Source organism: Streptosporangium sp. NPDC051023 (assembly GCF_040689595.1).
Taxonomy (GTDB): Bacteria; Actinomycetota; Actinomycetes; order Streptosporangiales; family Streptosporangiaceae; genus Streptosporangium.
Genome location: NZ_JBFBCE010000083.1, coordinates 1 through 43,094 on the forward strand (window position 1 = coordinate 1; position 43,094 = coordinate 43,094).

The following is a 43,094-nucleotide window of genomic DNA, read 5'->3' on the forward strand; positions in this document are numbered from 1 at the left end:
GGTGAGCAGTTGCTCACCGGATCCGTCGCCGGACTTCTCGCCGGACGTCAGCTGCCGCTCGCCCACGCGGCCTGGCCGTCGACGGTCTCCCTCAGCTCGATGAGCTGGTCGCGCACCCGGTCGGGGGCGGTACCGCCGTGCGCCTTGCGGGCCGCGAGCGCACCCGGCACCGACAGCACCTCCCGGGAATCGGGCGTGAAGTGCGGCGAGACCTTGAGCAGTTCCTCATCGGTGAGCTGGTCGAAGTCCTTGTCGTTGACCTGGCACCAGACGACCAGGTGGCCGACCGCCTCGTGCGCCTCCCTGAAGGGGACGCCCCGGCGGACCAGCAGCTCGGCCAGGTCGGTCGCCAACGCGAACCCGTCAGGGGCAGAAGACTCCAGCTTCGCGGTGTTGACGCGCATGGTCGCGACCAGACCTGCCACCGCGGGCAGGACCAGCAGCAGGGTGTCGACGGAGTCGAATACCGGCTCCTTGTCCTCCTGCAGGTCGCGGTTGTAGGTCAGTGGCAGGCCCTTGAGCGTCGTCAGCAACGACATGAGGTTGCCGATGAGACGGCCGCTCTTGCCCCTGGCCAGCTCGGCGACGTCCGGGTTCTTCTTCTGCGGCATGATCGACGAGCCGGTCGAGTAGGCGTCGTCCATCTCGATCCAGCGGAACTCCTGTGAGGCCCACAGGACGATCTCCTCGCCCAGCCTCGACAGGTGCATGCCGATCATCGCCGCGTCGAACAGGAACTCCGCCGCGAAGTCACGGTCGGCCACGGCGTCCATCGAGTTGGGCGCGGCGGAGTCGAAGCCCAGCTCCCTCGCCACGGCCTGCGGGTCCAGTGGCAGTGAGGAGCCCGCCAGTGCGCCAGAGCCGAGCGGGGAGACGGCTGCGCGCCTGTCCCAGTCGCGCAGCCGCTCGATGTCACGGGCGAAGGCGTGGACGTGGGCCAGGAGCTGGTGGCCGAAGGAGACCGGCTGCGCGTGCTGCAGGTGGGTCATGCCGGGAGCGGCGGTCTCCGCGTGCTCCTCGGCCTGGCTCATCAGCGCGGTCTCCAGCTCGACCAGCCTGGACACGATGTGCCTGACGTGGTCGCGGAGATAGAGCCTGAGGTCGGTGGCGACCTGGTCGTTGCGGCTGCGGCCCGCGCGGAGCTTGCCGCCGAGCGTGCCGAGGCGTTCCAGCAGCCCGCGTTCCAGCGCGGTGTGGACGTCCTCGTCGGCCACGGTCGGCCGGAACTCGCCTGCCTTGCAGGCCCGCTCGAGGTCGTCCAGGGCGCCGATCATGCGCACCAGCTCGTCCTCGGTGAGCAGGCCCGCGCGGTGCAGCACCCGGGCGTGCGCGCGCGAGGCCAGCAGGTCGTACGGCACGAGCCGCCAGTCGAAGTGCACGCTCACCGAGAGCCGGGTCAGCGCGTCGGCCGGACCTCCTTCGAACCGGCCGCCCCACAGCCGCATCGGCTTACCACCATCAGTCACCGTTGTTCTCCTCCCCATTCCAATCCGCGACCTTAGCCCAATCAGGCCAGCCGGGCGTCCCGCGCAGACGCGATCTTGGAGGGCAGGCTCCACAACTCGACGAAGCCCTTGGCCAGGGACTGGTCGAAGGTGTCGCCGGTGTCGTAGGTGGCGAGGTTGAAGTCGTACAGCGAGGCCTCGGAACGACGGCCGGTGACCGTGGCCCTGCCGCCGTGCAGGGTCATCCTGATCTCGCCGGTGACGTGCTGCTGAGCCTCGGCGATGAAGACGTCCAGGGCCTTCTTGAGCGGGGAGAACCACAGGCCGTCGTAGACGAGCTCGCCCCAGCGCTGGTCGACCGACCGCTTGAAGCGGGCCAGGTCGCGCTCGACTGTGACGTTCTCCAGCTCCATGTGCGCGGTGATCAGCGCGATGGCGCCCGGCGCCTCGTAGACCTCGCGGGACTTGATGCCGACGAGCCGGTCCTCGACCATGTCGAGCCTGCCGACGCCCTGGGCGCCCGCGCGCTGGTTGAGCTCGGCGATGATCTGGAACGGGGTCAGGTGCCGTCCGTCGAGCGCCACCGGGACACCCTTGACGAAGCTGATGATGACCTCGTCCGCCTCGCGCGGCTCGGCGGGGTCGGCGGTGTAGGAGTAGACGTCCTCGATGGGGCCGTTCCAGATGTCCTCGAGGAAACCGGTCTCGACGGCCCTGCCCCAGATGTTCTGGTCGATCGAGTAGGGGTTCTTCTTGCTGGTCTCGATCGGGAGGTTCTTCTCCTCGGCGTAGGCGATCGCCTTGTCCCTGGTCCAGGCGTAGTCGCGGGCCGGGGCGATGACCTTGAGCTCGGGGAAGAGCGCGGCCAGACCGGCCTCGAAGCGGACCTGGTCGTTGCCCTTGCCGGTGCAGCCGTGGGAGACGTGGGTGCCGCCGAACTGCTTGGCCGCCGCGGCCAGGTGCTTGACGATCAGCGGCCGGGACAGGGCGGAGACCAGCGGGTAGCGGTCCATGTAGAGGGCGTTCGCCTGCAGGGCGGGCACGCAGAAGTCGGCGGCGAACTCCTCGCGGGCGTCGACGACGACGGACTCGACCGCGCCGCAGTCGATGGCCCGCTTACGGATGACCTCCATGTCCTCGCCGCCCTGGCCGACGTCGACGGCCACGGCGATGACCTCGGCGCCGGTCTTCTCAGCGAGGAACGGAATGGCGACGGAGGTGTCGAGGCCGCCTGAGAAGGCGAGTACGACCCGGTCAGTCATGATCGATATCTCCCAAGTACTTGTGTCACAGATGTTCGGATTGAGCTGGGGCGGCCCGCGCGAGCGGGCTAGATACGTCGGTCGGCGTGTCGGAGCAGTGCCTCCGCGACCGCCTCTCCGCCCATCGGGTCGCGGCTGATGACGAGAATCGTGTCGTCTCCGGCCACCGTTCCGAGGATGGACTTCCAGCCCGCGTGGTCGATCGCAGAGGCGAGGAACTGGGCGGCGCCCGGCGGCGTGCGCACGATCACCAGGTTGGCTGACGCATCCGCGGAGACGAGCAGTTCCTCCGCGATCCGGCTCAGCCGGGCGGCCGGTGACTCACCGCCGCCGAGCCTGGCCAGCGGGATCCGTCCGCCGCCCTCGCCCGGCAGGGCGTAGACCAGGGATCCGTCCTCCGCGCGCAGCTTGAGCGCGCCGAGCTCGTCCAGGTCACGGGAGAGGGTGGCCTGGGTGACCTCCACCCCGCTCTCCAGGAGAAGCTTAGCCAGGTCAGGCTGGGAGCGGACCGGCTGCCGCGCCAGGAGTTCGGCGATCCGCGCCTGGCGGGCCACCTTGGTCATGGGGATCGTCACGGCGTTCCCTCCCCGGACGTCCGCCCCGCCTGTTCCGGGACGGCCGGTCCTCGCCCGGCCTCCGAGACCAGCCAGTGCAGCAGCGCCTTCTGGGCGTGCAGCCGGTTCTCCGCCTGGTCCCACACCAGGCTCTGCGGGCCGTCGAGAACGTCGGCGGAGATCTCAAGCCCCCGGTAGGCGGGCAGGCAGTGCAGCACGACGGCCCCCTGGGCCGCCCTGCCCATCAGCTCGGCGTTGACCTGGAAGGGCATCAGGTCGGCGACCCGCTGCTCCTTGCCGTCCTGGCCCATCGAGACCCAGGTGTCGGTGGCGACGACGTCCGCGCCCGTCGCCGCGTCACCCGCGTCCGGCAGCACGGCGACCGAGCCGCCGGTGCTCGCGGCGATCTCACCGGCCCGCCGCAGGATCTCGGGATCCGGCTGGTACCCGGCGGGAGCGCCGATCCGCACGTGCATGCCCGCGAGGGCTCCGCCCAGCAGGTAGGAGTGCGCCATGTTGTTCGCGCCGTCCCCGAGGTAGGCCAGGGTGAGCCCGGCGGCCCTGCCGAAGTGCTCCCTGACGGTCTGCAGGTCGGCGAGGATCTGGCAGGGGTGGAACTCGTCGGTCAGCGCGTTGACCACCGGCACCGAGGACGCCGAGGCCATGGCCTCGATCCTTTCCTGCCCCGCGGTGCGCCACACGATGGCGCCGACCTGGCGTTCCAGGACCCGGGCGGTGTCCTCGATGGCCTCGCCCCTGCCCATCTGCGAGGATCCGGCATCGATGATCATGGGCAGGCCGCCGAGTTCGCCGATGCCCACCGTGAAGGAGATCCTGGTGCGGGTTGACGGCTTGTCGAAGAGCACGGCGACCGTCTGCGGGCCCTCGAAGGGGCGGTAGCCGTACCGGTCCTTCTTCATGGCCGCGGCCAGGTCGAGCACCTCGGCCTGCTCCGCGGACGACAGGTCGTCGTCACGCAGGAAGTGCCTGACCCGCGCCGGGTCCGCGCTCTGCCCGTTCTGCGCCGGGTCCGCGCCCTGCCCATCCTGCGCCGGGTCCGCGCCCTGCCCGTTCGACGCCTGGGCCGCGCCGGGCCTAGTCATCGGACGCCTCGTCGAGGAGGGCGGGGAGAGCGGCCACGAAGGCGGCGACCTGCTCTGAGGTGATCACGAGCGGGGGCGCGAGCCGTACGGCGTTCGGTTGCAGGGCGTTGACCAGGAAACCCGCGCGCTGCGCGGCCGCCTGGAGCTGCCCCGAGCGGTCCGAGGTCAGGACGATGGCCAGCCACAGTCCCCGCCCCCTGACGCCCTCGAGCAGGGGATGGTCGATCGCGGCGATGCCGTCGGCGAGCTGGGCGCCGACGGCCAGGACGTGCTCGAGCAGCCCCTCGTTCTCGATGGTGTCGAGTACGGCCAGCGCCGCGGCAGCCGAGACGGGGTTGCCACCGAAGGTCGAGCCGTGGTCGCCCTTGGCGAAGATCGTGCCCGCGGGGCCGAAGCCGATACAGGCGCCGATCGGCATGCCCCCGCCGAGCCCCTTGGCCAGGGTCAGCACGTCGGGCAGGGCGCCATCGTGCTGGTGGGCGAACCAGTGTCCGGTGCGGCCGATCGCGGACTGGATCTCGTCGGCGACCAGCAGCGCGCCGGTCGCGTCGCAGATCTCCCTCGCCGCCCTGAAGTAGCCGTCCGGCGGTGGAACGACCCCGGCCTCGCCCTGGGTCGGCTCCAGGAAGACCGCGGCGCACTCGCCGGTGACGGCGCTCTTCAGCGCGTCGGCGTCGCCGTAGGGAACGAAGCGGACGTCCACCGGGAACGGGCCGAACTGGTCGCGGATCGACGGCTTGCCCGTCAGCGAGAGCGCGCCGAGGGTCCGGCCGTGGAAGGCGTTCTCCGCCGCGACGTAGTAGGTGCGGCCGTTCGCCCTGCCGTACTTGATGGCGAGCTTGAGCGCCGCCTCATTGGCCTCGGTGCCCGAGTTGGTGAGGAACGCCCTGGCGGGGGCGCCGAGCAGGCCGATCAGCCGCTCCGCGAGCAGCACCTCGGGTTCGTGCAGGAACAGGTTGCTGGTATGCGCGAGCGTGGCGACCTGCCGGGAGACAGCCTCGACCAGCGCCGGGTGGGCGTGACCGAGGGAGCTGACCGCGATGCCGCCGATCAGGTCGAGGTACTCGGTGCCGTCGACGTCCCAGACCTTCGAGCCCTCGCCGCGGGCCAGCGCGACCGGGGGCACGCCGTAGTTGGGCATGAAGGCTGCCTCGAAGCGCTCGCTGAGCACTTCCGAGGGGCGAGGCTGCTTGCTCACGTTTCACTTCCGTTCAGCCGTATGGTGGCGCTCAGCCGCCGCTTGACCAGATCGGGTACGGCCGGCGCCTTGGCGGCGTCCGGCAGCACCATGGTGCCGACGCCCTCGTCGGTGAAGATCTCCAGCAGCACCGAGTGGGGCACCCTGCCGTCGAGCACGTGCGCCTGGGGCACACCGCCCCGCACCGCGGTCAGGCACGCCTCCATCTTGGGCACCATGCCGCTGGACAGGCCCGGCAGGAGCAGGTCGAGCTCGGTCGCGGACAACCGCCTGATGACCTCGTTCTCGCCGTCGGCGGCGTCGGGGCGCCAGTCGCGGTAGAGGCCCTCGACATCGGTGAGGACGATCAGCTTGGACGCCCGAAGCGCGACGGCGAGAGCCGCGGCCGCGGTGTCGGCGTTGACGTTGTAGACGGTGCCGTCTTCGCTGCGCGCGATCGAGGAGACGACCGGGATGCGCCCATCGTCCAGCAGTGCCTGCACCGCTCCGGCCTCGACGTCGACGATGTCGCCGACCTGGCCGATGTCGACCGTGGCGCCGTCGACGACGGCGTGCTTGCGAACCGCGGTGAACAGGTGCGCGTCCTCGCCGGACATCCCGATCGCGAGCGGCCCGTGCCGGTTGATCAGGCCGACAACGTCACGGTTGACCTGCCCGACCAGGACCATCCTGACGACCTGCATGGCCTCGGGGGTCGTGACCCTGAGGCCCGCGGTGAAGGTGGACTCGATGCCGAGCCTGTCGAGCTGGGCGTTGATCTGCGGGCCCCCGCCGTGCACGATCACCGGCCTGAGCCCGGCGTAGCGCAGGAAGACGATGTCGTCGGCGAACTTCTCCCGCAGGTGCTCCTCGGTCATCGCGTTCCCGCCGTACTTGATGACGACGGTCGCGCCCTGGAACCGGGCGAGCCAGGGCAGCGCCTCGATCAGCGTGTGGGCCTTGGCCAGGGCGGTCTGGGTCCTGGAGGCAGTGCCGGTTCCAGTGCCGGTTCCAGTGCCGGTTCCAGTGCCGGTTCCGGTGTTCACGACGAGTACGCCGAGTTCTCGTGGACGTAGGCCGCGGTGAGGTCGGTGGTGTGGATCGTCGCCGCGTGCGGGCCCGCGGAAAGGTCGACGGTGATCGTCACGTCGCGAGGGCGCAGGTCCACCTTGGACCGGTCGTCTCCCGCGGCACCGCCGCGGCAGATCCACACGCCGTTGATGGCCACGTTGAGCCGGTCCGCCTCGAAGACGGCGTCGGTCGTACCGACCGCGGACAGCACCCGGCCCCAGTTGGGATCCTCGCCATAGATGGCGCACTTGAGCAGGTTGGAGCGGGAGACCGCGCGCCCGACGACGACAGCGTCCTCCTCAGAGGCGGCGCCGATGACCTCGATGGCGATCGCCTTGGTCGCGCCCTCGGCGTCCACCAGGAGCTGGCGGGCGAGGTCGGCGCAGACAGCGCGGACCACCTGTCCGAACTCGCCGAGGTCGGGGGTGACGCCGGAGGCGCCGCTGGCCAGCAGCAGGACGGTGTCGTTGGTCGACATGCAGCCGTCGGCGTCGAGCCGGTCGAAGGTGACCCTGGTCGCCTCACGGAGCGCGGTGTCGAGCTGCTCTGCGGGCACGTCGGCGTCCGTGGTGATCACGCACAGCATGGTGGCCAGACCGGGGGCGAGCATGCCCGCGCCCTTGGCCATGCCGCCCACCATGTAGCCGCCCTCGCCCCGTCTGAAGGAGATCTTGGAGACGGTGTCGGTGGTGCGGATGGCGTCGGCGGCGGCGAGGCCGCCGTCCCTGCTGATCTGCGAGACCGCGACGTCGACCCCGTCGAGCAGCGCGTCCATCGGCAGCCGCTCGCCGATCAGGCCGGTCGAGCAGACCGCGATCTCGCCCGCGGACTCCTGGAGAGCCCCGGCGACCTTCTCCGCGGTGGCGTGGGTGTCCTGGAAGCCGAGCGGCCCGGTGCAGGCGTTCGCGCCGCCCGAGTTGAGCACCACGGCCCTGACCCGGCCTCCGGCCAGCACCTGCTGGGACCACAGGACCGGCGCGGCCTTGACGCGGTTGCTCGTGAAGACACCTGCCGCGGCGCGTGACGGGCCGTCGTTGACGACCAGTGCCAGATCGCGGGCGTCACTGGACTTGATGCCGGCGGCGATGCCCGCTGCCCTGAAGCCGAGGGGGGCGGTCACACTCATGGGGCGACTCCGTTGAGAGGAAGGCCGAGCTCTTCTGACAGGCCGAGCGCGAGGTTGGCGCTCTGGATCGCGCCTCCCGCGGTGCCCTTGGTGAGGTTGTCGATGGCGACGACGGCGACGACGCGTCCCGCACGCTCGTCCAGGACGACCTGGACGGCGGCGGTGTTGGCGCCGAGGGTCATCGAGGTGGCGGGCCACTGCCCCTCCGGCAGCAACCGCAGGAACGGCTCGTCCTTCATCGCGGCCTGGTAGGCCTCGCGCAGGACTTGGGCGGTGACTCCGGGTTTGGCGGGCGCCGTGCAGGTGGCGAGGATGCCACGGCTCATGGGGGCCAGCAGGGGGGTGAAGGAGACCTTCACCGGGGCGCCCGCGAGCGGGGAGAGGTTCTGCTCCATCTCGGGGGTGTGCCGGTGGACACCGCCGACGCCGTACGCGCCGACCGAGCCCATCACCTCGCTGCCCAGCAGGTTCGGCTTGAGCGACTTGCCCGCCCCGCTCGTGCCGCTGGCGGCGACCACGACCACGTCGGGCTCGACGAGGCCGGCGGCGAAGGCGGGGAACATCGCCAGGGTGACGGCCGTGGGGTAGCAGCCGGGGACGGCGATCCTACGGGTCGCGCGCAGCCTGTCGCGCTGGCCGGGCAGCTCGGGCAGGCCGTACGGCCAGGCACCCGCGTGAACGCCGCCGTAGAAGTGGTCCCAGGCCGCGGGGTCGGTGAGCCGGAAGTCGGCGCCGCAGTCGACGACCAGCGTGTCCTCGCCGAGCTGTGCGGCGACGGCAGCGGACTGGCCGTGCGGGAGGGCAAGGAAGACCAGGTCGTGGCCGCCGAGGGTCTCCTCGGTCGTGTCCAGGAGCGTCCGGTCGGCCAGCGGGGCCAGGTGGGGCTGATGGGCGCCCAGGAGGGTGCCCGCGTTCGATCCGGCGGTCAGCGCACCGATCTCGATCTCGGGATGGGACAGCAGCAGGCGCAGGATCTCGCCTCCGGCATAGCCGCTGGCACCGGCGATCGCCGCTTTCATCCGTCCCCCAGCCCTGCATATTCATGCATTTTTACTCATGAACTTACTAGAGAGATTATGCATGTTGAGGGATCACCATGCAAGCAGGGGGGGGCCGATTCCCCCAGACGGAGCCGACCCTTTCTTGCAAAACTTCGCACTAAGGTACATATTTCCACGCATGATCATGCGTGGGATGGGATGACCGCCACCCCCGGCCCCGCCGAATCTACATACCGTTCGGTATCGTGACGTTTCCCACCCCCTCGCCCCTGGGGAGTACGAACGCATGACAGTGCCCCACGAGCACGTCCAGGCTCAGCTCACCGCCCCAGGGCGGCTTTTCGAGATGGAGGAGGCCCCCGGCAACGGCGGCATGGTCAGGACCTGGAAGCACGCTCCTGCCCACTTCCGCGCGCTGCTGGAGATGAGCAGGCTCCACGGGGAGAAGGTTTTCCTCGTCTACGAGGACGAGCGGGTCACCTACGAGGAGCACTTCCTGCGGGCCGCCACGCTGGCGCGGCGCCTGGTCGAGGAGTACGGCGTGGCCAAGGGCGACCGGGTGGCCATCGCCATGCGCAACTATCCGGAATGGGTGATCGCCTTCTCCGCCGTGCTGGCCGCCGGGGCGATCGCCGTACCGCTCAACGCGTGGTGGACCGCGAAGGAGCTGGAGTTCGGCCTGTCGGACTCGGGAGCGCAGGTGCTGATCGCCGACGGCGAGCGCGCCGCCCTGCTCGCGGGGCTGACACAGTCCCTGATCGTGGCGCGCGGCGAGGCACCCGAGGGCGCCCGCACCTTCGACGATGTGCTCGGGGCGGTCGAGTCCCGCGTGACGCCACCGCCGGTCGAGCTCTCTCCGGAGGACCCGGCGACCATCTTCTACACCTCGGGCACGACGGGGCGCCCGAAGGGCGCGCTGGGCAGTCACCGCAATCTGGGCCAGTCGCCGATGACGGTCGCCTACGGGATGACGCGCAGCGCGGTCAGGGCGGGCAGGGATCCGGCGCGGGCGGCGGGAAAACGCCGCGTCACGCTTCTCACCGTGCCCCTGTTCCACGCCACCGGCTGCTTCGCGGTGATGACCACCACCATGTTCGGCGGCAACAGCCTGGTACTGATGTACCGGTGGGACGCGGGGCGGGCCCTGGAGCTCATCGAGCGGGAGCGAGTCACCACCTTCAGCGGCGTGCCGACCAACGTGTGGCAGCTGCTGTCCCATCCCGGCCTTAACGGGTTCGACATCTCCAGCCTCACCGCCCTCGGGTACGGCGGCGCCCCCGCCCCGCCGAGACTGCTCGAGCGCCTCACCCGGCTGCTGCCGAGCCGCTCCCCCTCCAACGGGTACGGCATGACGGAGACCACCGCCCTCGCCATCAACAACGGCGGCGTGGACTACCTGGCCAAGCCCGACAGCGTCGGCCTTCCCGTGCCCGTGGTCGATGTGCGGATCACCGGCCCCGCGGGCCACGAGGTGCCGGTCGGCGAGGTCGGCGAGCTCTGCCTGCGCGGCCCGAACGTGATCCTCGGCTACTGGAACCACCCTCAGGCCACCGAGGAGACCTTCGCGGGCGGCTGGCTGCGCACCGGCGACCTGGCGCGGGTGGACGAGGAGGGCTTCGTGTACATCGTGGACCGGGTCAAGGACATGGTCATCCGCGGCGGCGAGAACGTCTACTGCGCCGAGGTCGAGGCGGCACTGTTCGAGCACCCCGCGGTCGACGACGTCGCGGTGATCGGCATCCCGCACGAAGAGCTGGGCGAGGAGGTCGGCGCGGTGGTCCGGCTGGCCTCACCCGCGACGGCCGAGGAGCTGCGGGCGTTTCTGGGCGAGCGGATCGCGCCCTTCAAGATCCCCATCCGGTTCTGGGTCCGTGAGGCCGAGCTTCCCCGCAACCCCGGCGGCAAGATCCTCAAGACACGCCTGCGCCGGGAGGTCCTCGGCTCCTGACCTGGCTCCCGCGACGACCCGCGAAAAAGCGTTTGCTTCGGCATGGCTTGATGTCAAGACTGTCTGTTCGTGCCTGAGAATCCCGATCGATCCCGTGGAACGCTGCTGCGCAGAATCGGAATGGACCTGGGTCCGCTCCGCAGTTCACGGGACTTCCGGCTGCTGTTCGCCTCGGGCGTGGTCACGATGTTCGGCACCTTCCTCACCCTGGTCGCCCTCCCCCTGCAGATGAAGGAGCTCACCGGCTCCTACCTTGCGGTCGGCCTGGTCAGCGTCGCCGAGTTCGTGCCGATGGTGCTGTGCGGGCTCTGGGGCGGGGCGATCGCGGACGCACTGGACCGGCGCAAGATCATTCTCTACACCGAGGCGGGACTCTGCGTCACGGTGCTGATCCTGACGGTCAACGCCCTGCTGCCCAGGCCGCAGATCTGGGTGCTCTACGTGGTCGGCGCCCTCACCGCGGGCCTCGGCAGCCTGCAGCGGCCCAGCATGGAGGCGCTGATGCCCCGGGTGGTCAGTCACGACCAGCTCGGCGCCGCCGCCGCGCTGGCCGGGTTCCGCTGGAACCTCGGCGCCATCGTCGCCCCCGGGCTCAGCGGCCTGATCGCCGCCACGTTCGGCGTCGCCGCGGCCTACGGGCTCAACGTGGCCACCTTCCTGGTCTCCCTGCTGCTGCTCTGGCTGGTCAGGGTGCCACGGCAGTCCGAGTACGCGCCTCCGGCGACGATCGGGGCGCTGGTCGAGGGTGTCCGCTACGCCGTACGACGTCCCGACCTGATGGGCACCTACCTGGTGGACGTCGCCGCGATGGTCTTCGCCTTCTCCACCGCGCTGTACCCCTTCCTCGCGGGCGAGCTCGGCGTCCCCCAGGCGGTCGGCCTGTTCTTCTCCGCCTCCGCCGTCGGCTCGCTGATCGCCTCCGTCACCTCCGGCTGGACCGCCCACGTCCATCGGCAGGGTCTCGGCGTCATCGTCGCGGCGGTCGTCTGGGGCGTCGCGGTCGCGGCGGCGGCCGTCATGCCGACCGTCTGGGGGATCTTCGCCTGCCTGGCCCTGGCCGGGGCGGCCGACATGGTCAGCGGCATCTTCCGGTCGACCATCTGGAACCAGACCATCCCCGACGAGCTGCGGGGCCGTCTGGCCGGGATCGAGCTGCTGTCCTACACCAGCGGCCCGATGCTCGGCAACGCGAGAGCGGGCCTGATGGCCCAGCTCGGCGGTGCCCGTTTCTCCCTTGGCGCGGGCGGTGTGCTGTGCGTCGGCGCGGTCGCGGCGATGGCGGCGCTGCTGCCGAGGTTCCGCCGCTACGACGCCCGAACCGACGAACACGCGCTACGGGAACGGGCCCGCCGTGAGGCCCTCGCCGAGACCTGACAGCGAAAGGCTTGGGCGACTACGCTCACTGAGCGGAACCTCGTTGCTACTGTGGGAGCATGACGGTCGATGTACGGAGCCCGGAGATGACGGAGTCGTCACTGCCCGCCTGGGCGTTTCCCCCGCCGGAGGGCTTCACCGCCGAAGACCTCGACAACATTCCGCAATTGCCCGCACACACAGAGTTGATTGATGGAAGCTTGGTCTTCGTGAGTCCTCAGGCTTCCTTCCACACTCGTGTCCTGTACCTCCTGGAGACAGGCCTCCGTCGGACCGCTCCGGCAGATCTTCGCGTGCGCCGGGAGATGAGCGTCGTGCTGGGCAGGCGGCAGCGGCCTGAGCCGGACATCAGCGTCATCCACGCCTCCGCGGAGCACGGTCCCGAGCAGACCGCCTACCAGGCGCAGGACGTCGTGCTCGTGGTCGAGGTTGTCTCCCCCGACTCGGAGGACCGCGACCGCAATCGTAAACCCGCGCTGTACGCCCAGGCGGGCATCCCCCACTTCTGGCTGGTGGAGAACCAGGCGGGCAGGCCCGCGGTCTACGTCTACGAGCTCGACCCGGTCGCCCGCTCCTACGTGCTCACCGGCATGCACCACGACCGGCTCAAGCTGCCGGCCCCGTTCGACATCGACATCGATCTGACGGAGATCGACCAGCTCTGACCCGGGCGCGAACCTCAGCCCGGCTCACGCCAGCCGTCGTACTCCTCGGCGAGGGCCTCAAGCCGCGCCAGGGCCTCCGGGGGCAGGGCCTCGTCGGGATCCTCGACAACCACGAGCCACTGGGCGTCCTCTGCGTCGTCCTCGCCCGCCAGGGTCTCCCGCACCACCGAGGGCGCGCCCGCCAGGGGAAACTCCTCGGCCACCAGATCGGCGACCTCTTCCGCGTCCTCGCGCTCGGCGAACACCAGCAGATGCCTCATTGCCCCTCCCCGAGCGAAGGCCCCGGCGGCCACGAAGCTCGTGACCGCCGGGGCCGTGCCGGATCCGTCTCGCGGTCCGGTCTTCTTCGATCAGACGCCGCGGAGCTGAGCCCCGGTGCGCTCACCCGCGAGTGCGACGGCGGCGTCGCGGGCAGCGGTGGTCTCCTCGACGGTCAGCGTCCGGTCGGCCGCCCTGAACCGCAGGGAGTAGGCCAGAGACTTCCTGCCCTCGCCAATCTGAGCCCCGGTGTAGACGTCGAACAGCCGGATCGACTCCAGCAGCTCGCCCGCCCCCTCGCGTAGCGCCGCCTCGACGGTGGCGACGGGCGTCGAGCCGTCGACGATGAGCGCGACGTCCTGGGTTGCGATCGGATAGGAGGAGATGCCGGACGCCTGCTCCGGGCCCGACAGCAGCCGCTCGAGGCGGGTCAGCTCCAGCTCCATCGCGCTGGTGCGCGGCGGCAGGCCGTAGGCCTCGATGACGCGCGGGTGCAGCTCACCGGCGTGCCCGACGAGCACGTCCCCGGCGTACAGTGCGGCGCAGCGGCCCGGGTGCCACGGCTCGTGCCGGTCCGCGCGGACGTCGAGGGTGACGCCCGCCTCGCGGGCCACCACGCGGGCGGCCTCGACGGCGTCGGCCCAGCTTCCCGCGCGGCCCTCGCCCCACCAGCCGGAGCGCTCGAACTCGCCCGCCAGCACGACGCCCGCCCGCACCGGCTGGGCGGGCAGCGCCGACTCGATCGAGGCGAGCTCCTCCTCGTCGGGCCTGCGGTCGACGCCCAGCACCGGCGCGGTCGCGGGCGCGTCCTGGAACGGCCGGTAGACCAGGCCCGTCTCGAACAGCGCCACGTCGCCGAAGCCCCGGCCCACGTTGCGGACCAGCGTCTTGAGCAGACCGGGCAGCAGCGTGGTCCGCAGCAGCGGCTCGTCCTCGCTGAGCGGGTTGGCCAGCCGTACGGCCAGGCGGCGATCGTCGCCCTCTGACAGTTGCAGATTGTCGAGGTCACGCTCCCCGATGAACGGGTAGGCGAGGATCTCGACGTAGCCGGAGGCCGCCAGCGCCCTGCCGACCCTGCGGCGCAGCCGCTGGCCCTCGGTCAGACCCGCGCCCGCGGGGGCACCCGGCAGGATCGAGGGAAGGTTCTCGTATCCCTCGAGGCGGATGACCTCCTCCGCCAGGTCGTTGGGGTCGGTGAGGTCGGGCCGCCATGACGGCGGGGTCACCGTCAGCATGTCGTCACCGGTGACCGCGAGCTTGGCGGCGAGGTCGTCCACGGGGGCGACCGAGCCGCTCACGACCGTGCAGCCGACCTGCTCGAGGCGGCGGACCACCACTTCGCGGTCGTAGACGGTCCCGGCGACCCTGCCGGGGTAGTCGCTCGGGATGGAGACCTGGACGGGCTCGATCTCGATCGCGGCGTGGGTCACGCCGGGCTGGATCGTGCCGCCGCCCAGCTCGGCCAGAAGCTGGGCCGCGCGCCACGAGGCGTACAGCGGAAGCTCCCGGTCGACGCCCCGCTCGAAGCGCTTCGACGCCTCGCTGACCAGGTTGTGGCGACGGGACATCCGCGCGACGCCGCTGGCGGAGAAGTGCGCCGCCTCGATCACGATGTCGGTCGAGGTCTCGGAGATCTCGGTGGTCAGGCCGCCCATGGTCCCGGCCATCGAGATCGCGCCCGAGCGGTCGGTGATCAGGATGTCCTCGGGGTCGAGCGTGCGCACAACGTGGTCGAGGGTCTCCAGCTTCTCGCCGGGCTCGGCGCGGCGCACGACGATCTCGCCGTCCAGCCTCGTCGCGTCGAAGGCGTGCAGGGGCTGGCCGAGCTCGAGCATCACGTAGTTGGTGACGTCCACCGCCAGCGAGACCGGCCGCATGCCCGCGCGGGACAGGCGCGTCCGCATCCACAGCGGGCTCTGCGCCGCCGGGTCGAAGCCCTGGATCTCCCGCAGCACGAAACGGTCACACGCGGTCGGGTCGGCGATCGAGGCCGGGTAGGACGGAGCGGACTCGGCGGGCGGGGAGACGTCGGCCGGGTCGAGGAACGCCACGCCGAAGGCGGTGGCCGCCTCCCTGGCCACCCCGCGCACCGACAGCGCGTAGCCGATGTCCGGGGTGATCTCCATCTCGATCACGTCGTCGCGCAGGCCGAGCAGCTCGACCACGTCGGCGCCGATGGGCGTGCCCTCGGGCAGCACCATGATGCCGTTGTGCTCGTCGCTCAGCCCCAGTTCGCGCTCCGAGCAGATCATGCCCTCGGACGTCCGCCCGTAGGTCTTGCGCGCGCCGACCTCGAAACCACCGGGCAGCACGCCGCCGGGCAGCACGACCGGCACCCGGTCCCCGACGACGAAGTTGGTCGCACCGCACACGATCTCACGCGGCGCGGCCTCTCCGACCTCGACCTGGCAGTGCCGGATGGGCTTCTTGAAGCCCTGCAGCTCCTCGATGGAGAGCACCTCGCCGACCACCACGTTCTTGACGTCGTGCCCGTAGGAGGTGATGGCCTCCAACTTGAGACCGGCGGCGGTGAGCCTGTCGGCGACCTCGTGGGCGGTGGCGGCGGGGAGATCGACGTACTCCCGCAGCCATGAAAGCGGGACCTTCATCAGACCTCCATCCCGAACGGGAGCGTGAAGCGCACGTCTCCCTCGACCATGTCGCGCATGTCCTCGACGTTGTGGCGGAACATCAGCGTGCGCTCGATGCCCATGCCGAAGGCGAAACCGCTGTAGCGGCCCGGGTCGACGCCGCAGGCGACGAGCACCCGCGGGTTGACCATGCCGCAGCCGCCCCACTCGATCCAGCCCTCCGACTTGCACGTACGGCACGGCGGGTTGCCCGGCACCGCGGAGGCCCCGCGGCACACGAAGCACCGCAGGTCCATCTCGGCGGACGGCTCGGTGAACGGGAAGTAGTTCGGCCTGAACCTGGTGGTGATTCCCTCTCCGAACATCACCTCGGCGAACCGGTCAAGGGTTCCCTTGAGGTGGGCCATCGTCAGACCCTCGTCGATCGCCAGCCCCTCGACCTGGTGGAAGACCGGGGTGTGGGTCGCGTCGAGCTCGTCGGTGCGGAACACCTTGCCCGGCGAGATCACGTAGACCGGGAGCGGGCGGCTCAGCAGGGCCCTGATCTGCACCGGGGAGGTCTGCGTGCGCAGCACCTTGCCCGAGTCGACGGACTCGACGAAGAAGGTGTCGTGCTCGGAGCGCGCCGGGTGGTCGGGCGAGATGTTCAGCGCGTCGAAGTTGAACCACTCGCCTTCCAGCTCGGGTCCCTCCGCCACCTCGTAGCCCATCCCGACGAACGCGTCCGCGATGCGCTCCTGCAAGGTGGTCAGCGGGTGCCTGGCACCGCGCGCGGCACGGTCCCAGGGCAGTGTGACGTCGACGGTCTCCTCGACGAGGACCCGCTCGTCACGCTCGGCCTCCAACTGTGCCTGGCGCTCGGCGAGGGCCTCGGCGACGGCCTTGCGGGCGCCGCCGATGCGCTTGCCCGCCTCGGCGCGGGCCGCGGGCGGGAGCGCGCCGATCTCGCGGTTGGCCAGGGCGATCGGCGAGCGGTCACCGGCGTGCGCGAGCCGTACCTGCTTGAGTTCGTCGAGGTCGCGCGCCGCCTTGATGGCGTCGAGCGCGTCGGCCTGCATGCGCGCCATCTCGTCGGCGTGCAGCGGGGTCACCTCGACCGGGTCGTAGTTAGACAAGAGAGAGCTCCGAATCCAGGGCTTGAGCGGCCATGAGTCTAGTCGGGGAGGCCCACCGGGCTTGCATCCGCGCTCAGGCGAAGTCAGGGGTGCCGGTGGGCACCATAAATCGAAACTCGGCCCCGCCTTCGGGCCCCCGCTGCACGGAGATGGTGCCACCGTGAGCCTCGACGAGGCCCTTGACGATGAACAGGCCGAGCCCTGTGCCACCGCGTCGGCGGGCGTTGCCCCGCCAGAACTGCCGGAACACGCGCGTGGCCAGCTCGGGCGGGATGCCCTCTCCCTGGTCACGGACGGACACGGTCACTCCCCACTGGTTCGGCTCGACGACTATTGTCACCGTACCGCGTCCGTGGCGCACGGCGTTTTCCAGCAGATTTGCCAGCACCTGGTCGATCTTGTCCTGGTCGAGCCAGGTCTCCGGCAGCTCGCCCCGCACCTCGAGCCGGAAGCGCTCCTCCGCCTCTCCCGCGGCGACCCGCCCGGCGATGATCTTCCGTGTCCTGGCCGGGATGTCGACCACCTGACGGTGGATCTCAAGGCGTCCCGATTCGATACGGGACACGTCGAGCAACTCGGTGATCAGCCGGGTGACCCGGTCGGCGTCGGCGTTGACCGTCTCCAGCATGACCAGCTTCTGGTCGTCGGTGAAGCGGGTCCACTTCGCGAGCAGGGTCGCGGTGAACCCCTTGACGCTGGTCAGCGGGGAGCGGAGCTCGTGGGCGACGGTCGAGACCAGGTCGGCGCGGCTGCGCTCGAGGCGCGCCCTCGCACCCGCGTCGCGCATCGTGATCACCACGCGGACGATCTCGCCTCCCCGCTCGGGCCTGCGCACCAGGCGGGCCGCGACGAGCATCTCCTGACCGCCGGGAGTGCGCAACGGCAACTCGGGCTGACGGATGCGGGTTGAGAGCCCGCCGTAGGTGTCGAGCCACTTCCACCAGTCGCGGCCGTCGTGGTCCCTGAAGGAGAACACGTCCCGCAGGTGCCGGCCCGCCGCCTGGTCCTGCCTGATCCCGGTGAGGCGGGTCGCGGCCCGGTTGACGGTCAGCACGTGGCCGTCCCGATCGGTCACGACGAGGCCGTCGGGAAGATCGTTGACGTCGATCACACAGGCGGGATCAGTGCTCCGCTCGTCGGTGTGTTCGCCGTGCACGACCCCGCCTCCTCGACGCTACAACGCCGACAATAGCGGGTTTCCCGCGTTCTCCGGCAGCCTCGGAGCGGGGGGCGTCACCCGCTCAGGGGACGGGCACGCTGAGACCGGGCAGATGCGTACAGACACACCGCGGCGGCGGTCGCGAGGTTGAGGCTCTCGGCCCCGCCGTAGATCGGCACCCTGACCACCTCGTCGGCCAGCCCCAGGATCTCCTCCGGCAGGCCCCAGGCTTCGTTGCCGAAGATCCACGCGGTCGGCCCCGACAGGTCGACGTCGTCCAGCGTCCGCGTTCCCGCGCCGTCCGCGGCGAGCACCCGCAGGCCCGAGGCCTTGAGCCTCTGCACGGTCCGCGCGACCGGTGTCCCGGTGACGACGGGCAGGTGGAACAGGCTTCCCGCGCTGGCCCGCACGCACTTGCCGTTGTAGGGGTCGACGGAGGCGTCGGTGAAGACCACCGCGTCGGCTCCCGCCGCGTCGGCGGTGCGCAGCACAGTCCCGGCGTTGCCGGGGTCGCGGACGTGGGCGAGCACGGCCACCAGCTTGCTGTCCTCGGTGACGGCGGTTTCGAGAGGCGCGTGCACGAACCGGCACACCGCCAGCAGTCCCTGCGGGGTGACGGTCTGGGCCAGCTCCGCCATCACCTCGCCGCTGGCCCGGTGCAGGGGCACTCCCGCGGCCGCCGCCGCGGCCACGATCTCGGCGTGCCGCGTCTGCGCCTCCGCGGTGGCGAACAACTCGGTGACGACACCGTCCAGCGCCAGCGCCTCGCGGACCGCCTGCGGTCCCTCCGCGAGGAAGGATCGGTCACGGTCCCGGAAAGCGCGCTTGGTCAGCCGCCTCGCCGCCTTGACCCTCGGCGACTTGATGTTGGTCAGCTCAGATCCCGCCATGCCCGTCCCCCAAGAATGCGAATACGGCCCACAGCGTGATCGCTGTGGGCCGCATACTCGTCAGTGCCGGATTCAGCCGGCGACCGGCGCGTTCACGTCGGCCGGCAGCGCCTTCTTGGCGGCCTCGACCAGCGTCGCGAACGTGGCGGCGTCGTTGACCGCGAGGTCAGCGAGGATCTTGCGGTCAACCTCGATGGAGGCAAGCCGCAGCCCCTGGATGAGGCGGTTGTAGGTGATGCCGTTCTGGCGGGCAGCGGCGTTGATGCGCTGAATCCACAGACGGCGGAAAGTGCCCTTGCGGTCCTTGCGGTCGCGGTAGGCGTAGGTCATCGAGTGGAGCATCTGCTCCTTGGCCTTGCGGTACAGCCTGGAGCGCTGCCCCCGGTAGCCCTTCGCCCGCTCGAGAACGACCTTGCGCTTCTTCTTGGCGTTGATCGCCCGCTTCACGCGTGCCATGTGTATCTATCTCCCCGGGGGCCGTTACTTAGCGAGCAGCTTCTTGATCTTCTTGGCGTCGGCGTCAGAGAGCACGACCTCGGGCTTGAGACGACGCGTCAGCTTGGAGGACTTCCACTCGTTGTAGTGGGCGCGGTTGGCGCGACGGCGCTTGATCTTGCCGGAGCCGGTGAGCCGGAACCGCTTCTTCGCACCACTGTGCGTCTTCATCTTCGGCATCTCAGCCGTCTCTCCCTCGATCGTGCCGATGTCCCGGGCCGGTAACCCGAGTCAAGGGCATGCCTGACTGCGAGACCGGACCCGGTCTCGGCTTCATCTCGCGACTACCTGACGGTTCAGGCTATGCGAGTCACTCCTGCGGAGCGGCCACCTCGTCGTCGAGCGGCGCCTGGTCCGTCACGGTGTCATCGTCACGCCGCGCCCTGGCCGCCGCCTTCTCGGCCTTGGCCTCGGCCTTCTTCTTGTGTGGCCCGATCACCATGATCATGTTACGGCCGTCCTGCTTGGGCTGGGACTCGACGAAGCCAAGCTCCGTGACATCCTCTGCCAGCCGCTGCAGGAGCCGGAAGCCCAGCTCGGGCCGGGACTGTTCCCGCCCGCGGAACATGATCGTGACCTTGACCTTGTCTCCCGCCTTGAGGAACCGCACCACGTGACCCTTCTTGGTCTCGTAGTCGTGCGGGTCGATCTTCGGCCGGAGCTTGATCTCCTTGATGATCGTGTACGCCTGGTTGCGCCGCGCCTCGCGTGCCTTCATCGCGGACTCGTACTTGAACTTGCCGTAGTCCATGAGCTTGCACACGGGCGGGCGAGCCGTGGCCGCGACCTCGACGAGATCGAGGTCGGATTCCTGAGCCAGCTTCAGAGCATCGCCGATCGAGACGATGCCAACCTGTTCGCCGTTCGGGCCGACGAGGCGGACCTCGGGGACGCGAATACGGTCGTTGATGCGGGGCTCGGCGCTGATGGGGCCTCCTAGGTTGCGATCCGCCGCCGTCTTTGTAGGCGGCTTTGCACATACTCGATCGTGCCGGGAGGTCGCGGAACACAGGCCGTTTCCAGGTCGAGAAGCGCGAAATGCCCCGCACGTCGCGCATGCGGGGCCACATGAGCTCATCGGTTTCGATGCCGTAAGCTCCCCGGAAACATCCGGTTTGTGATCCTTGACCTGCCGACCTCTCGGTCGACCAGGTGGGAGGTAAGCCTCCGCTTGCGCGTCCAGCAGGCATGCCGGACCGATCGAGTAATCACTCTACCACAACCCGAAGACCCCTTGATTCATTCCACGAAGCCCCCTTCACAGCCACATTTCTCATACTCGCTACCCAATATGCCGATGGTCGATATATAAAGATCGTATGAGCGATAGATCGATGCAGGAACCCACGTTCCTGATCCTCACGGCCCTGGCCGCGGGGCCCCAGCACGGCTACGGGGTGATCACCGACGTCCAGGAGATCTCCGGTGGCCGGGTGCGCCTGCGGGCGGGCACCCTCTACGCCGCCCTCGACCGCCTCCAGTCGGAGGGCCTCATCGCCACCGACCGCGAGGAGATCGTGGACGGCCGCGTGCGGCGCTACTACCGGCTGACCGGCGAGGGCGGCACTCGCCTGGCCGCCGAGGCCGAACGGCTGCGCAGGCACGCCGACGCGGCGTCGATCCGGCTGCGCGCCCGTCTCACGGGCGGAGCCCTCATGGGCCTGGGAGCCGCCCCGAGCCACGCGGGAGGTACGGCGTGAGCACGCTGGAGGACCGCTACCGCAGGCTGCTGGCCTTCTACCCCCGCGAGCACCGGGCTCGTCACGGGGAGGAGATGGTCGGGGTCATGCTCGCCACGGCCGGGGCGGAACGGCGCCGCCCGGATCCGGGAGACGTGCTCGACATCGTCAAGGGCGGACTCCAGATCCGCCTCCGGCACGCGTTCGGCCCGGAAAGCGCCGTGCACTGGCGTGACGCGCTGAACATCGCCGCGATCGTCGCGCCGCTGCATCTCCTGGTCAGCGAGGTCGGCACGTGGGGCATGGCGCTCTGGGTCGCGGGCGCGCTGCTCCCCATCCTCACGCTGCTGCCGATCGCCCTCACCCTCCTGCAGTTCCTGGTGCTCGTCCTCGCCTTGCGCGGCATGCGACGGGCCGCCGCGGCGGGCGCGTGGATCTCGCTGGCCGCGAACGTGGCGATGAGCGTGAGATTCCGCGCGGAGATGCCCGTCTCTTCCGGGCAGAGCGCGGTCTCCCTGCCCCTGGAGTTCCCGTTCGTCTCCCTCGGCACGGCGTTCGACGTGCTGCCCGTCCTGGTCGTCGCGCTTCTGCTGACGTTCGCCCCCCGCCCGGCGGAGGGGGCGGCGCTGATCGGCCGCCGAAGGCTCCTGCACTGGGCCGTGACGGCGGCCCTGACGCTGAACGTGGTCGGCGCCCTGGAGTACTTCCTGACCCCCGAGATCATCCCTGACGGGATGGCCACGACGGCACTGGTCTGCATGGCTTGCGGGGCCGCCAGCCGGACTCCGGCGGGCCGCCGCGTCCTGGTGCTCCTACTTCCGCCGCTCGTGGTGATCTACCAGGGTGTGCCCCTGAGCAGCCCGTACGACTCCGACTGGTTCCCGACGGTCGTCCGGGTGATGGTCGCCACCGTCATCTTCATCGTGGCCAGGCGCGGCTTTCGGCCCTACGGCTCGGGGACGGTCAGCTTCCCGGAGCCGCTCGCCTGACGATCTCGGCCTTGCCCGCGGCTCGCATCGCCTCGACCGGCACGTCAGTCCGGCCGGTCATCATCTCGACCTGCCGGGCCGCCTGATGCAGCAGCATCGGAAAACCGCCGATCACGGTGCCGCCCCCGGCCGCGACGGCGGAGGCCAGCCGGGTCGGCCACGGAGCGTAGACCACGTCGAAGAGCGCGGGCACCCCAGCGATCAGGCCCGCGAAGCCGTCCGCCGCTCCGGCGGGCAGGGTGGAGACGAGCAGGTCCACGTCCAAGACGGTTTCCAGCTTGTCGAAGGTCCGCAGCGACAGGGCCGTGCCCAGCCGTTCGGCGACCTCGCTGGTCTCACCCGCCCTGGCCGGATCGCGGACCACCAGGTTCACCTCGGACAGGCCCAGCTCACGCAGGGCCGCCAGCGTCGAGGCGGCCGTCGCTCCCCCGCCGAGGATTGTCGCGCTCTCCGGGGGCCGGACCCCGGCCTCGGCGAGTGCCTGGAGGATGCCGTACACGTCGGTGTTCTCCCCGTGGCGGCCGCGCTCGGAGAAGATCACGGTGTTCGCCCCGCCGACCTCGACCGCCAGTTCGGAGACCGTGTCGAGCAGTGGCAGAACGGCCCGCTTGAGCGGCATGGTCAGCGACAGGCCCGCCCAGCCGGGGCCGAGCCCGTCGAGCAGGCCGGGCAGCCCGGCCTCATCGCACTCGAACGCCTCGTACTGCCAGTCGTAGAGCCCGAGGCCCTCGTACGCGGCACGATGCAGGTGCGGCGAGAGGGAGTGGGCGATGGGGGAACCGAGCACCGCCGCCTTCATCATCCGCTTCCTCTGTTCCGCTCGAACTCCGCCTTCAGCTGGAAGAACTCGGCCTCGGTCGAGGCGAACTTGGTGATGCCCCGCTTCGGGTCGGTGGTGACGAACCAGATCCAGCCGCCCTTGGCCGGGTTGAGCGCCGCCTGGATGGCGTGGTCTCCGGGGTTGGCGATCGGACCGGGCGGCAGGCCGAGCCGCATGTAGGTGTTGTAGGGCGACCTACTCTGCAGGTCCGCGTTCGTGGCGGAGATGCCGTACTTGTTCAGCCCGTACATCACCGTGCTGTCCATCTCGAGCTTGCGCTTGGTGTCGAGTCGGTTGTAGATGACGCGGGCCACCTTCGGCATGTCCTCGACGCTGCCCGACTCGGCCTGGATGATGCTGGCGATCGTCATGATCTCGTGAGGGGTGTGGCCGAGGTCCTTGGCCGCCGCGGTCAGCCCATCCTTCTCCGCCGTCTGGTTGAACCGGTCGACCATCGCGGTGAGGATGTCGGCCGGGCCCATCTTGGGCGTGATCTCGTAGGTGGCGGGGAAGGCGTACCCCTCCAGACGGCCCCTGGCGTAACCCGGCAGGCCGAGCGCCTTGACGTTCTTCGCGGCCTGTTGGAAGTCCTTGAGCGGCTTGCCGGTCTCCTTGGCGAGCGTCACCAGGGTGTCCGAAAGGCGCAGACCCTCCTTGAGGGTTACCCGCTCCAGCAGTCTCATGGACGGGTCGAGCAGCTTGACGGCCGCCGCCGCGGACATCTGCTTGCGCATGCGGTACTCGCCCGGCTGCAGGGAGGCACTCTTGCCCGCGTCAGCGACGGCGCCGGTGAACGTCCTGGCGCTCTTGACTACGCCCTGCTTCTCCAGGGTCTGGGCGACGTCGGAGGCGGTCTGCCCGTCCTTGATCTCGATGACGACCTCGCCGGCGCCCTCACCGGTGTAGTCCTGCGGGGTCGTCACGCCGCGCAGCCAGGTGTAGCCGTAGAAGCCCGCCGCGCCAATGCCGCCAAGCAGGACGATGATCGCGAGCATCGGGGCGAGGAAGCCTCCCCGGTTGCGACGTCGCCTCCTGCGGCGGCCACGCCGTCCCGAGGACGCACGAGAGCCACGCCGTGACCCGTCGTCGTCCTCGGCGCCGACCAGAAAGTCCATATCGAGCCCGTTCATAGATGCGCTGGCCAATCTCCCGGTAGGGACGGCCTGGCGTCAAGCGGGTCTGCCAAACCGAGGGGGGACCCCGGAGCTGACACCGCGGTTCGCCTGGCGCAATGGCGTGACCTACCGGTGTTGATCGCCGCTCGCGGCGGAACGGGGGGTGTTCCGCCGGGCATCAATGCGTCCCGAGGTATCTGTTCAGCTGTTCCCGGTATCTCACAAACTCACTCTCTTTGTCAGTGAATTTCGTGATTCTATGCTCCGGATCGGTAGTGACAAACCAGAACCAATCACCTTGATCTGGCCGAAGAGCAGCTCTCAGCGCCTTCTCCCCGGGATTTCCAACGGGTCCGGGCGGCAGACCGGGCCTCAGATAGGTGTTGTACGGAGACCTCACCGTGGTGTCCTTCTCCGACACCCTGAGGCTCCTGCGCCTTTGCGCGTAGAGCACCGTGGTGTCGAGCTGGAGGGGTGTCCCGGCCCTGATCCGGTTGTAGATCACTCTAGCGATCTTCGGATAGTCCGAGTATCTACCGCCCTCGGCCTGGACGATACTGGCCACCGTGACGGCCTCGAGGGGGGTCAGATGGCTCTTGGCGGCCCGCCTCTCCAGGTTCAGCGCGGCCGCGGCCTCCTTGTAACGTTCCACCATGGCGCCGAGCACCTCGGCCGGGGTCGTGTCCGGCTCGACCTCGTAGGTCGCGGGGAACAGGAAGCCCTCCAGCCCCTTCGCGTAGGCGGGCAGATCCAGCTCGCGGACGTCCCTGGCCGCTCTGACGAGGTCGGCCCTGCGCATGCCGGTGCCCGCGGCGAGCCTGTCGAACAGCTCGGGCAGGCGGAGTCCCTCGGGGACGACGACCCGCCGAACCACCCGAGAGCGGGGCGCGGTCAGCAGGTCGAGCGCGGACTCGGCCGACATGCCCCTGCGGAGCCGGTAGTGGCCCGGCCGCAGGCTTCCCGCCTGTGCCCGCGCCTCGGCCACCGTGACAAACGCGCGGGCGCTCGCCACGACCCCCGCGTCGGCCAACGTCGAGGCGATCTCCCCCGCGCTCGCGCCCGCCGCGATCCGCACCGTTACCGTGCCCGAGCCGGGGCCCTCGAAGTCGTCAGGCGCGAGGTAGGGCCTGACCAGGACATAGCTCCCGATCCCCAGCCCGAGAACCACCACGCCCGCGCCCGCGACCGCGACCGGCAACCACAGGGAGCGCGGACAGCTCACCGAGCGGCCCCACCGCTCGGCTCCTCACCGGGCCGTCCTCCCCGCGGCTCGACCGCGGCGCCGGGCGGCCTGCCGGTGGCCCGCTCGCTGTCCAGCGCGGCCTGGAGCAGCACGATGGCCGCGGCCTGGTCGACCACGCCGCGCTGGTTCCTGGCCTTGACCCCGCTGGCCCGCAGGCCCTGCTGCGCGGTGACCGTGGTCAGCCGCTCGTCGAACAACCGCACCGGGACGGGCGCGAGGCGCGAGGCGATTTTGGCCGCGAACTCCCGGGCCCCCTCCGCCGCCTGTCCCTCGCGGCCGGAGAGCGACGTCGGCAGGCCGACCACCACCTCGACGACCTCGTACTCGGCCGCGATCGCCGCGAGCCGATCCAGGTCGCCTCTGCCGCGCCGTACGGTCTCCACCGGCGTGGCCAGCAATCCGGACGGATCGCTGCGGGCCACGCCGATGCGGACCGAGCCGACGTCGACGCCCAGTCGAATGCCGCTTCTCATCATCATTGCCTCAGCCTCCGAGCCGTGTCCGACCCGCAGGCACCGCCGACCACTCAGACGAGCGTCTGGGCGATCGCCTGCTCGACAGCGCCCAGCGCGTCGCCGATCGCCTCAGGACGGACTCCGCCTCCCTGGGCGACGTCATCCTTGCCGCCACCGCCGCCGCCGAGCGCCTTGGCCGCGATGCCGACGAGGCTGCCCGCCTTCAGACCACGCCCGCGCCCCGCCTCGTTGACCACGGCGACGACGACGGGCCGGTCGGCCGGAACACCGGCGACGACCACGACGGCGGCGCGGTCGCCCGAGAACCGCCCGCGCACGTCGAGGGCGAGCTTACGCAGATCGTCGGGGGAGGTTCCATCAGGCGCGCGGTGCGTGACGACGGAGACTCCGTGCAGGTCACGGGCGCCTGCCGCCATCTCGCCCGCCAGGGCGAGGACCTGGGCGGAACGGAGCTTGTCCAGCTCCTTCTCCGCGGTGCGCAACCGGGTGACGATGCCCTCGATCCGCTCGGGCAGCTCCTCCCTGCGAGCCTTGAGCTGCTCGGAGAGCTGGGCGACGAGCACGCTCTCACGGGCCAGGAAGCGGAAGGCGTCCAGGCCGACCAGGGCCTCGACCCGGCGGACTCCCGCGCCGATCGAGGCCTCGCCGAGCACCTTGACCAGGCCGAGCTGGCCCGAGCTCGCGACGTGGGTGCCACCGCAGAGCTCGCGGGAGTAGTCGCCGACCTCGACGATGCGGACGGTCTCGCCGTACTTCTCGCCGAACAGCGCCAGCGCTCCCATCGCCCTGGCCTCCGCCTGGGAGGTGTGGAAGGCGTTGACCGTGAGGTCGTTGATCAGGACGGCGTTGACCTCGTCCTCGACGTCGCGCAGCACGCTGGGGGGCACGGCGCCCGCGGCGGTGAAGTCGAAGCGGAAGCGGCCCGGCGAGTTCTCGGAACCCGCCTGCGCGGCCGTCTCGCCGAGCGCGTTGCGGAAGCCCCTGTGCACGAGGTGCGTGGCGGTGTGGCTGCGGGAGATGGCGCGGCGCCGCTCGACGTCGATCTCGGCCTGGGCCTGGTCGCCGACCCGGACCTCGCCGGCCCGGACCTTGCCCCGGTGCACCACGACGCCCGCGACCGGAGACTGCACGTCGACGATCTCGACCTCGGCCCCGTCGGTGCGGATGATCCCCTGGTCGGCGAGCTGGCCGCCGCCCTCGGCGTAGAACGGCGTACGGCCGAGCACGACCTCGACGGAGGTCCCCGCGCCCGCGGCGGGGACCGGGACCCCGTCGACGAGCAGGCCGATGACCTCGGACTCCGCGGTCACCTGGTCGTAGCCGAGGAACTCGACCCTGCCGGTCTTCTCCAGGATCTGGCCGAACACCGAGATGTCGGCGTTTCCGGTCTTCTTGGCAGCGGCGTCGGCCTTGGCCATCTCGCGCTGCTTCTTCATCAACCGGCGGAAGCCCTCCTCGTCGACCTTGAGCCCCTGCTCGGAGGCCATCTCCAGGGTCAGGTCGATCGGGAAGCCGTAGGTGTCGTGGAGCTGGAAGGCCTGGTCTCCGGCGAGCGTGCCCTGCCCCTTGCGCTTGGTCTCCTCGACGGCCGCGTCGAAGATCGCGGTGCCGGTGCGCAGGGTACCGAGGAAGGAGGCCTCCTCCGCGTCGATGACACCGTGGATCTGCGGAGCGTCGGCCTTGAGGTCGGGGTACAGCTCGCCCATCACGTCGATGGTCACCGCGGTCAGCTCGTGCATGTAGCGCTGCTCGCCGGAGCCCAGCAGGCGCAGGTTGCGGATGGCGCGGCGCAGGATGCGGCGCAGCACGTAACCCCTGCCCTCGTTCGAGGGCAACACGCCGTCGGCGACGAGCATCACGCCGGTGCGGACGTGGTCGGCGACGACGCGCAGCGAGACATCGGCCCGCTCGTCACGGCCGTAGCGCGTCCTGGTGAGCTCCGCCGCCCGGTCGAGGATCTTGTAGGTGGTGTCGATCTCGTAGATGTTGTCGACGCCCTGCAGGATCGCGGCCATGCGCTCCAGGCCCATGCCGGTGTCGACGCTCTTGGCGGGCAGCTCACCCACGACGTCGAAGTCGGTCTTGCTGCGCACGGCGCCGAGCTGGAACTGCATGAAGACGTTGTTCCAGACCTCCAGGTAGCGGTTCTCGTCAGCGACGGGACCGCCGTCCATGCCGTACTCGGGGCCTCGGTCGTAGTAGATCTCCGTACAGGGGCCGCCCGGCCCCGGAACGCCCATGTGCCAGTAGTTGTCGGCCAGGCCGCGGCGCTGGATGCGCTCGGCGGGGACGCCGACCTTTTCGTGCCAGAGGTCGTAGGACTCGTCGTCGTCGTGGTAGACGGTGACCCAGAGCCGCTCCTCGGGGAAGCCGAACCCGCCCTCGGACTCCGGCTTGGTCAGCAGCTCCCACGCGAGCGGGATCGCCTGCTCCTTGAAGTAGTCGCCAAAGGAGAAGTTGCCGAGCATCTGGAAGAACGTGGCGTGCCTGGTGGTCTTGCCGACCTCGTCGATGTCGGGGGTGCGCACGCACTTTTGCACGCTGGCGGCCCGGCTGTAGGGCGGCTTCTGCTGCCCCAGGAAGTAGGGCTTGAACGGCACCATGCCCGCGGGGACCAGAAGCAGTGTCGGATCCTCGGCGATGAGGCTGGCCGAGGGCACGACGGTGTGCCCACGCTCCTCGAAGAAGCGCAGGAAGCGGCGGGCGATCTCTGCCGACTCCATGTCAGCGGCCATCCTTTACGTGGTAGTTATGGGTGTTTTCAACACTGTCGAGTCCGAACCTGGAGCGCAACTCGGTTTCCCGCTGGGCCGCGCCGTCCAGTGCCTCGTCCGCGAAGTCGCGTGCCTGGTCCAGAACGCCGGAGGCGCTCCGCACCGCACGGCGGGCCAGATGGTTCGGATGCAGTGACTGCAGCTTACGCATCGCCCACACCGCGCCGAACGCGCCCAGGGAGATGTAGAAGAGCCTGCGGATCATCGCCGCCGCCCTTCGAGGAATCTGGGGGCTGACCTGCCGTTCCTCCGGGCGGACAGGGCCCGCCTGATGCCGTGGGTCAGTGCGGCGAGCTTGATCAACGGTCCGGTGACCAAAGACTGGGTGACGTCGCTGACCTTGGCGGCATGCCCGCTGACCTGCTTGACGTCCCGGGTGATGGCCTCGACGGCGACCAGTTGGCGGTTGGTCTCGCCGACGGTGACCGTGACGTCTTCCAGCAGCGGCACCACGCGCTCACCCAGCTCGGAGACCATCTTGGTGGTCTCGGTGAGCAGCCGGGCAAGCTTGACCAGTGCCACGGCCAGGAAGCAGACCAGGATCGCCCAGGCCATCGCGACGATCAGTCCGGCGACCTCTCCTGCGGTAAGCATGCGCCGATCTCCTTGGTTGACCCGGCTGGAATAGGCAAGACCTTACCGCCTCCCGCGCCGCTTCCCCGGCATAGCGCGTCACGGCGGGCCCTCCCCCGCCCTCGCGGCCGACCGTCCGTCAGATGTCGCCGCAGGCGGTCCCGCCGGGCGCGGGACCGCCCGGCACGGCGTCCAGCACGCGGGGGGCGCCCCCGAAGGCGTCGACGCAGAGCTGCGCGAACCAGCCGATCCCCGGGATCATCAGCGCCCAGCCCGCCAGGGCCCAGCCGAGGTGGATGTGGGTCAGCACGTGGGCGATCGCGGCCACGCCCGCCGCGCTCCGCCCGTCCGCCGACTCGTAGGTGATCCGGCGCAGCCCCGCGGGATGGCTCTCCGCAGCCACCACGCGCAGCCCGGCCGGATGCCGCCTGGTGATCCATTTTCCCACCCGTGAGCACTGACCGCAGGAACTCGCCACGTAGACGGAGGCGGGTGGCGCGGAGAGCGCGGCGGGCCGAAGACGGGGCACCCAGGGCCGTACGGCACGACGGTAGGCGGCCCACTCGGCGCCGAAGCGCGTGGTGAGCCGGTCCCCTTCATGCCAGGCGGCCAGCCCCGCCCCGTAGGCGAAGGCGACCAGCGCGGCGGCCAGGAACACGGCGTCGAACAGGGAAAGGATGAGATAACCCGCCGTCATCGCGACCTGCATCGGGTTGCGGACGTACGCGTAGGGCCCGGTGACCACCAGCCGCCCAGGCGGGTCGTAAGGCAGCGGCGTCCCCCGTCCCACGACCGCGAACTCCCGCACCGCGGCCACACCGAGCAATGACGGGACGGCGAGCGCCTGTACCAGGAGGCCGAGCGCCGGCGGCGGCTGCCGCCACACCTCGGTCAGCGCGATGGGCAGCGCCAGCCCCGCGCCGCCCGCGAGGACGATCTGCATCACCGCCCTGGCGGCCAGCACTCGGCCCTCCTCGGTCCACCTGGCCAGGAGCAGTCCCGGCAGCAGACTCGCGGCGACCGCCACGGCCTCGCCGGTCAGCCAATGCTCGCCGAGCACGACGACGGGCCGTCCCAACGGCATCACCGCCAGGTCGAGCCACGCCGCGAGCGCGACGACGAGTGGCACAGGCGCCCTGCGCGCCACCAGGCTGGGCACTGCGCCCCAGAGCAGTGCCCAGCCGAGCAGCAGGTCAACCGGGATGCCCCCGTAGACGGCGCCCTCCGCGTGGAAACGCCACCAGCCGAGCCCCTGCGCCAGGGCGTTCACCACGGCGAGCATCTCCAGGTTCCACAGCGTGGCCAGGATCGCGGCGGCGATGTCCCGCTCCCGCGGCCTGCGGCGGGCCGCGGCGAGCAGCACGGCGGCGACCGGCACCGTGAGCGCCAGGCCGCGGACCAGCGCGGGATCGCCCGTCACCGGGCGAAGGTCCCCGCCAGGTAGTCCGCCGCCTGCCCGACGGCGTACCGCTGGAGGGGGCCGAAATACCAGCCGGGGTCGAAGGTGCGACGGTAGCGCAGGGTCACCCCGAGCGATCCGTCCCCCCAGGAGAACTCGGCCTCCCGCAACTCGAGCCAGCGGGCCAGCGTGGTGTCGTTGACCACGGAGAACGTCACGTGCCCCGGGCTCCGCTCCTTGACCACGAGGGTCACCGAACGCGCCTCGGGGAGAGCGCCGATGCCGAGGGAGCGGCGTGGCGTGAAGGTGATCTCCCGCAGGGCTCCGACGTCCAGGCCGGTCCCGCTGGCGAGCACCGGCCTGGGAAAGCCCGCTTTCAGGAACGCAGACTCGAACGGCCCGAACCGGGGAACGGCGGCGAGGGCCTTCTCCACCTCAGGCCCCGCGGCCGCGCGCACCACGGTGACCTCGTTGTCGCGGGGCGGGGCCGCCACCTCGGCGGCGCCGCCGACGAGCGCCAGCAGCACGAGCGGAGCGGCGAGCGCGTTCGCGCCCCGCCCGCGGAAGTAGTCGGCGACGAGCCCGATCAGCAGGCCTACGAGATAGAAGAGCGGAGCGGCGAAGACCAGGCAGACGATCCCCTCGCCGAGCAGCGGTCCCGCGAGGGCCAGACCGACGGTGATCGTCGCCATGATCATGCCGGTCACGCTTCTCGGCCTGCTCGCCAGCACGACCGTGATGGCGATGACGGCGGGAAGGCCGACGTAGAACAGCGCCGTCTGCTCCAGATGGCCCGCGTGCAGCACCCGGTAGAGCAGGAGCCCCGCGAACAGGGCGAGCAGCAGGCCCGCGAGAGTCCTGCGCGCCCCGCGCTCGCGCCGGGCGTCGGGAACGGGTCCAGGACCGGGAGCACGCCCAGGACCGGTGGCGGAGCCCGAGCCGGGAACGTGCCCGGGATCAGCGGCGGAGCCCGAGCCGGGGGCGTCTCCCGGCCCGGGCATCCGCTCCGGGTCGGGAGCGGGCTCCGGAAGGTCACTCATGCGACGACCTCTTCATCGATCGATTTAATCAGTTGATTAAACCGTATGCTTAGAGAGATCGACATGGCAAGGGAGCGACGGGTGAACAAGCAGGCGGGCGCGGAGACCCGTGAACGGCTGATCGAGGCAGCGGCGGAGACCGTGCGGTCCGAGGGGTACGCCGGGACCAGTGCCCGCACCATCGCCAAGGCGGCGGGGGTCAACTCGGCCCTGGTCTTCTACCACTTCGGGGGCGTCGACCCGCTGCTGCTCGCCGCGCTCGACCGTTCTTCCGAGCAGCGGATGGCCGCCTACCAGGAGGCGGTGGCGCGGGCCCGCACGCTGGAGGAGCTGGTCGAGGTCGCGAACGCGATCTACCGAGCCGATCTGGAGGGCGGGCACATCACGCTCTTCTCCGAGCTCGTCGGCGCCAGCATCGCCAGGCCCGCACTCAGGACGGAGATCGTCAAGCGCTCCGAGCCGTGGATCGACTTCGTCGAGCGGACACTGGAGCGGGTCATCGGCGGCTCTCCCCTGGCCGGGCTCATGCCGCCTCGCGACCTCGCCTACGCCGCGATCACCTTCTACCTGGGCGTCAACATGTTCACCCATCTCGACGCCGACCGCTCCCGCACCGAGGCCCTGTTCAGGCTCGCGGGTCGCGTCGCCCCCCGCGCCAGGCTGCTGACCATGCGCCTGCCCCGCCGCGGGGCCCGCGCCCCACGGGACGGGGCGGGCGGGAACCTCCCCGGGTGACCACGGGAGAGGTTCCCGGGACGCCTTCGAGACGCAGAGGGCTACTGGCCGCGGAGGAAGGCGCGAATCCTGGCCCAGCGGTCGGCGAACCCCGCCTCCGCGCCGTGCCGGGTCGGCTGGTAGTAGCGGCGGTCTCTGAGCTCGGCCGGGGCGTAGTCCTGACGGACCAGGCCGTGCTCGAAGTCGTGGGGATACCGGTAGCCGTTGCCGTGGCCGAGCTTCTTGGCCCCGGGATAGTGCGCGTCGCGCAGGTGGTCGGGGACATGGCCGATGTTGCCGCGCCGTACGTCCTCGGCGGCCGCGCCGATGGCGGTGATCACCGCGTTGGACTTGGGGGCGAGCGCGCAGTGGATGACGGCCTGGGCCAGGTTCAGGCGCCCCTCGGGCAGGCCGATGAACTCGACCGCCTGGGCGGCGGCAACCGCGACCTGCAGGCACGTCGGATCGGCCATGCCGACGTCCTCCGAGGCGAAGATGACGATCCTGCGCGCGATGAACCGGGGGTCCTCCCCCGCCTCGATCATCCTGGCCAGGTAGTGCAGTGCGGCGTCGGCGTCGGAGCCTCGCATGCTCTTGATGAAGCCGCTGACCACGTCGTAGTGCTGGTCGCCCTGGCGGTCGTAGCGGACGGCGGCCTTGTCGACCGCCCGCTCGACCACCTCGACGGTTATCTCGTCCTCGGCGATCAGCGCGGCCGCCTCCAGATAGGTGAGGGACCTGCGGGCATCTCCGCCCGCCAGCCGTACCAGGTGCTCGACGGCCTCCGGCGCGAGCCGCGTCTTCCCGTCCAGACCCCGCGGGTCGGCGACGGCGCGTTCGAGCACGCCGCGGATGTCGTCCTCGGACAGGGATTCCAGGGTCAGCAGCAGTGAGCGGGACAGCAGCGGCGAGATGACGGAGAAGAACGGGTTCTCCGTGGTCGCCCCGATGAAAGTGACCCAGCGGTTCTCGACCGCGGGCAGCAGGGCGTCCTGCTGGGCCTTGTTGAAGCGGTGCACCTCGTCCACGAACAACACGGTCTGACGCCCCGACATGCCCAGCTCACGACGGGCCTGCTCGATGGCGGCGCGGACCTCCTTGACCCCCGCGGAGACCGCGGAGACCTCGACGAAGCGGCGTTTGGTGACGCCCGCGACCACGTAGGCGAGAGTGGTCTTGCCGGTGCCCGGCGGCCCCCACAGGAACAGCGACATCGGGGCCTCGGCCTCGACGAGCCTGCGCAGCGGCGTGCCGGGGCCGAGCAGGTGGCGCTGGCCGATCACCTCGTCCAGGCCGCGGGGGCGCATCCGCACCGCCAGCGGCTCATGGCCGCGATGTGCCTCCTCAGCGACCGAATCGAACAGGCTGTCCACGGTCAGACAGTACCGTCAGGACGCATGGCCCGGATCCACGGTGTGGTGCGCCCTCCTGCGGGGCCCGGCAAGAGTCTCAGTTCCCCCAGACCGCGACGGCGCCGCTGTGGCCGGCGCGCACCACGTAGTAGCCGGTCACGACGGCCACCAGCACCGTGAGCACCGTGAGCGCCACCTCGGCCGGCTTGGGGAGGCGACCGGCGCGCGAGGCGTAGACGAGTCCCAGCGAGACCGCGCCCAGGGCGAGGCCGGCGAGCAGCAACGGGGTCGCGAAGCTCTCGTGCTCGGCGATGCGCTGCCCGAGCTGCCCGCCGGCCGAGGAGAAGCGCTCCTCCACGAGCTCCTCACCGCTCTCCCTCGCCGTGAAGACCACCACGGGGACGACCAGCGCGAGCACCGTAACCGCCCAGGTGAGTACGGCGCGCGTGCGCGCGACCAGGGCGTACACGGTGGCCAGGACCACCAGCAGCGGCGTCAGGATCACGGTGGCGTGAATGATCAGGGGGTGGGCGGGCAGGCCCAGGATCTCATCGAACATATGGGGGCTCCGGTGGTGCATGGTTCGTCTGCGGCCCAGCTGGGAATCGCCGGTGACGTATCGGTGACGCATCGTTGTCATATCGGTGACGCATCGGCGGCTCATCGCCCGATCGGGTGACCCATCACCGGCGAGCAGGGAATCTCATCACGAACGGCGCCCGTAGTGCACCAGGTCACCTTCGCATTTTTCTCCTGTCCCATTAGGCGAATTCTGCCACTTACATCCAGCACACGCCGAGGCCGGTACGCTTTCGCCCAGTTGATAGTCATGAAACGGTAATCCTGGAGGACGAAGCGGTGAGCGGTGAGGACCGCCAGAGCCAGCTGGCTCGGGAGCACAAAGAGCGACAGGCCCGGCGTGCCGAGCAGGCGACACCCAAGGCGAAGCGGAACACCCTCATCGGAGCGGGCATCGCGGTCGTCGTGGTCGCGGGAGCCCTGTTCGCCGCAACGAACCTTCTCGGCGGGAACGGCGCCAGCGGCAAGACCGCCGCGACCGGCTCTCCCGGCGCGGATCCCAGCACGGACCCCAGCGGGGTCCCCGCCCTGCAGCCGTCGCCCACCCCCTCCGCCGACCTGGCCAAGCTGACCTGCTCCTACCGCAAGGACACCAGCGGCAGCCCGGCCAAGTACGTGGGCATGCCCCCGGCCAAGCCCGACCTCAAGCCGAAGACCATGACGATCACCACCAACCTCGGTGCGATAGTGATCGACCTCGCGACGGCCCAGGCCCCCTGCGCGGTGAACTCCTTCGCCTTCCTGGCCAAGAAGAACTTCTTCGACAACACCAAGTGCCACCGCCTGGCGACCCCGGAGAACTCCGGGCTCGGCCTGCTGCAGTGCGGCGACCCGCAGGCCAAGGCCGACGGCAAGAACCCCACCGACGGCCAGGGCAGCTCGGGGTACGTCTTCAACGACGAGAACCTCGGCGGCATGACGTACAACAGGGGCACGGTCGCGCTCGCCCAGGCGCCGGAGGCCGCGAACCAGAACGGCAGCCAGTTCTGGATCTCGCTGTCGGACGAGACCAACCAGTTGCAGCCCGACTACACGCCCTTCGGCAAGGTCTCGCAGGGCATGGACATTCTCGACAAGGTCTTCAAGGGCGGCTGGATCACCAACCCCGACGACATCACCGGCGACGGCGGCTCGAACGCCCCCAAGATCCCGGTGATCATCAAGGACGTGCAGCTCACCTAGGAAGAGACCCCAGGCGGGTGTGCTCGCGGTCGGCCGCGAGCACACCCGTTTCGTTTCCGGCCGGCCCGGCACCGCCTGCCCGTGATCCCGCTCATCGCCGGACGAACCGCGATCTCCGGGGCCAGACTGGGGGAGAAACCTGATCCATCTCCCCGGGGGGGCGTCGATGCCGGAGAAGCTGCCTTTCGAGTTCCTGCTGAGCCCGGAGTTCACCAGGGATCCCCATTCCGCCTGCGCCGCGCTCAGAGAGAAGGGGCCCGTCCATCCGGTGGACTTCCCGCCCGGCATGGACGGCTTCCTGGTGGTCGACCACGAGCACGGCCGCCCCGCGCTCAACGACCCCCGTCTCGCCAAGAGCATCTCTTGGGCGCCGGAGCCGTTTCGCGGGCGCTTCAGTGCGGGCAACCCGGTGCTGGCCCACAACATGCTCGACAGTGACCCTCCCGACCACACCCGGCTGCGCCGCCTGGTCTCCAGGGCTTTCACCCCCCGGCGGATCGAGAGCCTGCGCCCCCGGATCCAGCAGATCGCCGACGATCTCGTCGACGGGATGGCCGCGAAGGGCGAGGCCGACCTGCTCGACGACTTCGCCTTCCCCTTGCCGATCACCGTGATCTGCGAGCTGCTCGGCGTGCCTGCCGAGGACCGCGACACCTTCCGTGACTGGTCGGGCACGCTGATCGGCCCGTCGCTCGACGAGGAAGGGATCAGGTACCGCCAGGAGGTGAACCTCGCCATCCGGGCCTACTTCACCGGGATCATCGCGCAGCGGCGGGCCGCCCCACGGGACGACCTGATCAGCGCACTCGTCGTCGCCCGCGATGACGACGAACTGCTCGACGACCAGGAACTGCTGGCGACCCTCACACTGCTGCTCGTCGCCGGGCACGAGACCACGGTCAACCTGATCGGCAACGGCATGCTGACGCTGCTGACCGATCCCGGCCGGCTCAAGCTGCTGCTCGACAGGCCAAAGCTGTTGCCGTCCGCGGTCGAGGAGTTCCTCCGCCACGACGGGCCCGTCGCGCGGGCCACGTTCCGCTTCGCCACCGAGGACCTCAAGATAGCGGGCGTCCACATCCCCAAGGGCGGCGTGGTCCACATCTTCCTCGGCGCGGCGAACCGTGACCCCAAGATCTTCGACGCTCCCGACACCTTCGACGCCGCCCGCGCGGACAACCGCCACCTGGCCTTCGGCCACGGCATCCACTTCTGCCTGGGCGCGCCACTGGCCAGGTTGGAGGCGCAGATCGCCTTCGGAACGCTCCTGAGCCGCCTGCCGGGCATCGAGCTTGCCTGCCCGCCCGGCGAGATCGAATGGAACTGGGGCGGTTCGCTGATCCGCGGGCTGCGGGCGTTGCCGGTCCGTTTCTAGCCCCGCCGCGGCGTGGGTGCGTTCCTGCCCCGCTTCGGGACCTTCCGTCCCAGGGGCCGTCGCGCACCGCCCGTCCCCGTCTCAGGCCCTCTGTACGGCGAGGCCCCACCGGGTACGGCACGGCCCCCTGGAGCTCCTCCAGGGGGCCGTGTGGCCGTCCGGCCGAGTGTCCAGCCCGAGGCGTCAGGCGTCCGTCTTGGGCTTGGCGTCGACGCCGGCCTCCTTGCGCTGCTCACCCGTGATCGGGGTGGGCGCGCCCGTCAACGGGTCGAAGCCCGAGGCCGTCTTCGGGAAGGCGATGACGTCGCGGATGGAGTCGCCGCCCGTCAGGAGCATGCAGACCCGGTCCCAGCCGTAGGCGATGCCGCCGTGCGGCGGCGGGCCGTACTTGAACGCCTCCAACAGGAAGCCGAACTTGTTCTCCGCCTCCTCCTTGGAGATGCCGAGCACGTCGAAGACCCGCTGCTGCATCTCGGCCCGGTGGATACGGATCGAGCCGCCGCCGATCTCCATGCCGTTGCAGACCATGTCGTAGGCGTAGGCGAGAGCCTCACCGGGGTGGTCCTGGAAGGTGTCGGCCCACTCGGGCTTCGGCCCGGTGAACGGGTGATGGACCGCGGTCCAGCCGCCCTCGCCGTCCTCCTCGAACATGGGCGCGTCGACGACCCACAGGAAGTTCCACGCCGACTCGTCGATCAGGCCACAGCGGCGGCCGATCTCCAGGCGCGCCGCGCCCAGCAGGTCGCGGGAGGCGGCGGCCGTACCGGCGGCGAAGAAGATCGCGTCGCCGGGCGCCGCCCCCACCTTCGCCGCCAGACCCGCGGTCTCGTTCTCTGACAGGTTCTTCGCGACCGGGCCACCGAGCGTGCCGTCCTCGCCGACGAGGACGTAGGCCAGGCCCTTCGCGCCACGGGACTTGGCCCAGTCCTGCCAGCCGTCGAGCTCCTTGCGGGTCTGCGAGGCACCGCCCGGCATGACTACGGCGCCGACGTACGGCGCCTGGAAGACCCTGAAGGTGGTCTCGGCGAAGAACTCGGTCATCTCGACGAGCTCCTGGCCGAAGCGCAGGTCGGGCTTGTCGGAGCCGTAGCGGGACATGGCGTCCCAGTAGGTCATCCGGGGCAGCGGCGTCGGCAGCTCGTAGCCGATCGTCTCCTTCCAGATGCGGCCGATCAGCGCCTCGCCCAGCGCGATGACGTCGTCCTGGTCGACGAAGGACATCTCAACGTCGATCTGGGTGAACTCGGGCTGCCGGTCGGCGCGCAGGTCCTCGTCACGGAAGCAGCGGGCGAGCTGGTAGTAGCGCTCCATGCCCGCGACCATGAGGAGCTGCTTGAACAGCTGCGGCGACTGCGGAAGGGCGTACCAGCTGCCCGGCTGGAGCCTGACCGGCACCAGGAAGTCGCGGGCGCCCTCGGGGGTCGACCGGGTGAGCGTGGGGGTCTCGATGTAGTTGAACCCGTGCTCGTTCATCACCTCGTGGGCCAGGTAGGTGGCCTTCGAGCGGATCCGCATGGCCTGCGCGACCTGCTGGCGGCGGATGTCGAGGTAGCGGTACTTGAGACGGGCTTCCTCGGAGACCCCGGTGCTGCCCTCGATTGGGAAGGGCAGCGGCGCGGACTCGCTGAGCACCTCGACCTCGGAGGCGACGACCTCGATCGCGCCGGTCGGCAGGTCGGGGTTCTCGTTCCCCTCCGGCCGAACCCGCACCTCTCCGACGACCTTGACGCAGTACTCCGCGCGCAGACCGTGCGCGTCATCTTCCTCGCGGAAGACCACCTGGGAGGAGCCGGAGGCGTCACGCAGGTCGATGAAGACCACACCGCCGTGGTCGCGGCGGCGCGCCACCCAGCCTGCCAGCGTCACCCGCTGCCCGGCGTGCTCCTTGCGCAGTGATCCCGCTTCGTGCGTGCGGATCATCGAAACTCCTTAAGCATGGAAACCCGGTCCTTCGAGGCCGGGAGGAAACGCGGCGCGGCGCCGCAGGACTCGGTAATGTGTTCGGTGGCGGCGATGACCAAGCCGCCACCCGCACGATCGGCTCCACCCTCGCCGCCGGGCCGGCGGAGAGGTGAAACGCCTGCGGAGCTGGTGTAAGACCCCAACGAAAGATCCTTTTCGGGCGGGCGACCGGCGGTGAAACAGGAAACCCTGCGGGCGACCGTGGGACTCCCCCCGTTCAGGGAGGGGAGGAGGTCAATTGTTCAGTCTCTCCTTCAGGGTGGTGACGATCTCGGCGAGCGGTACGGCGGTCTGGTCGCCGCTGACCAGGTCCTTGACCTGGGCGGCCTCGGCAGCGATGTCTCGCTCGCCAAGGATCACGGCGTAGCTCGCCCCCGACCGGTCAGCGCCCTTCATGGCGGCCTTGACGCCCTTGCCGCCGAACGACATGTCGGCGTCGAGACCCGCCCGGCGCAGCTCGGTGATGAGCAGGAACATCCGGCGGCGCGCCTCCTCGCCCAGCGGCACACCGTACACCTGGACGCCCGAGCCGGTCTCCTCGCCGTCGAGCAGCCCTTCTGCCTCCATGGCCAGGACCGTCCTGTCGACGCCGAGCGCCCATCCAACGCTGGGCAGCGCCGGGCCACCGATCATCTCGCTCAGCCCGTCGTAGCGTCCACCACCACCGACCGCGGACTGCGAGCCAAGACCGTCGTGGACGAACTCGAACGTGGTGCGCGTGTAGTAGTCCAGGCCGCGGACCAGCCTGGGGTCGTCGGTGTAGGCGACGCCCGCGACGGTCAGCAGCGAGCGGACCTCCTCGTGGTAGGCCTTGCACGCCTCACACAGGTGGTCGACGACCAGCGGGGCACCGACGAGCCGGGCCTGCACCTCGGGCCGCTTGTCGTCGAGCACCCGCAACGGGTTGATCTCGATCCTGGCCCTGGTCGGCTCGTCGAGGTCGAGCCCGCGCAGGAAGTCCTGCAGCGCGGCGCGGTAGGCGGGACGGCACTGCCGGTCGCCCAGCGTGTTGAGCAGCAGCCGCACCCCGGTGAGCCCGAGCCCGGCGTAGCCGTCCGCGGCCAGGATGATCAGCTCCGCGTCGAGGGCCGGATCCTCTGCGCCGAGGGCCTCGGCGCCGACCTGCCAGAAGTGGCGGTAGCGGCCCTTCTGGGCGCGCTCGTAGCGGAACTGGCTGCCGGAGTACCACAGCTTCACCGGAAGCTGGCCGTTGTGCAGGCCGTGCTGGAGGACGGCCCGCACGACCGAGGCCGTGCCCTCGGGACGCAGCGTGATCGAGCGCCCGCCCTTGTCCTCGAAGGTGTACATCTCCTTGGAGACGATGTCGGTCGACTCGCCGACCCCGCGCACGAACAGCGCGGTGTCCTCGAAGACCGGGGTCTCGATGTATCCGTACCCCGCGCGCCTCGCGGGAGCGGTCAGCGCCTCGCGCACGGCGAGCGCCCGCTCCGAACGCGGCGGGATCCAGTCGAAGGTGCCCTTGGGCGCCTGCAGAGTCATCTTCTAAAGTCCCCTGGTGGGACCGGCGTACGGCGCGGCCTCCGCCAAATACGGATTGGTCGCGCGCTCGTGGCCGATCGTGGTCTGTGGTCCGTGACCGGGCAGCACCACCGTGTCCTCCGGCAGCGGCAGGCACTTGGTCGCCAGGCTGCGCAGGATGGTCGGGTAGTCGCCGCCGGGAAGGTCTGTGCGGCCGATGGAGCCGGCGAACAGCAGGTCGCCCGAAAACATCACGTCGGGAATTTCCTCCGTGCGGGGCAACCTGAACGTCACCGACCCCCTGGTATGGCCGGGGGTGTGGTCGACCGTGAGCTCCATGCCCGCCAGGCTGAGCACCTCACCGTCGGCCAGCTCGCGCACGTCGTCGGGCTCGGTGAAGGTCAGTCCGCCGAACAACTGCTGCCGGGTCGCCAGGGACAATCCCTTGCCCGGGTCTGAGAGCAGCTCTCGGTCCTCTGGGTGGATCCACGCGGGGACTCCGCGCGCCCCGCAGACGGGGGCGACCGACCACATGTGGTCGATGTGGCCGTGGGTGACCAGCACGGCGACGGGCTTCAGGCGATGCTCGCGCAGCACGTCGTCCAGGTCGCCGACGGCGTTCTGGCCGGGATCGACGATGACGCACTCCTCGCCCGCGGCGGGAGCGACGACGTAGCAGTTGGTCTGAAACGACCCTGCTGGAAAGCCGGCGATGAGCATCTGCCTCAGCTGATCTCGTCAAGAAAACGGATGGGAATGTAACCGAAGGGTACCGGTGCGGGTCGGCGGGCTGCGAACCATTACCCATTGGCCGATACGATTCGCCCACCTCAATAAGTAATACTCCGGCACTCGGGAGGGCGAAGCGGTGAGCGGCAAGGACCGCCAGAAGCAGCTGGCGCGCGAGCACTACGAGCGGCAGAACCAGCGGCGTATCGAGCGTGAGGCCCGGGCGAAGCGCAACGCGATCATCGGCACCAGTGTGGCCGTCGTGGTGGTCGTGGGCGGTGTGATCGCCGCCACGACCCTGCTCGGAGGCAACGGCACGTCGTCGGCAACGGCCGCGTCCGCCACCCCGACCACGCCCGCGAACCCGTCGCAGACGAGCACCGCCGCCCAGCCGACGGCCTTCGACCCCGCTGGCGGCACCTGCGGCTATGTCGCGGACACCGCCGGTGGCCCGGCGAAGAACGTCGGCCTGCCCCCGGCGAAGGTGGACACCACGCCCAAGACGATGACCCTGAAGACCAACCAGGGCGACATCGTCATCGAGGTCTCCGCGGAGAAGACCCCCTGCACGGTCAACTCCTTCGCCTTCCTGGCCAAGAAGAAGTACTTCAACGGCTCCAAGTGCCACCGCCTCGGCTCCGACCAGTTCCCGGTGCTGCAGTGCGGCGACCCGCTGGCCAAGGCCGACGGCAAGAGCCAGACCGACGGCCGGGGCGGTCCGGGGTACCGTTTCGTCAACGAGAACCTCAAGGACGCGAAGTACACCCGGGGTGTCGTGGCCATGGCCAACAGTGGCGCCGACACCAACGGCAGCCAGTTCTTCATCGTCTACGGCAACGCCCAGCTGGGCCCGGACTACACCCCGTTCGGCAAGGTCACCAAGGGGTTGGAGATCATCGACAAGGTGAACAAGGGTGGTGTCATCACACCGGGGCCGGACGGCACCGGAGCCCCGAAGGAAACCGTGGAAATCAAAGACGTGACAATGTCCAGCAAGAGCTGACGTAATACAACCAAGAGGCGGTTAGCCTCGAAAGGCTGATGAAAGTGCGGGAGGACACGGTGAGCACCGACCCGTGGGGCCGGGTAGACGACGACGGCACCGTCTACGTACGTACGGCCGAGGGCGAACGGGCCGTCGGGTCCTGGCAGGCCGGCGAACCGGAAGAGGCCCTTGCCTACTTCCATCGCAAGTTCGACGAGCTGGCCGGGCAGGTCACGCTGCTTGAGCAGCGTGTCCGCGGCACCGATCTGCCGCCCGCCCAGGCGGAGGCGACCATCGTCAAGCTCCGCGAGGCGATCACCGACGCGCACGCGGTCGGCGACCTCGACGCGCTGCTGGGGCGGCTGAACGCCCTCACGGAGCTGGTCTCCCAGCGCCGTGAGGAGGTCAAGGCCGCCCGTGACGTGGCTCGCGCCGAGGCCAAGGGCGTCAAGGAGCGGATCGTCGCGGAGGCCGAGCGCATCGCCGACGACACCACTCACTGGAAGACGGGCGGGGAGCGGCTGCGCCAGCTCGTCGAGGAGTGGAAGGCCGCCGAGCGCATCGACCGGGTCACCGAGGCGGCGCTCTGGAAGCGCCTGTCCGCGGCCCGTACGGCGTTCGCCAAGCGGCGCAAGGCCTACTTCGCCGGGCTGGACGAGCAGCGCGAGGGCGTGCGCTCCTCGAAGGAGCGCATCGTCATCGAGGCGGAGGCGCTGGCCTCCTCGACCGACTGGGGCGCGACGGCGTCGGCCTACCGCGAGCTGATGCAGCAGTGGAAGTCGGCCGGCCGGGCGTCCAGGGAGGTCGAGGACGAGCTCTGGGGCCGTTTCAAGGGCGCCCAGGACCAGTTCTTCCAGGCCCGCTCCGCGGTCTTCGCCGAGCGCGACGCCTCGCTCGCAGCCAACGCCGAGATCAAGGAGCAGCTCCTGGCCGAGGCGGAGAAGATCGTCCCGGTCTCCGACGCCCGCTCCGCCAGGAGCGCCCTGCGCGGCATCCTGGAGCGGTGGGAGGCGGCAGGCGCGGTCCCGCGTGAGCAGCGCGACCGGCTCGAGGGTGGCCTGCGCAAGATCGACGAAGCGGTTCGCAAGGCGGAGGAGGCGGAGTGGAAGCGCTCCAACCCCGAGGCCCGCGCCCGCGCGCAGAACACGGTCGACCAGCTCCGCAAGTCGATCCAGCAGCTTGAAACCCGTCTGGCCAAGGCCCAGGCCGCGGGCAAGGACAAGGACGCCAAGGACGCGGAGGAGGCCCTGACCGCCCGCCGCTCCTGGCTTGAGGAGGCCGAGCGCACGCTCGCCGAGTTCTCCTGACCCGCCGACTGGAAACGGGGGGGGGGCGTGTGATGCGCCCCCCACGAACACAATCGCCCCGGGGAGCCCGCTTGCAGCAACCGGCCCA

At 70.2% G+C, this 43,094-nt stretch carries 40 protein-coding genes; 10 read left to right on the plus strand and 30 right to left on the minus strand.

All coding sequences use genetic code 11. The annotated features are described in order from the left end of the window. Positions 1-47: 47 nt before the first annotated feature. The 8 genes from argH to argC all read right to left on the minus strand — a co-directional run bounded on the left by argH (position 48) and on the right by argC (position 8,757). Positions 48-1,466, minus strand: a complete 1,419-nt coding sequence (gene argH / locus AB0395_RS37680; RefSeq protein WP_366289568.1) for an argininosuccinate lyase — start codon at positions 1,464-1,466, stop codon at positions 48-50. Positions 1,467-1,507: 41 nt separating this feature from the next. Next, the gene (locus AB0395_RS37685; protein ID WP_366289570.1) at positions 1,508-2,707 is read right to left on the minus strand and encodes an argininosuccinate synthase; all 1,200 of its coding nucleotides are present in this window, start codon (positions 2,705-2,707) and stop codon (positions 1,508-1,510) included. A gap of 68 nt (positions 2,708-2,775) precedes the next feature. Next, the gene (locus AB0395_RS37690) at positions 2,776-3,270 is read right to left on the minus strand and encodes an arginine repressor (RefSeq protein WP_366289649.1); all 495 of its coding nucleotides are present in this window, start codon (positions 3,268-3,270) and stop codon (positions 2,776-2,778) included. An 8-nt stretch (positions 3,271-3,278) separates the two neighbouring features. After that, positions 3,279-4,364 (minus strand): ornithine carbamoyltransferase, encoded by a 1,086-nt coding sequence (argF, locus tag AB0395_RS37695; RefSeq protein ID WP_366289573.1) that lies wholly within the window; start codon positions 4,362-4,364, stop codon positions 3,279-3,281. After that, on the minus strand, positions 4,357-5,505 hold the full coding sequence (locus tag AB0395_RS37700) for an acetylornithine transaminase (RefSeq protein WP_366289652.1): 1,149 nt from the start codon (positions 5,503-5,505) through the stop codon (positions 4,357-4,359). The genes argF and AB0395_RS37700 overlap by 8 nt, the downstream gene beginning before the upstream one ends. 53 nt (positions 5,506-5,558) lie before the next feature. Continuing rightward, positions 5,559-6,509 (minus strand): acetylglutamate kinase, encoded by a 951-nt coding sequence (gene argB, locus AB0395_RS37705; RefSeq protein WP_366289654.1) that lies wholly within the window; start codon positions 6,507-6,509, stop codon positions 5,559-5,561. A 74-nt stretch (positions 6,510-6,583) separates the two neighbouring features. Continuing rightward, entirely contained in the window at positions 6,584-7,738 is a 1,155-nt protein-coding gene (argJ, locus tag AB0395_RS37710) for a bifunctional glutamate N-acetyltransferase/amino-acid acetyltransferase ArgJ (protein ID WP_366289575.1), read from the minus strand. After that, a complete protein-coding gene (argC, locus tag AB0395_RS37715; protein ID WP_366289578.1) occupies positions 7,735-8,757 on the minus strand; it encodes an N-acetyl-gamma-glutamyl-phosphate reductase in 1,023 nt (340 codons plus the stop codon). The genes argJ and argC overlap by 4 nt, the downstream gene beginning before the upstream one ends. 268 nt (positions 8,758-9,025) lie before the next feature. Here argC and AB0395_RS37720 point away from each other — a divergent pair, with 268 nt between their 5' ends. The 3 genes from AB0395_RS37720 (at position 9,026) to AB0395_RS37730 (ending at position 12,726) form a co-directional block, all read left to right on the plus strand. Beyond that, positions 9,026-10,687: a class I adenylate-forming enzyme family protein gene (locus AB0395_RS37720; protein ID WP_366289581.1), complete on the plus strand. Its 1,662-nt coding sequence runs from the start codon at positions 9,026-9,028 to the stop codon at positions 10,685-10,687. A gap of 69 nt (positions 10,688-10,756) precedes the next feature. Beyond that, positions 10,757-12,061, plus strand: coding sequence for an MFS transporter (locus AB0395_RS37725; RefSeq protein ID WP_366289584.1), 1,305 nt, complete (start codon positions 10,757-10,759; stop codon positions 12,059-12,061). 86 nt (positions 12,062-12,147) lie between these two features. Then, positions 12,148-12,726, plus strand: coding sequence for a Uma2 family endonuclease (locus AB0395_RS37730; RefSeq protein ID WP_366289657.1), 579 nt, complete (start codon positions 12,148-12,150; stop codon positions 12,724-12,726). A 14-nt stretch (positions 12,727-12,740) separates the two neighbouring features. Here the strand turns inward: AB0395_RS37730 and AB0395_RS37735 are convergent, their stop codons facing one another. From AB0395_RS37735 to infC, 8 genes are all read right to left on the minus strand, one after another. Beyond that, on the minus strand, positions 12,741-12,986 hold the full coding sequence (locus AB0395_RS37735) for a hypothetical protein (RefSeq protein WP_366289587.1): 246 nt from the start codon (positions 12,984-12,986) through the stop codon (positions 12,741-12,743). A 90-nt stretch (positions 12,987-13,076) separates the two neighbouring features. Beyond that, positions 13,077-15,593 carry a phenylalanine--tRNA ligase subunit beta gene (pheT, locus tag AB0395_RS37740; protein ID WP_366289589.1) on the minus strand — a complete coding sequence of 839 codons (2,517 nt, stop codon included), beginning with the start codon at positions 15,591-15,593 and terminating at the stop codon, positions 13,077-13,079. Next, complete coding sequence (gene pheS / locus AB0395_RS37745) at positions 15,593-16,642, minus strand: phenylalanine--tRNA ligase subunit alpha (RefSeq protein WP_366289660.1); 1,050 nt, start codon at positions 16,640-16,642, stop codon at positions 15,593-15,595. The genes pheT and pheS overlap by 1 nt, the downstream gene beginning before the upstream one ends. A 121-nt stretch (positions 16,643-16,763) precedes the next feature. Further along, on the minus strand, positions 16,764-17,846 hold the full coding sequence (locus AB0395_RS37750) for an ATP-binding protein (protein WP_366289591.1): 1,083 nt from the start codon (positions 17,844-17,846) through the stop codon (positions 16,764-16,766). A gap of 77 nt (positions 17,847-17,923) precedes the next feature. Next, the gene (locus AB0395_RS37755; protein WP_366289594.1) at positions 17,924-18,739 is read right to left on the minus strand and encodes an RNA methyltransferase; all 816 of its coding nucleotides are present in this window, start codon (positions 18,737-18,739) and stop codon (positions 17,924-17,926) included. A gap of 72 nt (positions 18,740-18,811) precedes the next feature. Then, positions 18,812-19,195: a 50S ribosomal protein L20 gene (rplT, locus tag AB0395_RS37760; RefSeq protein ID WP_012892552.1), complete on the minus strand. Its 384-nt coding sequence runs from the start codon at positions 19,193-19,195 to the stop codon at positions 18,812-18,814. Positions 19,196-19,219: 24 nt separating this feature from the next. Next, positions 19,220-19,414, minus strand: a complete 195-nt coding sequence (rpmI, locus tag AB0395_RS37765; protein WP_184716514.1) for a 50S ribosomal protein L35 — start codon at positions 19,412-19,414, stop codon at positions 19,220-19,222. A gap of 130 nt (positions 19,415-19,544) precedes the next feature. After that, positions 19,545-20,162: a translation initiation factor IF-3 gene (gene infC / locus AB0395_RS37770; RefSeq protein ID WP_366289663.1), complete on the minus strand. Its 618-nt coding sequence runs from the start codon at positions 20,160-20,162 to the stop codon at positions 19,545-19,547. A 391-nt stretch (positions 20,163-20,553) separates the two neighbouring features. Here infC and AB0395_RS37775 point away from each other — a divergent pair, with 391 nt between their 5' ends. Beyond that, the gene (locus AB0395_RS37775; RefSeq protein ID WP_366289599.1) at positions 20,554-20,934 is read left to right on the plus strand and encodes a helix-turn-helix transcriptional regulator; all 381 of its coding nucleotides are present in this window, start codon (positions 20,554-20,556) and stop codon (positions 20,932-20,934) included. Further along, positions 20,931-21,902, plus strand: a complete 972-nt coding sequence (locus tag AB0395_RS37780) for a hypothetical protein (protein ID WP_366289601.1) — start codon at positions 20,931-20,933, stop codon at positions 21,900-21,902. Before AB0395_RS37775 ends, AB0395_RS37780 begins: the two co-directional genes overlap by 4 nt. Here AB0395_RS37780 and AB0395_RS37785 read toward each other — a convergent pair. From AB0395_RS37785 to AB0395_RS37825, 9 genes are all read right to left on the minus strand, one after another. Further along, entirely contained in the window at positions 21,877-22,701 is an 825-nt protein-coding gene (locus AB0395_RS37785) for a shikimate dehydrogenase (protein ID WP_366289666.1), read from the minus strand. The two genes, AB0395_RS37780 and AB0395_RS37785, sit on opposite strands and share 26 nt — an antisense overlap. Next, on the minus strand, positions 22,701-23,852 hold the full coding sequence (gene mltG / locus AB0395_RS37790; RefSeq protein ID WP_366289604.1) for an endolytic transglycosylase MltG: 1,152 nt from the start codon (positions 23,850-23,852) through the stop codon (positions 22,701-22,703). Before mltG (AB0395_RS37790) ends, AB0395_RS37785 begins: the two co-directional genes overlap by 1 nt. A gap of 163 nt (positions 23,853-24,015) precedes the next feature. After that, complete coding sequence (gene mltG, locus AB0395_RS37795) at positions 24,016-25,059, minus strand: endolytic transglycosylase MltG (RefSeq protein WP_366289606.1); 1,044 nt, start codon at positions 25,057-25,059, stop codon at positions 24,016-24,018. Then, positions 25,056-25,553 carry a Holliday junction resolvase RuvX gene (ruvX, locus tag AB0395_RS37800; protein WP_366289669.1) on the minus strand — a complete coding sequence of 166 codons (498 nt, stop codon included), beginning with the start codon at positions 25,551-25,553 and terminating at the stop codon, positions 25,056-25,058. Before ruvX ends, mltG (AB0395_RS37795) begins: the two co-directional genes overlap by 4 nt. Positions 25,554-25,606: 53 nt before the next feature. Continuing rightward, complete coding sequence (gene alaS, locus AB0395_RS37805) at positions 25,607-28,279, minus strand: alanine--tRNA ligase (protein WP_366289672.1); 2,673 nt, start codon at positions 28,277-28,279, stop codon at positions 25,607-25,609. 1 nt (position 28,280) lies between these two features. Beyond that, positions 28,281-28,535, minus strand: coding sequence for a hypothetical protein (locus tag AB0395_RS37810; protein ID WP_366289609.1), 255 nt, complete (start codon positions 28,533-28,535; stop codon positions 28,281-28,283). After that, complete coding sequence (locus tag AB0395_RS37815; RefSeq protein WP_366289611.1) at positions 28,532-28,924, minus strand: DUF948 domain-containing protein; 393 nt, start codon at positions 28,922-28,924, stop codon at positions 28,532-28,534. The genes AB0395_RS37810 and AB0395_RS37815 overlap by 4 nt, the downstream gene beginning before the upstream one ends. A 118-nt stretch (positions 28,925-29,042) precedes the next feature. Beyond that, entirely contained in the window at positions 29,043-30,323 is a 1,281-nt protein-coding gene (locus AB0395_RS37820) for an isoprenylcysteine carboxylmethyltransferase family protein (RefSeq protein WP_366289614.1), read from the minus strand. After that, positions 30,320-31,342, minus strand: a complete 1,023-nt coding sequence (locus tag AB0395_RS37825; protein ID WP_366289617.1) for a hypothetical protein — start codon at positions 31,340-31,342, stop codon at positions 30,320-30,322. The genes AB0395_RS37820 and AB0395_RS37825 overlap by 4 nt, the downstream gene beginning before the upstream one ends. A 63-nt stretch (positions 31,343-31,405) precedes the next feature. Here AB0395_RS37825 and AB0395_RS37830 point away from each other — a divergent pair, with 63 nt between their 5' ends. Further along, complete coding sequence (locus AB0395_RS37830; protein ID WP_366289620.1) at positions 31,406-32,077, plus strand: TetR family transcriptional regulator; 672 nt, start codon at positions 31,406-31,408, stop codon at positions 32,075-32,077. A 41-nt stretch (positions 32,078-32,118) separates the two neighbouring features. Here the strand turns inward: AB0395_RS37830 and AB0395_RS37835 are convergent, their stop codons facing one another. After that, positions 32,119-33,429 (minus strand): replication-associated recombination protein A, encoded by a 1,311-nt coding sequence (locus tag AB0395_RS37835; protein ID WP_366289623.1) that lies wholly within the window; start codon positions 33,427-33,429, stop codon positions 32,119-32,121. A 76-nt stretch (positions 33,430-33,505) separates the two neighbouring features. Then, the gene (locus AB0395_RS37840; RefSeq protein ID WP_366289625.1) at positions 33,506-33,967 is read right to left on the minus strand and encodes a hypothetical protein; all 462 of its coding nucleotides are present in this window, start codon (positions 33,965-33,967) and stop codon (positions 33,506-33,508) included. A gap of 299 nt (positions 33,968-34,266) precedes the next feature. On the opposite strand from AB0395_RS37840, the gene AB0395_RS37845 reads away from it, so the two are divergent. After that, positions 34,267-35,169 carry a peptidylprolyl isomerase gene (locus tag AB0395_RS37845; protein WP_366289628.1) on the plus strand — a complete coding sequence of 301 codons (903 nt, stop codon included), beginning with the start codon at positions 34,267-34,269 and terminating at the stop codon, positions 35,167-35,169. 166 nt (positions 35,170-35,335) lie between these two features. After that, positions 35,336-36,544 (plus strand): cytochrome P450, encoded by a 1,209-nt coding sequence (locus tag AB0395_RS37850; protein WP_366289631.1) that lies wholly within the window; start codon positions 35,336-35,338, stop codon positions 36,542-36,544. A 183-nt stretch (positions 36,545-36,727) separates the two neighbouring features. Here AB0395_RS37850 and aspS read toward each other — a convergent pair whose 3' ends face one another. From aspS to AB0395_RS37865, 3 genes are all read right to left on the minus strand, one after another. Continuing rightward, positions 36,728-38,464: an aspartate--tRNA ligase gene (gene aspS, locus AB0395_RS37855; protein WP_366289634.1), complete on the minus strand. Its 1,737-nt coding sequence runs from the start codon at positions 38,462-38,464 to the stop codon at positions 36,728-36,730. Between the two features lie 276 nt (positions 38,465-38,740). Then, entirely contained in the window at positions 38,741-40,006 is a 1,266-nt protein-coding gene (gene hisS, locus AB0395_RS37860) for a histidine--tRNA ligase (protein WP_366289637.1), read from the minus strand. Positions 40,007-40,009: 3 nt separating this feature from the next. Then, positions 40,010-40,705, minus strand: a complete 696-nt coding sequence (locus tag AB0395_RS37865; RefSeq protein WP_366289640.1) for an MBL fold metallo-hydrolase — start codon at positions 40,703-40,705, stop codon at positions 40,010-40,012. A 148-nt stretch (positions 40,706-40,853) separates the two neighbouring features. On the opposite strand from AB0395_RS37865, the gene AB0395_RS37870 reads away from it, so the two are divergent. Both AB0395_RS37870 and AB0395_RS37875 read left to right on the plus strand, forming a co-directional pair. After that, the gene (locus AB0395_RS37870; protein ID WP_366289643.1) at positions 40,854-41,717 is read left to right on the plus strand and encodes a peptidylprolyl isomerase; all 864 of its coding nucleotides are present in this window, start codon (positions 40,854-40,856) and stop codon (positions 41,715-41,717) included. Positions 41,718-41,755: 38 nt separating this feature from the next. Beyond that, on the plus strand, positions 41,756-43,006 hold the full coding sequence (locus AB0395_RS37875; RefSeq protein WP_366289646.1) for a DUF349 domain-containing protein: 1,251 nt from the start codon (positions 41,756-41,758) through the stop codon (positions 43,004-43,006). Positions 43,007-43,094: the final 88 nt, after the last annotated feature.

Bases quoted from the DNA above. Each gene is read 5' to 3' on its own strand.
- AB0395_RS37700 (WP_366289652.1), bottom strand. From the start codon at position 5,505: ATGCCCAACTACGGCGTGCCCCCGGTCGCGCTGGCCCGCGGCGAGGGC.
- AB0395_RS37825 (WP_366289617.1), bottom strand. From the start codon at position 31,342: ATGAGTGACCTTCCGGAGCCCGCTCCCGACCCGGAGCGGATGCCCGGG.
- AB0395_RS37775 (WP_366289599.1), top strand. From the start codon at position 20,554: ATGAGCGATAGATCGATGCAGGAACCCACGTTCCTGATCCTCACGGCC.
- rpmI (WP_184716514.1), bottom strand. From the start codon at position 19,414: ATGCCGAAGATGAAGACGCACAGTGGTGCGAAGAAGCGGTTCCGGCTC.
- AB0395_RS37815 (WP_366289611.1), bottom strand. From the start codon at position 28,924: ATGCTTACCGCAGGAGAGGTCGCCGGACTGATCGTCGCGATGGCCTGG.
- AB0395_RS37720 (WP_366289581.1), top strand. From the start codon at position 9,026: ATGACAGTGCCCCACGAGCACGTCCAGGCTCAGCTCACCGCCCCAGGG.
- AB0395_RS37735 (WP_366289587.1), bottom strand. From the start codon at position 12,986: ATGAGGCATCTGCTGGTGTTCGCCGAGCGCGAGGACGCGGAAGAGGTC.
- AB0395_RS37785 (WP_366289666.1), bottom strand. From the start codon at position 22,701: ATGAAGGCGGCGGTGCTCGGTTCCCCCATCGCCCACTCCCTCTCGCCG.
- AB0395_RS37865 (WP_366289640.1), bottom strand. From the start codon at position 40,705: ATGCTCATCGCCGGCTTTCCAGCAGGGTCGTTTCAGACCAACTGCTAC.
- argF (WP_366289573.1), bottom strand. From the start codon at position 4,364: ATGACTAGGCCCGGCGCGGCCCAGGCGTCGAACGGGCAGGGCGCGGAC.
- AB0395_RS37685 (WP_366289570.1), bottom strand. From the start codon at position 2,707: ATGACTGACCGGGTCGTACTCGCCTTCTCAGGCGGCCTCGACACCTCC.
- hisS (WP_366289637.1), bottom strand. From the start codon at position 40,006: ATGACTCTGCAGGCGCCCAAGGGCACCTTCGACTGGATCCCGCCGCGT.
- AB0395_RS37850 (WP_366289631.1), top strand. From the start codon at position 35,336: ATGCCGGAGAAGCTGCCTTTCGAGTTCCTGCTGAGCCCGGAGTTCACC.
- AB0395_RS37730 (WP_366289657.1), top strand. From the start codon at position 12,148: ATGACGGAGTCGTCACTGCCCGCCTGGGCGTTTCCCCCGCCGGAGGGC.
- mltG (WP_366289604.1), bottom strand. From the start codon at position 23,852: ATGAACGGGCTCGATATGGACTTTCTGGTCGGCGCCGAGGACGACGAC.
- AB0395_RS37810 (WP_366289609.1), bottom strand. From the start codon at position 28,535: ATGATCCGCAGGCTCTTCTACATCTCCCTGGGCGCGTTCGGCGCGGTG.
- AB0395_RS37875 (WP_366289646.1), top strand. From the start codon at position 41,756: ATGAAAGTGCGGGAGGACACGGTGAGCACCGACCCGTGGGGCCGGGTA.
- pheS (WP_366289660.1), bottom strand. From the start codon at position 16,642: ATGGCGCGCATGCAGGCCGACGCGCTCGACGCCATCAAGGCGGCGCGC.
- argJ (WP_366289575.1), bottom strand. From the start codon at position 7,738: ATGAGTGTGACCGCCCCCCTCGGCTTCAGGGCAGCGGGCATCGCCGCC.
- AB0395_RS37840 (WP_366289625.1), bottom strand. From the start codon at position 33,967: ATGTTCGATGAGATCCTGGGCCTGCCCGCCCACCCCCTGATCATTCAC.
- AB0395_RS37830 (WP_366289620.1), top strand. From the start codon at position 31,406: ATGGCAAGGGAGCGACGGGTGAACAAGCAGGCGGGCGCGGAGACCCGT.
- AB0395_RS37755 (WP_366289594.1), bottom strand. From the start codon at position 18,739: ATGGCGGGATCTGAGCTGACCAACATCAAGTCGCCGAGGGTCAAGGCG.
- rplT (WP_012892552.1), bottom strand. From the start codon at position 19,195: ATGGCACGCGTGAAGCGGGCGATCAACGCCAAGAAGAAGCGCAAGGTC.
- argC (WP_366289578.1), bottom strand. From the start codon at position 8,757: ATGAAAGCGGCGATCGCCGGTGCCAGCGGCTATGCCGGAGGCGAGATC.
- ruvX (WP_366289669.1), bottom strand. From the start codon at position 25,553: ATGAGAAGCGGCATTCGACTGGGCGTCGACGTCGGCTCGGTCCGCATC.
- AB0395_RS37690 (WP_366289649.1), bottom strand. From the start codon at position 3,270: ATGACCAAGGTGGCCCGCCAGGCGCGGATCGCCGAACTCCTGGCGCGG.
- pheT (WP_366289589.1), bottom strand. From the start codon at position 15,593: ATGAAGGTCCCGCTTTCATGGCTGCGGGAGTACGTCGATCTCCCCGCC.
- aspS (WP_366289634.1), bottom strand. From the start codon at position 38,464: ATGATCCGCACGCACGAAGCGGGATCACTGCGCAAGGAGCACGCCGGG.
- alaS (WP_366289672.1), bottom strand. From the start codon at position 28,279: ATGGAGTCGGCAGAGATCGCCCGCCGCTTCCTGCGCTTCTTCGAGGAG.